The organism is Sporosarcina sp. P16b (assembly GCF_002743065.1).
GTDB lineage: Bacteria > Bacillota > Bacilli > Bacillales_A > Planococcaceae > Sporosarcina.
The window spans coordinates 1-57,671 of sequence record NZ_PDYO01000003.1; the positions used below are offsets into that span (position 1 = coordinate 1).

At 39.4% G+C, this 57,671-nt stretch carries 53 protein-coding genes, 1 pseudogene and 1 riboswitch (1 of these 55 running past the window's edge); of the genes and pseudogenes, 39 read left to right on the forward strand and 15 right to left on the reverse strand.

Going from position 1 to position 57,671, the window contains the following annotated elements; translation table 11 throughout:
- Positions 1-944, forward strand: a 944-nt coding sequence (locus CSV77_RS05715; RefSeq protein ID WP_099672651.1) for an MATE family efflux transporter, incomplete at its 5' end; no start/stop codon positions are given.
- Positions 941-1,351 carry a serine O-acetyltransferase gene (locus CSV77_RS05720; RefSeq protein WP_233212181.1) on the forward strand — a complete coding sequence of 137 codons (411 nt, stop codon included), beginning with the start codon at positions 941-943 and terminating at the stop codon, positions 1,349-1,351. The genes CSV77_RS05715 and CSV77_RS05720, both read left to right, overlap by 4 nt.
- A 435-nt stretch (positions 1,352-1,786) precedes the next feature.
- Here CSV77_RS05720 and CSV77_RS05725 read toward each other — a convergent pair whose 3' ends face one another.
- The gene (locus CSV77_RS05725; RefSeq protein WP_099672652.1) at positions 1,787-2,335 is read right to left on the reverse strand and encodes a DUF7686 domain-containing protein; all 549 of its coding nucleotides are present in this window, start codon (positions 2,333-2,335) and stop codon (positions 1,787-1,789) included.
- 265 nt (positions 2,336-2,600) lie between these two features.
- Between CSV77_RS05725 and CSV77_RS16880 the strand changes: the two genes are divergently transcribed.
- The 13 genes and pseudogenes from CSV77_RS16880 (at position 2,601) to CSV77_RS05790 (ending at position 18,517) form a co-directional block, all read left to right on the forward strand.
- The gene (locus CSV77_RS16880; RefSeq protein ID WP_158232027.1) at positions 2,601-2,771 is read left to right on the forward strand and encodes a hypothetical protein; all 171 of its coding nucleotides are present in this window, start codon (positions 2,601-2,603) and stop codon (positions 2,769-2,771) included.
- Between the two features lie 322 nt (positions 2,772-3,093).
- Positions 3,094-4,203 (forward strand): DNA sulfur modification protein DndB, encoded by a 1,110-nt coding sequence (locus CSV77_RS05730; protein ID WP_099672653.1) that lies wholly within the window; start codon positions 3,094-3,096, stop codon positions 4,201-4,203.
- 22 nt (positions 4,204-4,225) lie between these two features.
- Entirely contained in the window at positions 4,226-5,233 is a 1,008-nt protein-coding gene (locus CSV77_RS05735; protein WP_158232028.1) for a DNA sulfur modification protein DndB, read from the forward strand.
- A 142-nt stretch (positions 5,234-5,375) separates the two neighbouring features.
- Positions 5,376-5,933 carry a competence protein ComK gene (locus tag CSV77_RS05740; RefSeq protein ID WP_099672655.1) on the forward strand — a complete coding sequence of 186 codons (558 nt, stop codon included), beginning with the start codon at positions 5,376-5,378 and terminating at the stop codon, positions 5,931-5,933.
- Positions 5,934-6,494: 561 nt separating this feature from the next.
- Positions 6,495-7,472 carry a hypothetical protein gene (locus tag CSV77_RS05745; protein ID WP_099672656.1) on the forward strand — a complete coding sequence of 326 codons (978 nt, stop codon included), beginning with the start codon at positions 6,495-6,497 and terminating at the stop codon, positions 7,470-7,472.
- A 319-nt stretch (positions 7,473-7,791) separates the two neighbouring features.
- Positions 7,792-8,214, forward strand: a complete 423-nt coding sequence (locus CSV77_RS05750) for a hypothetical protein (RefSeq protein WP_099672657.1) — start codon at positions 7,792-7,794, stop codon at positions 8,212-8,214.
- A gap of 346 nt (positions 8,215-8,560) precedes the next feature.
- A complete protein-coding gene (locus CSV77_RS05755) occupies positions 8,561-10,384 on the forward strand; it encodes a leucine-rich repeat domain-containing protein (protein WP_099672658.1) in 1,824 nt (607 codons plus the stop codon).
- 721 nt (positions 10,385-11,105) lie between these two features.
- Positions 11,106-12,080 carry a hypothetical protein gene (locus CSV77_RS05760; protein WP_099672659.1) on the forward strand — a complete coding sequence of 325 codons (975 nt, stop codon included), beginning with the start codon at positions 11,106-11,108 and terminating at the stop codon, positions 12,078-12,080.
- A 272-nt stretch (positions 12,081-12,352) separates the two neighbouring features.
- Positions 12,353-12,763: pseudogene (locus tag CSV77_RS05765) on the forward strand (LamG-like jellyroll fold domain-containing protein); the annotation flags it as partial.
- Between the two features lie 444 nt (positions 12,764-13,207).
- On the forward strand, positions 13,208-14,182 hold the full coding sequence (locus CSV77_RS05770) for a hypothetical protein (RefSeq protein ID WP_099672661.1): 975 nt from the start codon (positions 13,208-13,210) through the stop codon (positions 14,180-14,182).
- Positions 14,183-14,866: 684 nt separating this feature from the next.
- On the forward strand, positions 14,867-15,118 hold the full coding sequence (locus CSV77_RS05780; RefSeq protein ID WP_099672663.1) for a ParB N-terminal domain-containing protein: 252 nt from the start codon (positions 14,867-14,869) through the stop codon (positions 15,116-15,118).
- A gap of 598 nt (positions 15,119-15,716) precedes the next feature.
- Positions 15,717-17,261, forward strand: a complete 1,545-nt coding sequence (locus CSV77_RS05785) for a hypothetical protein (protein WP_099672664.1) — start codon at positions 15,717-15,719, stop codon at positions 17,259-17,261.
- A complete protein-coding gene (locus tag CSV77_RS05790; RefSeq protein WP_099672665.1) occupies positions 17,258-18,517 on the forward strand; it encodes a hypothetical protein in 1,260 nt (419 codons plus the stop codon). Before CSV77_RS05785 ends, CSV77_RS05790 begins: the two co-directional genes overlap by 4 nt.
- 583 nt (positions 18,518-19,100) lie before the next feature.
- Here CSV77_RS05790 and CSV77_RS05795 read toward each other — a convergent pair.
- The 3 genes from CSV77_RS05795 to CSV77_RS05805 form a co-directional block, all read right to left on the reverse strand.
- Positions 19,101-19,661, reverse strand: coding sequence for a conserved phage C-terminal domain-containing protein (locus CSV77_RS05795; RefSeq protein WP_144034661.1), 561 nt, complete (start codon positions 19,659-19,661; stop codon positions 19,101-19,103).
- A gap of 516 nt (positions 19,662-20,177) precedes the next feature.
- Positions 20,178-20,621, reverse strand: a complete 444-nt coding sequence (locus tag CSV77_RS05800) for a hypothetical protein (RefSeq protein ID WP_099672667.1) — start codon at positions 20,619-20,621, stop codon at positions 20,178-20,180.
- Between the two features lie 240 nt (positions 20,622-20,861).
- A complete protein-coding gene (locus tag CSV77_RS05805) occupies positions 20,862-21,722 on the reverse strand; it encodes an MBL fold metallo-hydrolase (RefSeq protein WP_099672668.1) in 861 nt (286 codons plus the stop codon).
- 256 nt (positions 21,723-21,978) lie between these two features.
- Here CSV77_RS05805 and CSV77_RS05810 point away from each other — a divergent pair, with 256 nt between their 5' ends.
- Positions 21,979-22,605, forward strand: a complete 627-nt coding sequence (locus CSV77_RS05810) for a LysE family transporter (protein WP_099672669.1) — start codon at positions 21,979-21,981, stop codon at positions 22,603-22,605.
- 140 nt (positions 22,606-22,745) lie between these two features.
- A complete protein-coding gene (locus CSV77_RS05815; RefSeq protein ID WP_099672670.1) occupies positions 22,746-23,978 on the forward strand; it encodes an MFS transporter in 1,233 nt (410 codons plus the stop codon).
- Positions 23,979-24,045: 67 nt separating this feature from the next.
- On the opposite strand, the gene CSV77_RS05820 is transcribed toward CSV77_RS05815, so the two are convergent.
- On the reverse strand, positions 24,046-24,321 hold the full coding sequence (locus CSV77_RS05820; protein ID WP_099672797.1) for a YqhV family protein: 276 nt from the start codon (positions 24,319-24,321) through the stop codon (positions 24,046-24,048).
- A 387-nt stretch (positions 24,322-24,708) separates the two neighbouring features.
- Here CSV77_RS05820 and CSV77_RS05825 point away from each other — a divergent pair, with 387 nt between their 5' ends.
- The 4 genes from CSV77_RS05825 to CSV77_RS05840 all read left to right on the forward strand — a co-directional run bounded on the left by CSV77_RS05825 (position 24,709) and on the right by CSV77_RS05840 (position 28,331).
- Positions 24,709-25,476, forward strand: coding sequence for a DUF2935 domain-containing protein (locus CSV77_RS05825; RefSeq protein WP_099672798.1), 768 nt, complete (start codon positions 24,709-24,711; stop codon positions 25,474-25,476).
- A gap of 434 nt (positions 25,477-25,910) precedes the next feature.
- Positions 25,911-26,741: an alpha/beta fold hydrolase gene (locus CSV77_RS05830; RefSeq protein WP_099672671.1), complete on the forward strand. Its 831-nt coding sequence runs from the start codon at positions 25,911-25,913 to the stop codon at positions 26,739-26,741.
- The gene (locus CSV77_RS05835) at positions 26,734-27,708 is read left to right on the forward strand and encodes a sensor domain-containing diguanylate cyclase (RefSeq protein WP_099672672.1); all 975 of its coding nucleotides are present in this window, start codon (positions 26,734-26,736) and stop codon (positions 27,706-27,708) included. Before CSV77_RS05830 ends, CSV77_RS05835 begins: the two co-directional genes overlap by 8 nt.
- A gap of 359 nt (positions 27,709-28,067) precedes the next feature.
- Positions 28,068-28,331 (forward strand): excalibur calcium-binding domain-containing protein, encoded by a 264-nt coding sequence (locus CSV77_RS05840; protein WP_099672673.1) that lies wholly within the window; start codon positions 28,068-28,070, stop codon positions 28,329-28,331.
- A 246-nt stretch (positions 28,332-28,577) separates the two neighbouring features.
- Here the strand turns inward: CSV77_RS05840 and CSV77_RS05845 are convergent, their stop codons facing one another.
- Positions 28,578-29,960, reverse strand: coding sequence for an SGNH/GDSL hydrolase family protein (locus tag CSV77_RS05845; protein ID WP_099672674.1), 1,383 nt, complete (start codon positions 29,958-29,960; stop codon positions 28,578-28,580).
- 806 nt (positions 29,961-30,766) lie between these two features.
- A complete protein-coding gene (fabG, locus tag CSV77_RS05850) occupies positions 30,767-31,531 on the reverse strand; it encodes a 3-oxoacyl-ACP reductase FabG (protein ID WP_099672675.1) in 765 nt (254 codons plus the stop codon).
- A 485-nt stretch (positions 31,532-32,016) separates the two neighbouring features.
- On the opposite strand from fabG, the gene CSV77_RS05855 reads away from it, so the two are divergent.
- From CSV77_RS05855 to mdh, 15 genes are all read left to right on the forward strand, one after another.
- The gene (locus CSV77_RS05855) at positions 32,017-32,793 is read left to right on the forward strand and encodes a DeoR/GlpR family DNA-binding transcription regulator (protein WP_099672676.1); all 777 of its coding nucleotides are present in this window, start codon (positions 32,017-32,019) and stop codon (positions 32,791-32,793) included.
- Positions 32,794-32,939: 146 nt separating this feature from the next.
- Positions 32,940-34,190 carry a class-III pyridoxal-phosphate-dependent aminotransferase gene (locus CSV77_RS05860; protein ID WP_099672677.1) on the forward strand — a complete coding sequence of 417 codons (1,251 nt, stop codon included), beginning with the start codon at positions 32,940-32,942 and terminating at the stop codon, positions 34,188-34,190.
- 27 nt (positions 34,191-34,217) lie between these two features.
- A complete protein-coding gene (locus CSV77_RS05865; protein WP_099672678.1) occupies positions 34,218-35,249 on the forward strand; it encodes a phosphotransferase enzyme family protein in 1,032 nt (343 codons plus the stop codon).
- 54 nt (positions 35,250-35,303) lie between these two features.
- The gene (gene eat, locus CSV77_RS05870) at positions 35,304-36,698 is read left to right on the forward strand and encodes an ethanolamine permease (protein WP_099672679.1); all 1,395 of its coding nucleotides are present in this window, start codon (positions 35,304-35,306) and stop codon (positions 36,696-36,698) included.
- Positions 36,698-37,450, forward strand: a complete 753-nt coding sequence (locus tag CSV77_RS05875) for an HAD family hydrolase (protein ID WP_099672680.1) — start codon at positions 36,698-36,700, stop codon at positions 37,448-37,450. The genes eat and CSV77_RS05875 overlap by 1 nt, the downstream gene beginning before the upstream one ends.
- Positions 37,450-37,731, forward strand: a complete 282-nt coding sequence (locus CSV77_RS05880; protein WP_099672681.1) for a hypothetical protein — start codon at positions 37,450-37,452, stop codon at positions 37,729-37,731. The genes CSV77_RS05875 and CSV77_RS05880 overlap by 1 nt, the downstream gene beginning before the upstream one ends.
- A 50-nt stretch (positions 37,732-37,781) precedes the next feature.
- Positions 37,782-39,332: an aldehyde dehydrogenase family protein gene (locus CSV77_RS05885; protein ID WP_099672799.1), complete on the forward strand. Its 1,551-nt coding sequence runs from the start codon at positions 37,782-37,784 to the stop codon at positions 39,330-39,332.
- A gap of 19 nt (positions 39,333-39,351) precedes the next feature.
- Positions 39,352-39,639, forward strand: coding sequence for a BMC domain-containing protein (locus CSV77_RS05890; RefSeq protein ID WP_099672682.1), 288 nt, complete (start codon positions 39,352-39,354; stop codon positions 39,637-39,639).
- 32 nt (positions 39,640-39,671) lie between these two features.
- Complete coding sequence (locus tag CSV77_RS05895) at positions 39,672-39,944, forward strand: EutN/CcmL family microcompartment protein (RefSeq protein ID WP_099672683.1); 273 nt, start codon at positions 39,672-39,674, stop codon at positions 39,942-39,944.
- A 6-nt stretch (positions 39,945-39,950) separates the two neighbouring features.
- Positions 39,951-40,235 (forward strand): BMC domain-containing protein, encoded by a 285-nt coding sequence (locus tag CSV77_RS05900; protein ID WP_099672684.1) that lies wholly within the window; start codon positions 39,951-39,953, stop codon positions 40,233-40,235.
- 12 nt (positions 40,236-40,247) lie between these two features.
- Entirely contained in the window at positions 40,248-40,535 is a 288-nt protein-coding gene (locus CSV77_RS05905; protein WP_085132816.1) for a BMC domain-containing protein, read from the forward strand.
- A 19-nt stretch (positions 40,536-40,554) separates the two neighbouring features.
- On the forward strand, positions 40,555-41,214 hold the full coding sequence (pduL, locus tag CSV77_RS05910) for a phosphate propanoyltransferase (protein WP_099672685.1): 660 nt from the start codon (positions 40,555-40,557) through the stop codon (positions 41,212-41,214).
- The gene (locus tag CSV77_RS05915) at positions 41,204-41,806 is read left to right on the forward strand and encodes a hypothetical protein (protein ID WP_099672686.1); all 603 of its coding nucleotides are present in this window, start codon (positions 41,204-41,206) and stop codon (positions 41,804-41,806) included. Before pduL ends, CSV77_RS05915 begins: the two co-directional genes overlap by 11 nt.
- 25 nt (positions 41,807-41,831) lie before the next feature.
- Positions 41,832-42,227 carry a BMC domain-containing protein gene (locus CSV77_RS05920; RefSeq protein WP_099672800.1) on the forward strand — a complete coding sequence of 132 codons (396 nt, stop codon included), beginning with the start codon at positions 41,832-41,834 and terminating at the stop codon, positions 42,225-42,227.
- A gap of 23 nt (positions 42,228-42,250) precedes the next feature.
- Complete coding sequence (mdh, locus tag CSV77_RS05925; RefSeq protein WP_099672687.1) at positions 42,251-43,201, forward strand: malate dehydrogenase; 951 nt, start codon at positions 42,251-42,253, stop codon at positions 43,199-43,201.
- 533 nt (positions 43,202-43,734) lie between these two features.
- On the opposite strand, the gene CSV77_RS05930 is transcribed toward mdh, so the two are convergent.
- The 7 genes from CSV77_RS05930 to dapA all read right to left on the reverse strand — a co-directional run bounded on the left by CSV77_RS05930 (position 43,735) and on the right by dapA (position 52,394).
- Positions 43,735-43,965, reverse strand: coding sequence for a hypothetical protein (locus CSV77_RS05930; protein WP_099631342.1), 231 nt, complete (start codon positions 43,963-43,965; stop codon positions 43,735-43,737).
- 215 nt (positions 43,966-44,180) lie between these two features.
- Positions 44,181-45,194 carry an alcohol dehydrogenase AdhP gene (gene adhP, locus CSV77_RS05935; RefSeq protein ID WP_099672801.1) on the reverse strand — a complete coding sequence of 338 codons (1,014 nt, stop codon included), beginning with the start codon at positions 45,192-45,194 and terminating at the stop codon, positions 44,181-44,183.
- A 264-nt stretch (positions 45,195-45,458) separates the two neighbouring features.
- Positions 45,459-46,064 carry a transposase gene (locus CSV77_RS05940; protein ID WP_099672688.1) on the reverse strand — a complete coding sequence of 202 codons (606 nt, stop codon included), beginning with the start codon at positions 46,062-46,064 and terminating at the stop codon, positions 45,459-45,461.
- 443 nt (positions 46,065-46,507) lie between these two features.
- The gene (locus tag CSV77_RS05950) at positions 46,508-47,968 is read right to left on the reverse strand and encodes a CoA-acylating methylmalonate-semialdehyde dehydrogenase (protein WP_099672690.1); all 1,461 of its coding nucleotides are present in this window, start codon (positions 47,966-47,968) and stop codon (positions 46,508-46,510) included.
- 33 nt (positions 47,969-48,001) lie between these two features.
- Positions 48,002-49,177 (reverse strand): iron-containing alcohol dehydrogenase, encoded by a 1,176-nt coding sequence (locus tag CSV77_RS05955; RefSeq protein WP_099672691.1) that lies wholly within the window; start codon positions 49,175-49,177, stop codon positions 48,002-48,004.
- A gap of 122 nt (positions 49,178-49,299) precedes the next feature.
- Positions 49,300-51,021 (reverse strand): sigma 54-interacting transcriptional regulator, encoded by a 1,722-nt coding sequence (locus CSV77_RS05960; RefSeq protein WP_099672692.1) that lies wholly within the window; start codon positions 51,019-51,021, stop codon positions 49,300-49,302.
- 479 nt (positions 51,022-51,500) lie between these two features.
- The gene (dapA, locus tag CSV77_RS05965) at positions 51,501-52,394 is read right to left on the reverse strand and encodes a 4-hydroxy-tetrahydrodipicolinate synthase (protein WP_099672693.1); all 894 of its coding nucleotides are present in this window, start codon (positions 52,392-52,394) and stop codon (positions 51,501-51,503) included.
- Between the two features lie 115 nt (positions 52,395-52,509).
- Positions 52,510-52,687, reverse strand: a riboswitch (Lysine riboswitch).
- 287 nt (positions 52,688-52,974) lie between these two features.
- Between dapA and grpE the strand changes: the two genes are divergently transcribed.
- Positions 52,975-53,565, forward strand: a complete 591-nt coding sequence (grpE, locus tag CSV77_RS05970) for a nucleotide exchange factor GrpE (protein WP_158232029.1) — start codon at positions 52,975-52,977, stop codon at positions 53,563-53,565.
- An 84-nt stretch (positions 53,566-53,649) separates the two neighbouring features.
- Positions 53,650-54,867 (forward strand): tetratricopeptide repeat protein, encoded by a 1,218-nt coding sequence (locus CSV77_RS05975; RefSeq protein ID WP_099672695.1) that lies wholly within the window; start codon positions 53,650-53,652, stop codon positions 54,865-54,867.
- 549 nt (positions 54,868-55,416) lie between these two features.
- On the opposite strand, the gene CSV77_RS05985 is transcribed toward CSV77_RS05975, so the two are convergent.
- The gene (locus CSV77_RS05985; RefSeq protein ID WP_099672697.1) at positions 55,417-56,490 is read right to left on the reverse strand and encodes a YARHG domain-containing protein; all 1,074 of its coding nucleotides are present in this window, start codon (positions 56,488-56,490) and stop codon (positions 55,417-55,419) included.
- 286 nt (positions 56,491-56,776) lie between these two features.
- On the opposite strand from CSV77_RS05985, the gene CSV77_RS05990 reads away from it, so the two are divergent.
- Positions 56,777-57,671, forward strand: partial view of a S8 family peptidase gene (locus CSV77_RS05990; protein WP_158232030.1) — the 5' portion only. It continues 620 nt past the right edge of the window; the window shows 895 of its 1,515 coding nt (coding positions 1-895); the start codon lies at positions 56,777-56,779; its stop codon lies beyond the right edge, outside the window.

Sequence of the window (57,671 nt, forward strand, 5' to 3'; positions counted from 1 at the left end):
TAATATATGTTTATATTTGTATGATGGTACCCGTGGGGGTATTCACTCAACAGCTAGAAAGTACTATGGCTGTACAAAACATTAGATTGAAAATCAAATTGCATATGGTTAATGTAACACTTCGTATGCTTGCAAGTATATTTATGTATATTACACTTCCAAGTAGCCTGTTATTTCCAGTATTACTTACGGTGGGCGTCAATATTATTACTATAATAGTATATGTATATTATTCTAAGGTAGTACCTAAACCTTTAAATAACGATAGATTATTTGTGAAAAAAGTGCTCGTATTTGGTTGGCTTCCAATGCTGACTGCTTTACTCATAACATTTAATTATAGTATTGATATTATATTCTTAAAGTCTCTGGCAAGTCCATACGAACTTGGCATTTATGCTACAGCAGTTGGCTTAATTAATTATTTTTGGTTAGTTCCTGATGCTTTTAAAGAAGTTTTAGTTTCACGAGTAGCACGATCAAATTCAATTAAACCTATAATCCTTTCGATAAAAGCATCTTTGTTTTCTACTATCATTATAATTATTGCTTTTTATGTTCTGGGAAGTACTGCGATAAAACTAATGTATGGTGAACAATTTTCTGAAGCATACGATATAACCTTGATACTATCATATGGTGCAATCAGTATGATTTTTTATAAGATGATTGGCACTGTTTTTTTAGCAGAAGGAAGAAGATGGTTTTACTTCTTAACATTATTTTTAAGTGTGGTAATAAATGTAATAGCTAATATGTTTGCTATTCCAAAATACGGAATGTATGGCGCAGCAGTTTCGACAGTTATTTCATACTCTATATGTGGGTTAACTTTTTTGATTTACTTTATGAAAGTTAAAAAACTGAGTATATGGGAAACTACTATAATTTCTTATACTGAAATACAACAATTTAAATCTTTAATAAAAGGAGAAAAAAAGTGACTAATATAAGAACTTATAATATCGCTAGGTGGCTATATATAAAAAAGATCCCTTTATTTCCAAGAATTTTTAACAGAATGACGAGATTAATATATTCATGTGAAATTCCATATACAGCAGAAATTGCAGATAATGTTACTTTTGCACATAAAGGTTTAGGCGTTGTTATAGGTCATGATACTGTGATTGGAGAAGGAACTAAAGTTTTGCAAAATGTAACTATAGGAGGCAGAAGTGGTATTAGGGCAAACCCAGTTATCGGAGAAAATGTTGTAATTGGTGCGGGAGCCTGTGTATTAGGTGATATTAAAATAGGATCTAATGTGCAAATTGGTGCAGGAGCTGTTGTATTAGACAGTGTACCCAAAAATACTACTGTGGTAGGTATTCCAGCAAGAGCGATATGATAAATCGGAAACTATTATCTAATCCATGATTATTGCGTGTGAATTCGAGCCACATCTGCCGAGTTTTTAAAAACGCGTACCTGTGCAACATATAATTCGGACGCTATTCAGATGATTTGGTAACATATTAGAAAAGAGTTTTTGATGGTAAGCGTTAAATAGTCAACTAACGAACACATAACACATAACACATAACACATTGTTGCTTATAAATAAAAATGCCCCGAGGAATCTTATGGTTGATTCTTTGAGGCATTTTGTATTTCTTAAAAGCGAGTACCTCACACTACTCAGACATAATTCAGATAAGTTATGACGTATTAGAAAAGAATCATTCGATAAATCAATCGAACGATTCTTTTTCATTTAGCTTTTTATCCAGTTTATTTCACATGGTTCAAACTACAATAGCCCACTACCTAAATGTTCATCTACTTACTCGAGTTCATCGGCCAAGTCCTTCATCACCATCTTCACCTGAAATCCTTCGAAAGCTTGCAAGAGATGGCCAACCTCATTCCACGTATACGGCTTACCGTCAATGATGACAAGTGGTGCTTTGGTATTGGCTGAATCGTAGGCAAGTATGCCTTTTAGGTGGTGTTGTTTTACATATGTATAGGATTCACCCGATGGAAATTTTCCCATTTCCAAATAAGTCTCCGAAAGGCCACGTGTTGTTTTTTCTTTCAGTTGTTCGAATAGCTTAAGCTGATCGGCATCCAGTTCCCCGTCCACTGCAAATTCGTAACCTTGCTCCCATCGTTCACGTGCAGTCAGCAAAATCGCTGTTCCGGTGATCTGCCGCTCCACTTCGAAAATACGTTTTACTCCATTCGCGTCATTTGCGACAAACGTTTTGGACAGTTCCGGAAGTTCTATTCCTAACTTTGCCGCCATCAATGTATTATAGCAATCCATACAGAGTGACTGATTGCCGAATCGCACGCGCACTTTGTCAGTACTGCATATTTCACACTTCATCCGATCTCCCTCCATTTATAGCTTTATCGTATCAGAAAAGCGTGTATATGTGCATTGTACAATTCGGACTCTATTCAGATAACTAGTACCTGATAAAAAAGATATCCCATCGTACAAAATGATCTTATAAATAATTTAGCTATTCCTATATTTTTAAATCGATGACACTAAAATCTCTATCATTGCAATGAGCTGTACAAAACCTGGAGATACTATAAGTGGACCTTTTGAATCTGACAGATCCTAAACGGGCCTTCAGGTGTTGATGAGGGAAATTGATCAGACATGTGAAGCGTATCGATTAACGCGTGTCATCTTAGGAATCGAGACGACTGCTCATTACTATGAAGGCATAGTCAGAGTATGTAATCAACAGGGCTATATAGCGAGAGTAATCAACGCAGCGACAACATCGGAAGAACGAAAGAGATGCTGAGCTATTAGAAAAATGACCGAATGACAGGGTGACAGGTTCCCGCATAATTCTATAGTTCATTAATATGTGCTTTAATTAAAAGTAAAATAAAACAATATATCAGACCCCAACACTCCACTCTACAGATTAAATCTGTAAAGTAGAGTGTTTTTTTATGCCCAGTAAACACGAATTATCACGATATCTATTTTCCGTCAAGAGCTAAGAAAAATGTGTAGTTAAAATAAATTTCACACTAAAATAAACGACTAGTTAGAATATTGTGTGGACTAAGCATTATTTTTGCGCTATACTAATCAAAATGGCACGGGGAGGAAGACTCATGTTGGATGCAGGGCTTACCACCCGGATGAGTGGTAGGAGTTATAAACAGTTTGGAAAAGAAGTTCTTTGCACTCAAATACACTTTTCTATGCTGGAGGCGATGTTCGAAGTAGATCATGAGGTACAAAGGCAGTTGGATCCAAAGAAGCGTAGGGATATTCGGGATTTCATACTCGATAGTTTGGAAAAAGGGGAGCCGTTTTACTTTTCACCATTTGTGTTCTCCAGTCGAGGAAATATACAAGAAATAGATGGTGGCTTTGTGTTGAAACCGGGATGTAGTATTTATGTCCTGGATGCACAACACAGAATGTCTGCGATTGCTTCAGCTATTAGTCAGTTGAAATCGAAGAAAGAAGCAGCGGAAGAGACGGGGAATCAGGCGGAAGCTGAGGAGTCACGGAAGTTTATTCAAAAACTAGCGGGATATCCTGTTTCGATGCAAGTGTATTTGGATTTGAATCAACAGGAAGAACGGCAGTTGTTTACGGATTATAATACCGAACGACGCGAAGCGCATCCGGGATTTATGTTGTTGTATGATCAACGGGACGCCTATACCGAGCTGACGCGTACTATAGCAGAGCAGATGAAGACGCGGCTAGATATTGATCAAGTGCGTTCGCGGCTCACGGAAGCGAATACGTCTATTACTTCTTTAATTACAATGAAGAAGTGTCTGCTTGCGTTATTTGAAGGGTGCTTAACGGTGAAAACAGGTAATCCGTATTACAAAGGTTGTAAAGCAAGTGAAGTACCAGCTATTGCAGAAGCGTTCTTTGCATCTTGGTTGCAACTGTTCCCTAAACGGATGACGGACCGGAAGAATTATGCTTGTGGTGTAACGGGTGTTCAAGTAGCACTTGCTTATACGGTCTATATGCTAACGCGAGAGCAGTCAATGACGCATATGGAAGCCATTCAGCAACTGCAACTGTTGAAGAAGAGATGCACATGGAAACATAATGATTCTGCATTTGATCATATGTACAATAAACCATCCAAACAAGTACGGAATCATTCGAATTCCACAGCGATTAAGCGAACGATGCTAGAATTTTTACTCATCATTCGTGAGGAAAGGGAGCGTTTGAATGATCGTCAATGAGATATTTTCCAAGAGGCAAACCATGGTGATCTATACGGTGAAAGAGTTGACGAAAATGCTTGACGATCAGCGTTTGGTACTTAGAGAAGTCAATGCGGGGCAGGCTCGAATGATTCGACGGTATATACTCGACAATGTTATTCAGGAACAAATTTATCTTCCACCTATCGTTGCGGCAATCGAATCTGGAAGTCTTGCAGACGGCCGGCCGGATTCATTGATCATAATAGATGGTTCGCAGCGTATGAAAGCGCTAACACAACTTGAATCGGCAGTTTCTCGCATGACGAGTAGTGATGATACAGCGGAACAGAAGAAAGGTTTTACGTTACATTATATGCTCAATCAAATTGAAGTAGCCGTACAAGTGTTTGAAGGGCTGTCGCCAAAAGAAATGGATCAGCTATACATAGATCTCAATACAAAAGGAAAAAAGGTGTCCTTATCGAAGCGGATTTCTTACGATTCGCGCAATGAAGTGAACTCGCTTACGAATAGGCTACTTGAGAGTCATCAGTTGCTTCGAAAAGCGGGAGTGGAGTTGGAGAAGGCTGCCGTCATGAGACCGCGTAATACCAATTTGGTTTCGTTGTCGCAATTGAGACGATTGGTTGGCTATTTTATGACAGGTAAAGTAGTGAGCGGAAAGATTGCGATGCATAGTGAAAATACAGGAGAAGTGGAAGAAACTTACGAACTACTGATGACATGGTTTGATGAATTGTTCAATTTGCACGATGCGAAAACGATAGGAGACTATAAGGTATCTATGTTGGCAAGCTATTCAGTCTTGTCAGCACTAACTCAGTATGCCTACAGTGGAGTGGAAAACGAAACGTACGCAGTGAAACAGCAAACGATTCAGGAGCGTATGCGAAAGCTTTCCCATGTAAACTGGTCACCCAAACGCGATGTCTGGAAGAAATTCGACGGCGATGTAAGAGGTAAGGACAAATACTATTATCTAAAACACGATAAGAAAACCAATAAGGCATTGATTGACTGGCTGCGCCTTGAAGGAGGTGAGTAGGTAATGGCAGGAAAAAATCCCCGAGTGTTAGCAGTCTGCGGAGACTCACTCGGGGATTACCGATTGGAGTATACCAATCTATATCAAGTATACTCTTTTTTTATTAATTTAAAAAGCAATTGAGAAAAAAGGGGGACACAGAATGAAAGTCGAAACGAACTTTATGATTACGAAGGCAACATGCATGATTTATCCTACGTACAATGAGGTAGGTAAACTACAGTCGGTAGCGATGGAAAACAAAGAGTTGATCTATGTTGATTTCAAGCCGACAGATTTACTGGACCAAAACATTCGTTACCATGGATCTAGTTTGCGAGGTGCGTGGGAAGGATCCCGCGTCATTCTAGGCGGAAGATTCGCCATGATACCGGTTATAGTCAATGAGAAGCTGAATATGTATTGGTTTCCTCTTTACTCACCATCACGACCAGATTGTGCGTGGTTTGCACTGCAACGGATCCACAGCTATCATAGTCTGAATAAAAAACAAACACGTGTCTTGTTCGACAATGGCGAAAGCTATATTGCGGACATTTCGTATACAAATTTTGATGGCAAATATGTACGAGCTTGCAGGCTGAAGCACGCGATGGACAGAAGGACAGAGTCATTGATGGTATGTGAGAGTCCGCAGTCTGCGACGTATTTGATTAGTCGGGATACGAGTGACAGGAGTTATAGTGTGGAATTGGATTGAAACAGGCTCCCAGAAGATTAAGTAAATATCGTCTATGAAGATAGCGAATTACTTTCTATGAAAGAAAGCATGTGCACGAGGCAGGTATAAAAATGATATTAGGTCCCAATACAATAATTACATCACAAACATGTATAGACATGTACTTAATTCATTAGTACTTGCTGTCGTTGTTTGAAAAATTTATGAGAATTATATCGATCAATTTTGATTGGTAGTTTGATCGGTTTTACTTAAGTAAGAGGTACTTGCGTATCATATAACTTGATTTAAACACAATTCGAGTATTTAAATGGTGAAAAGAGAAAGAACACAAACCACTACCGTTTACTTGCGCAAAGTTGCGTACTAATTTCTCAGGAAGTCTTCTTATCATGAAAGTGATTTGAAGACTTCTTTTAAATCGCATTTAGCCTCACTGAAACAGTTTATTTTCTGAAATTCAGATATATACATATATTTCTTTAGGCTTGTATCTTTAGTTGTATGCCTATTGTATGATGTAGGTATGAAAATATGTACGTCTGAAATTTTCAAATAAAATAGTAATGGAGAAAATGTATGGGGAAATTCACTAAATTTTTATGTTTACTTATTATTACGTTTGCCGTGCAACTAATTATTACAAGCGAGACAACCTCTGCTAAAACAAATGAAAAAGTTTACAAAACGTACAGCTTGTATGCTGACAAATCTAAATTCCCGATTAAGCTTGGCAATTCTTTGGTCATCGATCTAAAAGGTGAAATAGAAGGGCCCCGTATTCTAAAAGGCAATCGTGCTGTTTGGGAACATGTCGGAGGTTTTATGAGTGGTGATATAAGTTTTACAGTTACTAAAAACAATGATACATATCTCTATTATAAGTTTGGCTCTGGCGGAGAAGAGATGGTAGAAGTTGTAGGGGTCGATAAAAATGGAAAAGTCTTTATGAAACGAACTTTTGGCGGTGAACATGCTTCGATGCGTGCTCAATTCCTATCATCAAGCACTATTGAAATTGGCGTTGAGAAGTACAGCAGGTATTATGATGGTACGACAGCTAGCAAACATACAGGAGAATTTAAATCTAAGTTTTATCAGCTGTACATTAACGGATCTGTAAAAGAACTTGCTTATTTTGATAAATCGTTTGTTGACTTAGTAAAACAAGGTCGGCTGAAAGCAGTACCTGGCTCACTTGGAATGCCATATTCCAAATTAAAGACGGCACTCAATGATCCATGGGCAACTCAGGAGATTGCGGAAGTATATAATTTCTATCATTCGGAAAAAGGTCACTACGGTTTTTATCACAACTCAAATAGAAGCACCAAAATAAAGCCAAATGCACAAGTTCGTGGGATCTTCCGAAATTCAGAGCTTTATGGAACGCGAAAAGAACTACGTCCCTTTCTTAGAAAGAATTTCGGTAAAGAAATACTGAATAATAGTACATACTTAGATGTATACAAAGTAGGGAAATACTATCTTGCTGTGGAATATTCAGAAAATAGTACTGTACATATAAACTTAAATACGCAGAAGATTTACTATTAAGAGAATGACTATATTCCTGTATGTTTAAGACGTAATTATTTTGTGTTTACCAGACATGAAGACCGAATAATTGCATGCACCACCACAGTGAATTTAATAAAGCCGAATAAGATATATCTCAAATCTGACAGCAGCAGGGACCTAGGCATAACTTACACGACTTTCAGAAAAATTTAGAGAATAAAAACACCCTCACGATATCTAAAACACTCTAGTTGAAGTTCAATGAAGTAAAGCGTTATGAACGTAGGATGTCGGGTATGCGGCTTGGCTTGCTTAGAAAGCCAAGCCAGTTGAAAATTTAATGGGAAAGGGCAAGATGAAAATGCCGAAAACGTATATAGTCAACACTAATAAATCAAACAACACGGTTAATGAACAAGAGATGATAACGCAACAAAAAGTATCGGCTTACTATACTCCGTGGAAATACTTTATCGATGAAATTGAAGCAGGGGATATTGTGTATTTGTATGGTAATGGGCAAGGAATTATTGCACGCGGCATCGCGACGGGAGTAGTGGAAGTCGCAGATATTGGCACTCAGACAGACGAGGAGCATTATATGCATCTTGAACGCTTTGAAATATTGGAACATCCACTTGCTCCTTCAAAAATCACGGAAATCGCTCAAACTGCAACGGATAGTAAGTATATATTAAAATGGAATCAGACCATGATTCACTTACCAAATTTCCTAGGATTAAAGGTTTGGCAGTATATCACGAAACATTGCATGTAATAAAATACTGTTACGTTGATCGAATGAAAATCTGTATTTGTACACCTTACAAATACGCTCCTTGACTGAGTAAATCAGTTGAGGGGTTTTTTAGATTACTAGACATTTTTCCTTTAAAACAAAATAGTATCGTCAAGTTATCTGGGGGTATTACGTATTGTTTTTAAAGGAAACTAGCAGTATGAATCTACCGCTGACGGATTCCTATGCGATGAAAGTTGCCTACATAATACCTTTTAGCGGTTATTCGATGAAAGTTACAGAGGTAGTACAATAAAAATGCTCCTAAAGAATAGAATTACGAAAACAGATAAAGTTGTTGCAAAGAAATGATTAGGAGGAAATTATGTTTAGAAAATTGCTGTTCATTCCATGTTTAATTGTAAGTATGCTAGTTATTACAGTTCCACCGGTTTCTGCCACTACACTTAAAATGAAGAACTACGAAGGGGAATTATCTGAGCATTCAAGTGAAAGTGATTTCGTGCAAGATAATAAAACATATGAAGAAGTGCCATTTTCAACTGTTACAAAAACCATAAAGTCTATTGTGCCTGACCGAACTTCATTGAGTCTGCTTCCTAATCTACAATTAGCTACTCAGTGGAAACCGATTGAAGTCATTACGGACCCATTAAAGCCATGGCGTATTACATTCAGTCAACCGATGAGTCTCTCCGAAGAGAACTGGTACAATGGAAAGATATTGGATGAAGTAGGAACTGAAGTTTCATTGAAAATCGGTATGAATGCAAATAGACTTTTACTTACACCGACTGTTCCTTATGAAGAAGGGAAGACCTATACGCTACTTCTAAACAAGGAGTTGTATAACGAGCGTGGCATTTCGTTAGGAAAAGATGTTTATCAGCAGTTTGTCTATCAGTCACCGAAGCCTGCAATACATATTCCTGATTATGCATTAGAAAAAGCAGTAAGGACGGCATTAAATAAGCCTAATGGTATTATCACAGCAAGTGATATGTTAAGTCTTGAAACTTTATTTGGCGTGGATAAAGGAATAAAAGATTTAACAGGCTTGGAGTATGCCAAAAACCTGAAAGAGTTATTCCTACAACATAATCAGATTTCGAATATTAGTCCGCTTAGAAACTTAGTTAATCTACAGAAACTAAGCTTGGAAAATAATCTATTGAGCGACATTAATTATTTGTATAACATGAATAAGCTAGAGTTACTCTGGTTGAATTTAAATCAAATATCAAACATAGGCGTCCTCAAGAATTTAAGTAGTTTACAAGGACTAGCTCTTCAAAATAATCAAATAGAGGATATTACTCCTCTTACTGATTTAGCAAATTTCAACTGGTTGAATTTACAGAATAACAAAATTGTTACTATCAATTCACTACTTTTGATGAATACGACTAAGCTTGAAGTTTTATGGCTGACTGAAAATCCATTAGAGTATTTATCTAATCAAGTCGTAAATACATTGAGAAAAAAAGGTGTTAATGTTTCACATAATACGGTGATCTCTTCGAGTAATCCACCATATGAAGGAACAGTATATGTAGACTCTAATATCATCACAGCAAATGATCCATCAAGTTTTAAAAAGTTAAGCTATGCGGGAAGAGCAATGAGGACAATGTATGATCGTAGAAGTGCGAGTTGGATACAAACTAATCCCTACTTATTCCGCGCGGAGTATTACGATGGAAACCCTATTGAAATTCAAGTGAATCCTGAGTTTCAAAGCAATGCGGAAGCCGAGTCCCAAGCGATCCGATTTGCTCGTCCAATTGGTCAGCTGCCGAACTTTTTAAGGGAAAGAGTGTCAACTGTTTGGATTCATAAGGGAAAAGAACTGTTTGGCGGTGGAAATAATAATATATTGATTCACACGGAGCAGGCTGATCAATATACTGAGCTAGGCGTATTGGAAGAAGTCCTGTTTCACGAAGCAACACATACATCTATTGATCCGGTGTATTCCCACCATTCGGGGTGGAACGCAGCCCAACAAGCTGACGGGAATTCCATTTCAAGTTATGCAAAAGAGTTTCCAGATCGTGAGGATCTTGCGGAGTCGCTTTTGATGTACTATGCGTTTAGACAAAATCCTGAACGTATTAGTAAAGAAATGAAACATACAATAAGTAAGACGATGCCCAACCGGATTATCTTCTTTGATCAACAACTCTGAAAGAAGGTACCAGGTCCCGACACAACTAAGTTCCCTAGTATCATAGGGGCATTTTATCCTGATGAGAAGAGGTCAAATTAAACATTCAAGAGGCGAAATTTTAGTTATTGGATAGATACGATTTTGAGACAGTGGCAACCTTGTCTCTTGTTCGTTGTAAAGGGGATTTAGAGCTTGTCCTATTAAAAAGTGAAAATTAGAAAACATTATAGTAAAGTTGGTTTTGAAGTGGTATTATTTTCATGAGTCAATAGTATTGTTCTGGTATTCTGTTAACCGCCTGTAAAAAAGGAGAGTAAAGAAATTACGGAGCACTATATGTACTTGCATCTTTTTGAGGAGGTGGATGAACCCTTTTCATCTGCAGATATTGCAGCTCTTGTGCTGTCTGTGATAGTTGAGCAGTAAAAAGAAATGCATGGTGAAAGGTAGGAAAACGGTATAAGTAAATAATTGAATTGCTTGTTTCTGAGAATCGGCATGGAGAAAAGAAGCTTTATAATCGGTATTGCGTGTTTTATTGTGGTTATGATTATAGGAAATATTGTCGAGATAAATGATGACTTAACGTCGGTCAAAGATACCGATCAGCACGGATTTTGTTCCATTTGACCAGTCGTATGATAGCATCCAATTGAAAATTGAGAGCACCACTTTTATCAACGATGTGATTGCTGATTGATTCAGCAGCGAGAAGAAGATTTAATCAGAGGGGGATTCTGTGGAGAAAATTGTTAAGGCATTATTCATATGCTTCATTGCTGCGGCTTCTTTACTGTTTGTTGCAGACATGGCCAGCGCGCAAACGAATGAAAGAGTGTATAAGGCGTATTCGGTAAAGAAAGAGCAGTCAAAATTTCCGATGAAGCTCAGTAATTCATTGGTTGTCGATATTACGTCGAACGAAAAACCAATAATTTTAAAAAATGGCACGGTGGTCTGGCAAGGGACGAACGGCTGGAGCAATGCTGTCATCAGCTTCACTGTCACGAAGAACGGCGATACGTATTTGTATTACAAAACGGACAAAAACGGTACGGAGTCTGTAGAAGTAGTTGGAGTTAGCGGTGAAGGCAAGAAGTTTTTGAATAAGATGTTCACGGGAGATGGGGCAGGCATACATACGCAGTTTGTGTCTCCGAGCATTATTGAAATCGGGATAGAAGAGTTCAGCCGCTTCTATGACGGCTCTGCTGCCAGTAAGCATTCAGACAGTTATCAATCCAAGTTTTATCAGTTGTATATAAACGGGTCTGCCAAAGAAGTGAACTACTTCGATAATGCATTTGCTACATTGGCTAAAAAAGGCCAGATGAAGTGGGTGCCAGGCGCGCTTGGCATGTCGTATTCAAATTTGAAAAAAGCGGTTGGAGATCCGTTTGCCTATCCGTTTATGGCGGAGCATTTTAATTTTTACCGTTCAGTGTTCGGGCTTTATGGATTTTATTATAACAGCAACGGCAGCAGCACGATTAAACCGCAAGCCAAAGTACGGGCTATCTTCCGGGAATCTAAATTGCACGGCAGTCGAAAAGCACTGCGTCCATATTTCAGACAGTATTTCGGCAAAGAAGTACTGAGTAATGGGAGAGATTTGGATGTTTACCGAACTGGGAAATATTATTTGAGCATACAATACTTTGATGCGAATACAGTACATTTGAATTATTCTGCTGATAATATTTTTGACTTTTAGGAGACAGAGGGACAAAAAAAAGCTACCCGTGTATCATACAATTATGAAAGTCGCCTGCACGATGAAAGCTCGTACGAAAGCGGCATATTGTGCGGTATAAGTCGAGAATAGTGGAAATGGTTTGGTTTTTAACGGAGTTTCGAATGTATCAATTGCGGCGTACCCTCAAATTAACTTCACAGAACAAAATGATTATAAATTTGCTACCTGGATTCATCCTACAGGCGGTGGCAATATCTTTTATAAAGGGTTAGGTATATGGCGAGGATACTGGTTGGCAACGATTTGGTGGGGGCAATTCAAATGTTTTGTTGAATCAGTGGACCCATATTGCAATTGTAAAGTCAGGTTATCAACTAACGATGTATAAGAATGGTGTGCTTGACGCGGCTAACTCAGGAACTTTAAATATTGCACATTTTACTTCATTAGCTTCAATGAGGTGGGCAACTATAGGGAATAATTTTAAGTGTGGCATAGACGGATTTACTATTCGGAATAAGACACTTGATTCACATTCTATCGCTAATTTGATGAATGATCAATTTCTTTTTAGTGACCCCAACTTAGTTGGTTACTTCCCATTTAGTGAAGGTTCAGGATTAGCAATCGCTAATAAGTCACTGGTTGGTAATGGTGGTACGTTATCGACAGATGTAATTTGGAGAATTGGAAAGAGATAGTATTATAGAAGACACCTTGGACCTGTACCTCACATTATTCTGAATCCTTAGTGCTATAAAACAGACACTAGATTCCCGTACAATTCATTAGACCTTTCTTGATAAATTAACGATTTAAAGTGACGAGCCTCTTAATCGATATATCGATCAGGAGGCTCTTTTCTAGTGTATCTAGTATGGGTATAGTTTATAGGACTCGAAACAGGTATCGGATTTCCGAACAATTAAATAAAAATGAGGTGGAAATTAGTTAAGGAAAGGGGATATATGGTAAGTGTTGCTTAATATGACGAGACTAGTTAATGAAAAGTTTTAGTTTATGTGAGAAAGTGTAAAACCACTTTTTTGTAAGATTACTGTATCTTTAGTTTTGAGTATATTGTATCATATTGCTATGAAGATGGAATTAAACTCATTTTCAAATACAATAATAATGGAGAGATTATGAAGAATTTTATTAAAGTTTTAAGTTTATTTATACTTATTTTTGCTTTTCAACTCATCATTACAAGTGAGTTAACTGCAGCAAAAACAAATGAGAAGGTTTACAGAACGTATAGCTTGTATGCCGACAAGTCAAAGTTTCCAATTAAGCTAAGTAATTCGTTAGTTATTGATTTAAAAGGTGAGCTGGGTGGCCCGCGAATTTTAAAAGACAAGAAGGTGGTATGGGAGGATACAGGAGGATTCGTGAGTGGTGACATCAGTTTTACAGTAACTAGAAACAATGATACATATCTTTATTATAAGTGGGGCCCACGCGGAACTAATGTCATATCAGTCGTAGGGGTCAATAAAAACGGAAAAGTATTTATGGATCGATATTTTTTTGGTGATGAAGCTTCGATGAACGCACAGTTTTTATCAGCAAGTACTATTGAGATTAGCACTGAAAAGTACAGTCCTTTTTATGATGGAACTTCAGCAAGTAAACATAGTGGTGAATTTAAATCTAAGTTTTATCAGTTATATATCAACGGTTCTTTTAAAGAACTATCTTATTTCGATGCATCCTTTGTATCTTTAGTTAAGCAAGGACAGCTAAAATCAGTACCGGGTTCACTTGGAATGTCGTATTCTAAATTAAAATCTGTATTAAATGATCCATGGGCTTATCAAGAAACTGCAGAGGTTTATAATTTCTATCGATCAGAAAAAGGTCTATACGGATTTTATTATAATGCAAATGGAAGTAATAAGATTAAGTCGAATGCACAAGTGCGTGGTATCTTCCGTATTTCCGACATTCACGGCACACGTAAAGATTTACGCCCTTTTTTCAGAAAGAACTTCGGAAAAGAAGTTCTGAACTACGGAACTAGTATAGATGTCTATAAAGTAGGAAAATACTATCTTGGTGTGCAGTATGTGAATAGTAATACGGTACATATTAACTTAAACACACAAAGAATTTATTAAAGAGAGTTTCAGGACCTGACATAATTAGTGCTTTACTCTGAGATTCAGTAGTTTAAGTAGATAAGTCACTTGATTAATATATCGACCGAGTTGTTTTTAAGTACGTTGAATATGAGCATAGATTATAGGATATGAGGCATGAATTTACAATAAAGAAATAGCATTTAAAAACAATTCAAATATAAAATAGAACAATATATCAGACCCCAACACTCCACTTTACAGATTAAACCTGTTAAGTAGAGTGTTTTTTTATGTCACGAAAACACGAGTTATCGCGTTATCAAGTTTCCGTCAAGTGCTAAGAAAAATGTGTAGTAAAAATAAATATCTCAGTAAAATAAAACAATAGTTAGAATATTATATGGACGGAGTATTACTCTTAGGCTATGCTAGTCAAAATGGCACAGGGAGGAAGACTCTTGTTGGATGCGGGGCTTACAACAAGGATGATTGGCAGCAGTTACAACAGTTCGGAAAAGAAGTTCTTTGCACTCTAATACACTTTTCCATGCTGGAGGCAATGTTCGAGATAGATCATGAGGTACAAAGGCAGTTGGATCCCAGGAAGCGTAAAGATATTCGGGATTTCATACTTGATAGTTTGAAAAAGGGGAGCCGTTTTACTTTTCCCCATTTGTGTTCTCTAGTCGAGGGAATATACAAGAAATAGATGGCGGCTTCGTGTTGAAACTGGGATGTAGTATTTATGTCTTAGACGCACAACACCGCATGTCTACGATTGCTTCTGCTATTAGTCAGTTGAAATCGATGAAGGAAGCAGCGGAAGAGACGGGGAATCAGGTGGAAGCCGAAGAGGCGCGGAAGTTTATTCAAATACTATCGGGATATCCTGTGTCGATGCAAGTGTATTTGGATTTGAATCAGCAAGAAGAACGGCAGTTGTTTACGAATTATAATAGTATCGGCGTATAGGACATAACTATCGAAGTTTACGTTTCACTAAATTTACCAACACCCCCAAAACACTGCGGGTATTTAACCACCATATTCATAGAGTTTCGATTGAAACCATGGTGTTGTTGGTGAAACGGTTGCTTCATTGCCCGTTTAGTTCTTTCTGTCATATTCAATAACTTCTTTATTCGCGACATCATAGATAAATACCCATCCTATTCTTAATTGCTTACCTACACCGTTTGAAAAGCGATGCTTAAGATATTTAGAGTACTATTTATTAAAGAAAGCAGAGTGCGTAAGTATATAATACATATTTCTATAGTGAAGTGTAAATATTGAAAACAAGCATGTTCACTTGTTAAGTAGTGAGAATTAGGCATGCAAGTACACTTAACTAAAAGACTCACAATGCATTGGAAAATATATTAAAAAAAAGTCACAGAAAGTGAAAAAATCAACCATTGGTACTAATTATGGGGTAATATATTCATGTGTCAGACAATTGTATGAAGTGTATTTTTTCTGTGAATTGTGAATGGGAAATCATAACGATTGATAGTGTTTTTCACGTATTATGGTTTAAATTGAATACTAAAAATAGGGGGAGTGTTACATGTCGGGGAAAACATTAGCTCAAGGTTTAATGGCATCAAGTGGAGAACAATTACGGTTAATTTATGTTTTGGTAATGGAAACTGGAATTTATAATATGATAGCAAATAAAACGAAAGACTTTTTGGATAAAGATGTAGATCATTCACAACGGCAATTAGATCAAGAAATTGAAAAGTTAATAGACGTGGACGATAATACACTACGTTTAGAATTATTTTTACATATGACAAAGGAATTTGAGTTAGCAGGATCACACTACAATACATCGTATGAAATAGAAAATAAATGCGGCGAGGTTCTTCAAAAAGCACATACATATCAACTAAAAAAGGATAAAAGTTATACTGACTTTGTATCGCGAAATTTGCATTTATCTATTGATAACCAATTAGCTTTGTATCAGATGCAAAAAATATTTAAGTCAATTGGCGGTGAACTTAAAAATCTAACGGCTGATCAACAAGAAAGTTTTGCCGGTCAAATTGAAAAGTTCATTGAGTCACTACCAATAGAACAGCAAGAAAAAATAAAAGAAAAATTAAATATTGAGGCTGTGACAAATTCTACGATAACAAAGGTACTAGCAACGCAAGGTAGTGCTGTTTTGTTAGCTGTTATTGTGGAGATTGCTGGATTTACAGCTTATACAACATTAACTTCATTAATTGCTGGAACCGCTAGTTTAATCGGATTGACATTGCCGTTCGGATTTTATATGACGGCAACTTCGGTACTATCAATTATTACAGGGCCGATAGGTTTCATTTTAATTGGTGGAGCAAGCAGTATGATGATGCTAACACAAAGTAAAAAAGTGAAAAAGACTTTATTACAAATGGGGATCGTGCAGTTAATGCTACCAGTATTGTTGGACAATGAGAAAGTATTTACATATGATGCTTTTATTCAGCAGTGGACAATTCATTATAATAAACAAAATCAATTGTTGGACTCTATTTCCCAATATCAAAAAGTAGGTACAAGTATTTCTCAAAATATAAATGCTACAAACGAAAGTATAGAGGTTAACATTAATCAGTTAATGGAGAATAACAACGCTTATGATGAAATCATTAATCAATTTGCCAATAAATTAGCACGAGTAAATGAACAGGAGATGACAGAATCCTTCTTTAAGAAAAAAATGGAAATAGCCAACCTGGAATCTCAAGTACAACAAAGAGTGAACTCAGTGGAAACAAATAGTCAGCAGGGTTCTTTTTTTGGCAAGGTGCGCGGTATTATATCAAATATCACGGATACACTTGATATAAAAAACTACAATGAACAAATTCAACGATTAAAAAAAGAGCAAGCGGTTGAGCTAATCGCCATTCGTCCTTCGAGTTTGAGAGAAGAATGTAACGAGGCATATACCATTATAGAGTATAAAAAGGTTACACTTAAAAAACTGGCAAAATTAAATGTACAAAAAAGTATTCTCGCGGAAACTTTATCAGCAAATAATAGTAAACTTCGTCAAGAACAAAATGCTTTACGCATCTTTCAAAAGAAAATACATGGTTTAGGTGATATTGTATGATACAAAATGAACAATTTTGGAATCATTGGCGTAACGGGGAATTTGAACAAGCGATGAAATGCACAGTATCCAATGAAAAGAAAAGAAAAGGTGCTAGGCTTTTTGGAAATACAAATCAATCAGGGGAAACGGATATCATCGCGGGGATTAGTGCAGGTGAATTTTTATATGACTATTTGATGATTAATCCCAAGGTTGTAGATGGTATTAATTTTGCACGGAGTGAAGATTTGAATTCTATATTTTCGCTATCTCAGTTTGCAAAAACAGTTAATATGGATTTATCTACAGGAGACATGGCCCAGTTGCAAGGATATGTAGCTGAACAAATGATTGCCCAAAAGTTAGAAGCCACTGGATACGATGTTCAGTTTCCTGAAACTTCAAATCAGGCGGGATGGGATTTACTAATTGACGGGAAAGAGTTTCAAGTGAAATGTGGTAGTAATAGATCCATTGTTGATGAACACTTAGCACGCTATCCCGAGATCCCAGTATATGTCAATGATGAATTAGCTGTACACTACGCAGATAACCCAGATGTATACAGTGTAGGGATAACGAAAGAAGAAGTAGTAGATGCAACAAAATCTACATTATCTCATGCGGAGGATATCCTAGATTTTGAATTACCGTGGATTTCTACAGGTGTTAGTTCATTCTATAATGTAAGACGTATTGTAAAGGAACAATTACCTATACAGTTAGCAACACGGAATGTAGTTATTGACACAACCAGTCGTGCATCTTTAGCTGCTGTGGGACAAGCCGCTTTTACTGTTGCAGCGAATGCAATATTTGTATCAGGAGGAGCTTTTGTCGTAGTGTTGCCTATGGTCGGAGCTTATGTCGGATTAAAACAAAGTTGGCATGTTACAAATAAACTAAAGAAAATTCTTGCGAAAAAAGAATATCAACAATTAGATCAAAGTTTACTTGATTTAGTTATTGTTATGAAAAGACAATTGGATTTTAAAAAAGATATTAAAGTCGAAAAGTGGGAATATATTCTCCAAAAAAGTATGAACAATAGTCCTTTATCAAATGTAGAGGAAATTCATCAAGAGCGGCTTCAATTCATTAGTAATATGAGTAAAGAATTAACTTCAATTGAGAATGAAATAAAAAAAGATTCATTTCGTGCATTCGAAAGAGTCATTGCAGTCTTAATGAAATCAGGGATTCATGTATATAGTATTCGAAGCGAGCTTTTTAAAGTTGAAAAAGCGATGAAGGAATTACACAAAAAGTTATAGACAATGAGAATATTGTATCACTCCAATATTTTAAAGTCATATCTGCACTAACCCCCGACTAAAAAAAGAGAAACGGTTATTAGGACTCTATGCCATTTTTCTTTGTGAGTGTAACGGTTGAAGTCACACTCACACATCGTTATATAATATTTATATTTATTCGAGTGTTTTGTTATTTTAAGACAACATCTGCTATCTTTACTCTACCATGATTGGCTTCGTGAATGCTGCAAGCTTCTTGATATCATGCTAATCGAGTATTTAGTTTTCGCATGTTAGGTTAAAAAATCGCGATTCATTATGTGTCAGACGAAGAGCTTCTTTGACTGATAGTATTCAGTTTAGAAACTATTTATTGTAGTTTTTTAAAAAGAACGGTATAAAAACCAGTAGATAATTCAATAAGGCTTTTTTGATGCAACTCCTTTAAGTAATAAAATTGAACACTGTTGTGTAGGATGACGAACCATTATCATTTGTTTATTCGGAATGAAGGTGAGTTGTCTAAAATTATACGAGAGTTCTATCGTTCTATTCATTGCAATCTGATTGAAACTAAGAATACTCATTCACTATTCATTACTTACGCATCACCGCTGTTGAAATCGAGCACGGTTGTAACGAGAGGGCGTCTCTTTGGTTTCGTTGACACGACTAGCTCATTGACATAGTTTTCAAAGTTCGTTGCGTTAAACAAAGTCGATGGCCGCAGGAATGAGCTGAATTCATGGCGGTTCAACCATTGCTTGGTCTTTAGGTCGATGACACGAATAAAGTCTTCCTGTGTGTAGCCTTCTTTAATTCGCCCATTGATGAATTTACGGGTGGCTGCGGATTGTGGTTTAAACTGTTTTCCGGTTTTGTCATTCAGGTACTGTATCACAGAATGTGCGACGTCGAGATTCTTCTCGACAATGGGTTTATTCTTTATATTCTTAAGTTCTTTGGTAATAGGCCGTCCCATAGTGGGATACGCCACCGTCTCAGTTTGAGTGGGCACAGCGTCCAATTGTGGGTTGGCAGTCGTCTCATGTTGGGGTGGTGCCGCGTCCCGTTTTGGGTTATTTGGTATGTCGTTTGGCTTATAGGAAAATGGCAGATTTTCATAATCGATTCGATACCATTTCGTGTTGTCGATTTTCATCTTATTATGCTTCGAAGTGGAAATTAGATATCCTTTTTGTTCTAGGTCGTACGTAATTCGTTTGATTGTATTTAGTGACCAAAATGGAAATTCTTCCTTCCAGTCGTCGTATGAATTGAAGACCCACTTATGACCATCCCGTATGTTTTTTGAAATGTTCAAGCGGTAGTGCAGTTGTTACAGGAACAGCGCAGCGTTTAATTCAATTTTCATTGCGAGTGAAGGTAATAATGGAATCGGCTCTTCGTTTATTAATAGTTTCAACTTGTGATCCCCCTAGAGAAAAATTTTGGAGTACTCAATTTGTACTTCTTATACTCCATATAGAGAGTTTTTCCGAAAAGGATACACTGTTTTTAAAAGAAGGTAAAATGTCATGGATTGTTGCAAGTGCCAGGCTGCAAAACCATTCTGAATCCAATAAACAACTAGTATTTTTCATAAAAAAAGGATCAACCATTTTGATAAGGTTGATCCTTTTACTATTAGACTTTTGCGCATGTGATGACTTGCTGTTTATTTATAAGCAGAAGCCCATGGAATCCATTGCATTTTGTAATTCACTCTATTTTTTATTCCAAGATTCACCAACTTGAATCTGTATCCATCCCGTGGTGAGAATTTAGGGGAATCAAAACGAGTGGTTCCGTTTTTATTGGCTATAACCGTTTTAATTGTCTGCCAGTTGGAACTGCCGTATGGTCTCTTCTGTATGTATAGCATGAATGATCCGCTCGCTGTACTATTCGCTGTGATGGTACCTTCCATTACAGTGAAACTTTTTGCACCACTGTCATAACTTCCTTGGTAATTTTGTGTCTCGACGTAATTAGTAAAATAACCACTTCTGGTTTTATAAAGCCAATTTGCTTCTGCCTTAGGTGAAACTAAACCTCCGATACCACTAATGATTACCGCAAACGCAATGATCATCATCCAATTTCTCTTCATTGTTTTCATTAGACATTCCCCATTTCTTCATTACTCGTTCCCGTACTAGTCTAATAGTTTAGATATTTTATGAAAGGTGCAATAGTCCTTTAGCACTTTAGTTGGAGTTCTATAAGGATAAAATAAAGGATGGTGGCCATGCTGACTGTACGATAAGTAGCCATAAAAAAACTTCTGTATAATGAAATTACTATGCCTGTACGCATGTAATTTTCATTATACAGAAGATGTTATAGCGAGCAGGATGACTTATCCATCCGTGTCTTCGTCGACAAACTTCCCGTAATCCGGAATGGCGATCCGATCAAATTCATCGACTAATTTTTTTAGGCTATTGGCAAGTACCTCTCCCTTCATAGGCAATCCATGGCCCGTTGTGGCGACAGTTGGGTGTAAGGCTTCCAGTTTGATAACGGATTGTAAAGCAGCTTCCCAATCTGTAGTTAAATAGCGTGGTGGTCCACTTATTTCTTGTTCTTGCGTAATCACCTTATAAAGGTATTCTTGCTTTACAGTCACAAATGCATCTCCCGCAATTAAAGCACCGTCTTTCTGCCTGAAGAACGAGACATGGCCCGGTGAATGACCCGGTGTGTGAATCCATTTAAATTCCGGCAAAAAAGGTACACTGCCGTCTGGCGGTAAGCTTTGGATATGGCTTCCTAATTGAATAGGATCGGTTGGGAAAATAGAGGACATTTTGGCAATCATACCACCTTCTACACTCGTATCGGGGTCTGGATAACTGGATACACCGGTTAAAAACGGCAGCTCTAATTCATGGGCATATACGGGCACATTCCAATGTTCTACTAGTTCAATGACTGCGCCGACATGATCAAAATGTCCATGCGTCAATAGAATAGCTTTCGGACGACTCTTCACACCAAAACGCTCTTCTACAACCGCTATAATTTTCTCAGCCGAGTACGGCATGCCCGTATCAATTAACACGAAGTCTTTTGAGTTCGGATGGCCGACTAAAACAATATTCACAATTTGTATGGTGTGGCAATAGAGATCCGGTAACACTTCTAGTCCTTTTCCACTTCCAATGGATGTAGCTGGTATATATTTATAATCTTCTCCGTTAGATAGTTGTTTATCCAAGAAAACACCTCTTTCATTGTCTTTAAAAAGTCATTTGCCTTATGCATACCATACCCTTTTTCGATTGTAGTATTCACGAAAGGGGAGTGATTATGCAGTCCGGTGCCAGGTCTTCAGTCAATTCTCATCACGGAAAAATACTACTATGACGTGTTATGCCTTCTAAAATATTTCTCCCAAATTACCTCTTATAAAGTCCTATTAGTCATGATCTTCGAATAAAATGCAAGGACATCATTTTATAGGAGGTTGATTTGTGAATTCACTAGTTGTCTATATGTTCTTGGGCGCATCCTTAGCTGCGCCAATCGGTCCTGTTAAAACCGTTCTGTTAAATACAGGAATTAAAAGAGGCTTTTTCCACGCCTGGGCTTTTAGTTTGGGTTCGGTGACAGCGGATATTCTGTATATGTTCATTGTCTACTTTGGAGTAGGACAATTTATTGAGTCACCTTTAATTAAAATCATCCTCTGGTCGTTTGGGTGTTTTGTGTTAATGTACACGGGTATAGAAAATTTACTTACGTTGAATAAAGTGGAAATGAGTTTAAAGTTTGGCAAAAGAGTCAGACTGCGAACTTCTATGTTGACCGGCTTTTTGATGTCATTGATGAATCCGCTTACGATTATTTTTTGGTTAGGTATATATGGTTCAATACTTGCCAAAACAGCTGGTGGATCAACGGGATATCAAATCATCCTCAACAGTGGTGCGATTATGTTGGGAATTATCATTGTGGATGTGATGATGGCCTGTTTATCCAGTGGAGCACGTAAGTTCTTATCTGTCAGGCTGTTAATCATCGTTACCCTTATTTCTTCTCTATCTATGATCGGTTTTGGACTATACTTCGGCATTCAAGCGTATCAAGCGTTATTTTAATCAATTTCCACTGGGTGTTTGCGTAATTTTTTACATACTATACGGTTAGTGACGATGAAAAATAAGTCATGAAGTATAAAAAGATCAAGTTAGGAGACCATACCTGTAATTATTTGAACACAATAAGTCGAGGTGTGGTAATGGAAAAAGGTGCGGACAAAGTAAGTGTCTGGTGCATTGTTAGTCTGGCTTCAATTCCTCTTATTATGACGCTCGGGAATTCTATGCTCATACCAGTGCTTCCTTTATTGGAAGATAAAGTGGGTATTACGTCGTTCCAGTCGAGTATGATCATTACTAGTTATTCAGTGGCGGCTATTTTTCTCATACCAGTAGCTGGGTATTTGTCAGACCGTTTCGGACGGAAGATGGTCATATTGCCAAGTTTGGTCTTGGCGTTGATCGGGGGTCTGATTGCAGGGTTTGCGTCGTGGAAGATGGATGACCCGTATACGATGATTATTATTGGCCGGGTATTACAAGGGATAGGAGCGGCCGGTGCTATGCCAATCGTTTTACCGCTCGTGGGTGACTTGTATAAAGATGATGGCGAAAAAAGCAGTAATTGTTTAGGGATTATCGAAACGTCGAACACGTTTGGAAAAGTATTAGCGCCTATTTTAGGCTCAGCATTAGCTGCTGCGTTATGGTTCCTGCCATTCTTCTCTATTTCTGCACTCAGTGTCATTTCGTTTGTTCTGATCTTGTTCTTTGTTAAAGTCCCGAAAGAAAAAGATGAACCAGTAAAGTTTAAGGTATTTCTACAGAACACGAAAGACATTTTTGCGTCAGAAGGTAAATGGTTGTATACCGTGTTCTTGAATGGTGTTCTGGTCATGCTAGTATTATTCAGTATGTTATTTTTTTTATCGGAAAACCTGGAGAAAACACATGATATTGAAGGGATTAAAAAAGGTTTTGTGTTGGCCATTCCGTTATTATTCCTTTGCATAGCTTCCTTTTTATCGGGCCGAAAAATTAAAGGGGAGCTAAAAACGATAAAAAGAGTCATGGTCATTTGCTTAATCGGCATGTCTGCCAGTGTCATTTTTGTTGGATTTACAAGTAAAAAATTGATCCTCTTGTTGATCGTGACGAGTATAGTGGGAATAGCGATTGGCGCATTGTTGCCCGCGTTGGATGCCATTATTACAGAAAATATTGAAAAAGAACTGCGAGGCACGGTTTCCTCATTTTACAGTTCAGCAAGATTTATCGGTGTGGCAGCAGGTCCTCCTTTAATGTCGATTGCTATGAAAGATTTTCTAAACGGCAGTTATATCTTGGCTGCTGTACTGGGGGTTATTTTGACTGTTCTGGTTTTTAAGTTCATACAAGTTGAAGAAATTGAAGAATCAAATGAAAAAAAATGAAAAAGGACCTGACAGATCATTGCTGTCAGGTTTTTTTTTGTTTACAGATATGTACTAGAGGAAGAAGTTACTTGGACTTTAAACTAAAAAGAATGAGGAAAATCCCTGCGAAAAGACAAATCATACGTAACATAGATACTTTTTCCGTTAGACCATGCAAGGCGATTCCTGTCGTCACGATTAGTATAAATGGACCGACTAATGCAAGTAGAGAGTTAATATAAAAAGCCTTTTCCAAGTCGTTGAATTTAAACATGAGTGCAGCAGCGGATATTTCGATGCTTCCCGAAATTACTCGTAATATGATGATGAAAAGTAGCGCTCTTTCTATGATGGAAATCACGTCCTTTGATTGTATTTGGTTAGGTACCAGGTCCCCACACAATTCCCACACAATTCCCTCATAATATGATAAAGAAAAGTAGCGTTCTTTCTATGATGGAAACCACGTCCTTTAATTGTATTAATTCTATCTATATGCAAGGTGTCCATGAGTTATTTGTGCCCTGAATATAGATCGGTTATATGCGCATTGCATGCTCAACTGATGACATGAGTACTCTGGTCAAACATACATAAAATCAGCAACGCAACATAGTATGAATAGGGAAGAAGGTTGTAGGTGACTGAAAATGGAAAGCTCCTCACATTTGTTGGTGTGAAGAGAAGATTTTTCGCCAGTAACCTCGACGAATAGGGAGGGAATATATTGAAGAGTTTACAGGAAGAGATGTCATTTGAACTGCGTTTTTGGTTACAGATATTAGGTGATCATGCACGCTTCATTCATGATTCTTTAGCGCCGGATGAAGTGGAAAATATTCAGACAGCAAGTTATTTTATACAAGTATTTGATGGCCTTCTAGCTAAAGCAAAAGAAGGTGCTGATACACAAACCCTGCAAACAGTAGCGCAAGAAACTCAACAAGCGGCTGAAGAAATCCGCAAGTTTAAATTGCTATTGATCGAGCGGCATTTGGTCGGCAACATCAAAATTTCTTTGCCGCCTTCCTTTATTAATCACATGGTGAATGAAGTGGAAGAAGCTATACGTCTATTTGCTTGTTTTGCGAAAGGAGAGAAGCCGCCGGTCGTGCATCCTCTTCATCATGACTTGCTTTGGTTGCTAGATGCGGTGGGGCATGCAAACGCTCTGGATACAAATTTAGACCGTGTGGAAACGCAGCTGAAAAAGGAAAGTGAAAGATTTACTAAAGAGTGGGAAGCCTTTTATTTAAAAGCGATTGAGATGGCGGGTTATGTACGCACCAATATTATGGAGTTCCCCGCGTTAAATAGGTTTCACCAGGACATTAACTTAGAAATGACTATTTTTAAAGCGTTTTTAAAAGAGCTAGAAGAGATGGATTTGAAGAAAGAAACGCTGGGAACCCTTACTCCTTTAATGGCAGATCATATGGCGCGTGAAGAAATTTATTATTTAATGAAATTGGCTGAGTTAACGGATATTCCAGCGCCACAGGGGGATCCTTTGTGAGGTACCAGGTCCCCACACAATTTCCACACAACTCAGGTATTTGAATATGAGAGAGATAACCTCTTATAAAGGAAAAGCGTCCACTCCAAAATTTCGGAGTGGACGCTTTTTGATAATTGACGTACTTACAATCAGTTCTTATGTAAACAGATATGCATGTTTATATATACACATCTTAAAAGAAAAAATATTCGTCTTTTGAAAGGAAAATTTGCCAAAGGTGATGCTCCCCACGTACTACCGAAAGAAGTTGCGCTATGTATGAACCGTCAGCAATAAAACAGCATGATGATTCATTTATCAGTGATGAGCTCAATAAATATACTGAATTGTAAGAGATCGAAATTTACTATATACTGAAGTCGGGATGAATGAACTAGATATATAGCGACTATATGACTAAATATAGTAAATTGAAAAATGGAGGTTGTACGATGAATCAAGATATTCTCTTACGCAATAATGTCAAAGTTACGGGGAAAGGTGAAAAGACCATACTGTTTGCGCCTGGCTTCGGATGTGATCTGAATGTGTGGAGCTTGACAGCACCTTACTTTGAAGACCATTTCCAAGTGGTCTTATTCGATTATGTCGGTTCGGGGCAGTCTGATTATCAAGCATACCGTGCGGAAAAATATCAAGATCTCAATGGGTATGCGCAAGACGTGCTCGATGTGTGTAATGCTTTAGAATTAAAGGAAGCGATATTCGTTGGACATTCTGTCGGCGGTATGATCGGTATGCTATCGGCTATTCAGCAGCCTGATTTATTTGAACATCTCATATTAATAGGTCCTTCTCCTTGTTATCTAAATGAAGTGCCCGATTACTACGGCGGGTTTGAGAAGGAAGATTTAGAAGGTTTGATTCAGATGATGGACATGAATTATATCGGTTGGGCGAATTATCTAGCACAAGTTATTATGAAAAACCCTGAAAGACCTGAACTTTCACAGCAATTGGAGGATAACTTCTGCTCGACGGACCCAGAAGTCGCCCACCGTTTTGCGATTGCGACTTTCTTCTCTGACCATCGGGAGGATGTGAAGAAGGTTAGGGTGCCATCGCTCATTCTCCAATGTTCGGATGATAGTATTGCGCCTATTGAAGTAGGGCGTTATATGCATCGACACTTACAGAATAGCACGCTCGAAATCATGGAGGCGACTGGCCACTGCCCTCATATGAGTCATCCAGAAGAAACCGTTCAGCTGATTAGCCATTATTTGACTTCCGCATACAAACGTCCCGTCACAAATGGATAGACAGCTAGATTCTGCGCCGTTTGGTTATTTCACACTTGATGATGCAGGGATGATGATGGAAGTCAATCAAACGCTGCTTCGTTTACTCGGTTATCAGCTTCATGAGGTACAGGGGAAACACATCAATTTACTATTGCCAAACGCTAGCCGGTCTTTTTACCAGCTGTACTTTTTTCCAATGATTCGATTACAAAATAAAGTAGAAGAGATGTATTTTTCATTTAAGTCTAAAGATGGGCAGGAAATTTCCGTGCTATTGAACGCATTGCGCAATGAACGCGATGGAAAGGTGTTCAATGACTGTGCATGTTTGCGCATGAAAAACAGGATCGAGTATGAGGAAGTGATTCTTGCGGCCAAAAAAGACACCGAAACACGCAATCTACTCAAGGCGAAGCAAATAGCAGAGTTGGAGAGTTTGCGAATCGAATTAGAGTCCAAGCAGAAAAAGTTATTGGCAGTAAATGAATCGCTTCTGGAGATGGCCAATACGGATGGACTGACAGGTCTTAGGAACCGTCACTATCTACAAGAGTGTCTTTCTTCATATTTCATGCCAGACACTGAACAGTTCCTGACTCTTTCTTTTCTGTTGATCGATATAGACTATTTTAAAAAGGTCAATGATACATATGGTCATTTGACAGGCGACAGCATATTGCGGAAGTTGGGGAATTTGTTGAGGGATGGAACGAGAAAAGATGATGTGGCTGCTCGTTACGGGGGAGAAGAATTTGCATTAGTTCTCCCCGCAACAGGGAAAGTAGAGGCGTTAGAAATAGCTGAGAGAATTCGTTGCCAAGTCGAAAATGCGGACTGGAATACTTATGGTGTTACGATCAGTATTGGGGTAGCGACCAAGGTGCCGGGAGATACAGAGAATTCCTTGCAGTCTAGGGCAGATTGGGCATTGTATAATTCAAAAGACAATGGACGGAATCGGATTACATTCGGGATGGAAGAGTGAGGGAGGGACCGTGGCTTTACTCAACTATGTTGTCTCTGATAACTAGTATATTCGTACTGTATCAAGAGAGTAGAATAGAATATTAATATTTTTTTAATTATTATTCATAAAAATGATAATAAACTGTTTAATAGTTAAAATAGACTAGCAAAAAAGATTTCTTGCTGTAAAATATAAGAAAAAAGAATACAAATGGAAAATCCGAATGAAGATTTGGTAAATGATGTCTGTTTAGTTGTTGGTCTTAAAGATAGTGATGATACATTGGCTAGCGTCTTGAGTGGAAGCGTATAACTGACACTGGTGATGTATCAGGACGAGATGTAAAAATGAGAGTGGTATAAAGAGGAGAAGAGATTATGATTAAATTTACGAAGAGAGTTTTACCCGCACTACTAGCATGCAGTATCGTGTTACTACCGGTTCAAACAACCGAAGCGGCTGCAGCGAAGTTTAAGAATTGCACGGAGTTGAATAAAGTATATCCTGGCGGTGTTGCAAAGAATGCTAGTGTGAAAAATAAAGGCGGTAAAACTAAACTGAAGCCTACTGTCGCGGCTAGTATATATAACACACACACAAATCTTGATCGAGATAAAGATGGTATTGCTTGCGAGAGATAAGGCAGAATAGCTACTACCATACTAGTATTTAGATAGTACATCAGTAGGGATATTTCAAAGAAGGTAACAAGTCACCGCGTAGTTATCTGGTTTTTGATTTCCAACGTGAATCGTCTATAATGTCATCTAGAAGAGATACCGGTCTCTATATAATTAAAAGGTTTTCTGATCATGGATATAATCAGAAAACCTTTTTTAGTTTTATAATAGCTACTTGTTCTCAACACGATTATTACGATAGATTAATTAGTCGTTGGCAGCCGGAAGAGTGAACGTTTGGTTCGGGTAAATCAAATCGGGATGTGCAATTTGATGTTTGTTTGCATCGTACACTTCTTGAACTTGCCTTGAAATTTCCGTGTTTGTCTGTATATTAGGATAGTGGGTTTTGATGATTGTCCACAAATTGTCGCCTCGTTTTACAGTATAAGCTAACGGGTTTTGTTGTTGTGATTCTTCACTTGAAGTTGAAGTTTGTTTATCGCGATTGTTTACAAGTTCCGTCGTTATACTGAGGCCACGACCGGAATCGATACTGCTGTCACCGAATGTATAGACTGTTGAATACTTAGACGGTATGGTGCCATCCGCAAGTGCTTCGGCAAATGGGTTGGGTTCTCCGTTGTAGATGTTCTTGAACTGGCCGTCTTCAGTTTCTATATCTGTATTTAGTAGATAGGCTGCCATGTGGCGATGCGTTTTGTTGCTTACATGATATTCGTCATACAAATAAAAATCATTTGGCTCAAATCCTGCAGTTTCGGGCGTGTAGTATTTGCTATCGGTAGAGTAGAGACCATAGCCGCCGTATGTTTCCTCATTTTCTGTAGTCGGGAAAACATCGCTGTTATCTTCAGAAGCCACTGCATAGCCGTATGCTGGGACCCAGTCGGAAATTAAATAGAATCCCATACTTTTGTAGCCGAATTTTTCGAAACCTTGTTCGTCAATGTTTTCTTTGAGCTGCTGATTATGTCCATATAGAACATGGACATCGTCTGGCGTAGAATCCAGCGCCAAGTAGTCATTGATCTTTTGGACAGTTTGCTGATTTCTTATGTCTTCAAATTCGGTCAACCCTTTACGGTCATCTTCATAACGGTTGGGTAGCAGTATGTATCTCGCACCGCCCTCTAGTAGATTTTGTACCATCTTCAAGGAAAAGTCACTGGCAAGTTCGGCGGTGCGATCTACGCCAAGATCTTCAACTGCATAGCCATCATTTCCACCTACGCTTATGATATACAGAGCGTCTGGATCGATTTTCCCGTTATGTTCTGCAAGGAACGTCTTCACTTGCTGATCCGCGCTCCAGCCTTTTAGGAAAGTGGAATAGTTGGAACGTTCATCTTCGCTGCCTTCTGTTCCAAATAGGACGCCTGAAAAAGCACCGCCAACTGCATAGTTTGTCAAGTTGTCATAATCTCCGGTCAATTCCTTTGCCAGATATTCGGGAAAGACACGCCCGTTAGAGTAGCGTCCATTATAATAGTACTCGCTTTCCGCTTTTACATAGATGCCGTCTTCCGGGTCATACCCTTCGGCCGGTTGTGCCGCGAATCCTGTTGTAGCAACCGCTACACTTAAAAAGAATGCAAAAAGTAATGCTGCCCATGATTTGATTTTCATTGAATCCCCCTGTCTGATAGTAAGAATCGTGATACGTTGTGTGTACGAAAGAGTTTTCTGACTTTTTCGTACTAGAATACTATAGCATGAATACTGAAAAATCTGCAAAATTGAAAGTTAATTAGGGGATTTGAATTTTATTCGTACTAAGTGCCAATGTTGATCCGCGTCCCACTTTTTGGTTTACACCACCGTGTGTTGACTCGCTTTGTAAGTTACGTGTCACTCTTCATAGAAGTCATTTTGCCAAAAGGATACTAGTATTCCATAATCTTTTTATGAATTAACAGCGTGTGACGGATTTTACTTGGGTTAGACGTACTTATATCTCATATAACACTATCGAGCTGTTGACGAATTAAAGAGCGGTAGCAAAAATGAGTTTGAATTATTTTCTTCTATTGTCACAGCTTTAATTAATTACGATATATGCAATGGCGAGAATTATCTCGCGAACGTCCTTATTCGTAAAGTTCATTGGTACTAGATCGACTCATAGTCAGTTGCGCTATCGTGTAAGTGTATGTCGGTACTGGCGATACTGATAGTTGAGTCAGCTAGTGTCATGTTTTGGGTATGGAAAAAGAACATCTGTAACTTTTGGTGGGAGTAGAATGCATACTTTTTCTTTAATCATATGAAAAGCGCCAATCCCTTTCGCGGATTGGCGCTTTTCGCAATACTTTAGCAAGTGTTTATAGTTGAATTCAAAGTGATAATAATGAAGTGCTTCTAGTCATGTGGGTTATCTTTAGATCACCGCCTTCTAAAAATCTTACTAAAGAAGATTTGCAAATACATCATATTCATTCAATACTTTCAGGCAAAATTTGACCACCGTCTACCACAAGTGTTTGCCCAGTTATAAAGTTTGCTTCTTTAGAAGCAAAGAAGGCAGCAGCATGTCCTATATCGTCTACAGTTCCTAAGCGTTTAAATGGTATTGCTGCAGCCATAGAATTTAAATACTCTTCTCCCAGTCCATCTAAACCTTCGGTGAGGATATTCCCCGGCGAGATGGCGTTAATTGTAATATTATTATTGGCTAATTCAAGTGCGGCAGTTCTCATGAAACCGAGTTGTGCGGCTTTACTGGCTCCATAATGTGCCCACCCAGAATAGCCTGTAATGGGTCCGGTAATAGAAGAAGTTAATATGAAACGTCCGTATTCAGCTTTTTTCACATATGGCATAAACGCTTTAACTGTAAAAAAGGTACCTTTAGAGTTAATGTTGTGTACGTGATCCCATTGTTCTTCGGTCATTTCCTCAATGGTAGCGGAAGGAAAAATCCCCGCATTGGCACAAATGATATCTATATTACCAAAATCATCAAAAATAGTTTTTGCTGCATTCTCCAATGAATGTATTGATGTCACGTCTGCTGTATAAGCATGGATCTTATTATCTTTATTTTGCAATTCCTTTGCGGTTTTTTGACCTTGCGTCAAATCACGAGAGATGATGGCAACATTTGCCCCTTGCTCAGAAAAGACTTTTGCAATACCTTTGCCAATCCCTTTACTACCACCTGTTACTACCACTGTTTTTCCATCAAATTGATTCTTCATTCTATCATCCTCCTATAATTGTTTAAATATCGTCTACCAATAAGAAGTGTAAATTAGAAATTTGAATGTATGGTTAAAACCACAACGGTTTGTTGTATCTTGTGGATTTGAATCATAGTATCATTAGAAAGATTTTTAGTCAATCGGTTATCTTTCTTCTTTCACGAATACTTTTAATAATCATCGTGTTTTTATAACTACTGTAGGCCGGTGTATTTGTTGGAACATTACAGCATATGTTAATTATTACTATGATTATGTACCTTTAGATGCTTTTCGAATGATAAAACATTAAATGAATATTAGCTTAATGAATTCTGAATCTTCTATTGACTATTTGGAATGCTGATGATATTCTTTTATAAATCCACAAGAATCAAAAACAATACACATCATTTAAAGGCTGTCAGTCGATTCTTGTGATAGAGTCTATTATACTGTGAATGTGAGGTGTTCTACACATAGACAGAATAGGGGATTGAATTATGTCATTATCATTTGAGGATAGAAAAAAAGTGATTTTAGAAGCATTAGAGCGAGATGAAAAAGTATATGTGCCTAGGCTAGCAAGTGAATTTCAAGTATCTGGAGAAACGATTCGAAGAGATTTAGATCGTCTTGAGAAAGAAGGGATTTTAAAAAAGGTTTATGGTGGTGCTGTTAAAGAAAAATCTTCATTAGAGCTTCCGTTTGATTTGAAAGCAGATATTCTAAGTATTGAAAAAAATGCTATATGCAAAGCGGCTGCCGAATTAGTTGAAGACGGTGATAGTGTAATTATTGGACATGGCACTACAACAGTAGGGATTATCCCTTATTTAGCTACTAAAAAAAATATTACCATCATCACACCGTCAGTACCCGTATTGTTAGCTACTATGGAACATTTTCATGGGAAAGTAATCTTTATTGGAGGTGAGTATGAAGCAAACCAAAAATTTACAAGTGGTCCTTTATCTACTTCTATTCTAAATCAATTAAAAGCTAATAAAGCTTTTGTAGCAGCAGGAGGTTTATCTATTAATGAAGGCATGTCTGACTATGACTTGCAGGGAGCTAGTAGTTCGAGACAAATGATGAATCGGGCAGATGAAACGATCATACTTGCCGATCACTCGAAGTTTGGAAGGACTACATTTGCTCATATCTGTTCATTGAAAGATATATCTATGATTATTACGGATAAGAAGTGTTCTAATGAGTGGAATAACGTATTGGAGGAAAACAGCATTGAGTTAATTGTAGCTAATTTGGAAAGTTGAAACTGCAAATTATAATATGTTTTGTTACCTCACTAAAAAGTTTCATATGAATAAAGAAAGTTATGCTATACCATTTAATGGATTAGTCTGTAATGGATATATTTAATTGATAAAATACTTTCTAAGTAAAGGTGGAGATAGAAGTCATGGAATATAACATGAGCAAATCAGCAGTACTAGATAAATCTATACAATATTGGAATCCCGGTAAGACGAAACAGTGGCAAACGGATGGTGTTGATTTAGTAATTGGCAAACGTGAAGATTATTACCTTTATGATATGGAAGGCAAAAAATTAATGGACCTTCATTTAAATGGAGGAACATACAATTTGGGACATCGAAATCAGGAGATTATATCATCATTAAAAGAAGCAATGGATTATTTTGATATTGGAAATCATCATTTTCCCTCGACTGCACGTGCGCAGTTAGCTGAACAGTTTGATAAGTGTACTCCAGATAATCTTCGCTACTCCATATTTTCAAGTGGCGGTGGAGAAGCTATAGATGTAGCTATTAAAAGTGCACGTTATGCAACTAAAAGAAGAAAAGTAGTTTCTCTTAAATATGCATATCATGGTCACACTGGAATAGCAGTTTCTTTAGGAAATGAACGTTACTCGAAATTGTTTTTGAGTGAAGGAAGCGCGGATGAAGTTGTCAATGTTATATTCAATGATTTAGATGAAATGGAAAGAGTGTTATCTAGAGAAGATGTAGCATGTGTGATCATTGAGACAATACCAGCTACATATGGTTTCCCTTTACCTAATCCTGGTTATCTGGAGGGGACAAAACGATTGTGCGAGAAATATGGCACTTTATATGTTGCAGATGAAGTACAAACAGGACTTTTGCGAACTGGAAAACTATGGGGGTTTGAGCATCATAATATCAAACCGGATATTATGGTAACTGCCAAAGGTCTAAGTGGCGGAATATATCCTATTGCAGCTACTATCGTCAGCGATAGAGTAGGTCAATGGATGAATGAAGATGGCTTTGCACATATATCTACATTCGGTGGATCAGAATTAGGGTGTGTAGTGGCGATGAAAGTTCTAGAGATCTCTCAACGCCCTGAGACGATAGAAAATGTAGATTATACTGCAAGATATTTACGTTCTGGTCTGGAGAGAATTAAGAATCAGTATTCAGATCAATTCACGGGGATACGTCAAAAAGGTGTCATTCTTGGCTTGGAGTTTGACAGAACGGATGGAGCTAAAGATATTATGAGGTCGTTGTATGAAAATGGAGTATGGGCCATTTATTCAATGCTTGATACAAAGGTTTTACAATTTAAACCTGGACTATTATTAGATCAACGCTATTGTGATGACTTGTTGAATCGTGTGGAGACGAGTATTGGTCAGGCTGTTCGGAAAATGTAGAGACATTTAGAAAGGGGGATTTTGAGGATGGGTAATACAAGTGCGAATACATGGGATCGGTCAATTGAATTTTTTAATCAAGTGTCGAAAAAAGCGAAGGTTATGTATGAGGGGCTAGATGATTTTTCAGTCAGGCTCCTAGATTACTCTGAAAATGCTACTTATCTTGTGGAAAATGCGGCAACTGATGAAAAATACATCTTACGGGTTTGTCGACCAGATTATCATAAGAAAGTTGAAATTGAAAGTGAAGTTAAATGGTTACAATCCATTGATGAATATACAACAATCATGGTTTCAAAACCTATTCTAGGTTCAAACAATGAATTTTTGCAAACGGTTACATTAGAAGGAGATAATAGAGAATACCATTGTGTGCTATTTACTTTTCTTGAAGGCGAAACACCGGATGTCGATAATGAAGAAAAATTAATACGGATATTTCGAGAAATCGGAAAAACTACAGCGCAATTTCATCAACATTCTATTTCCAATTATGCTAAGTTTGGAGAAATTAAACGTCCTATTTGGGATTACGATAATTTGTTGGGCGAACAACCTAAATGGGGAAGGTGGCAAGACGGCAGAGGGATCACTCCAGAACGTGAGCAACTTTTATCGCGTGTTTCATCAACAATTAAATCTCGTTTGGAGAATTTCGGTAAAGCACCTGATTCTTTTGGTTTAATTCATGCGGATTTGAGACATGCCAATCTCCTTATAGATAACGAGAAAAAGATCGTACAAGTGATTGACTTTGATGACAGTGGATTTGGTTGGTACTTATATGACCTAGCTACATCTTTATCGTTTATTGAACATCGTTCCTACGTCCCTAGACTGATAGAAGCTTGGCTCGAAGGGTATAGGGAAGTACGCCCATTATCCCCGAGAGAAGAAAGAGAAATTCCAACATTTATCATGATGAGAAGATTGCAACTCATTGCATGGATTGGTAGTCGCGATAATGAGACTGCTGAAGAACTTGGAGCTGAATATTCAGTGGAGACCGATAACTTGGCTATTTTATATCTAGAGAAGTTTGAATATTTGGAATAAATTAGTTGTCGAACCTTAAATAAGATAAAAATACGTTTTTAAAAGGAGAATACTATGAGTGATAAAAAGAATTTAGAATTAAAGAGAACACTCACCCCTTTTAACTTATGGGTTATCGGTGTCGGTATCGTTATATCGGGCAACTTCTTTGGTTGGAATTTCGGATTGAGTTCTTCTGGATATGTAGGCATGTTAATAGCTGTGGCTGTAATGGGTATCATGTACGCCTTCATGTCATTCGGTATTTCCGAGTTATCCACGGCTTTACCATTTGCCGGTGGACCGTATTCATTTGCTAGACGTGCCATGGGTCCTTTTGTAGGTTTTGTTACAGGTATAGGTGTCATGTTGCAGTATGTTATAGCTGCACCAGTTGTAGCGATTGGTATTGGTGCGTATATTAACTTCCTTTTTCCAGCTGTCAATCCAATTGTTTCGGCTGCGGTTATGTATGTGTTCTTCATGGCTGTCCATATTCTAGGCGTTAAAGAATATGCAAGACTTGAAGCTGTATTGGTGTTCATCGCATTAGCGCTCTTAGTGCTTATGTATTTCGTTGGATTACCTCAAATTAAAGTCGAAAATTTATTTGGAAGTGAAGGTCAATCCATGATTCCAGGTGGCATAAAGGGAATTTGGGCAGCCTTGCCATTTGCTATGTGGCTCTTCTTAGCTATCGAGATGCTACCGATGTTATCAGAGGAAACCCGTGATCCGAAAAAAGATATGCCAAAAGGTATTTTGTCGGGAATGTTTACACTCATTATTTTATCTGTATTAACTACAACGGTAGCGATTGGTCTTAGTGGTTACGATCAATTAAGCACAGCGGATGATCCATTACCTGCTGCAATTGCCGCTGCATTTGGAAATACCTATTGGCTGGCACAATTACTTGCTTCCGTTGGATTGGTTGGTTTGATAGCTAGTTTCTCAGGAGTAATACTCGCCTATTCTAGACAAATATTTTCCTTATCAAGAGCAGGATATTTGCCTGCAATATTTTCAAAACTACATCCAAAACGACGAACTCCATATATGGCAATAATTCTACCTGGCTTTATTGGATTAGTCTTAGTCGCATTCTTTAATCCGGATGATTTGATCTTAATTGCTACGTTTGGTGCACTGATCTCGTACATCTCGGTCAATCTTTCACTTATTATCTTACGTAAAAAAGAGCCTAATTTACATCGACCATATAAATCTCCCATGTATCCATTTATGCCAATTGTTTCAATGGTATTAGCCTGTATAGCCCTTTTCGCTAGTTTCTTTGCAAATCTTACTTTCTTCTGGGTGAGTATTGCAGTTTTCGGAGTAGCGATTCTGTATTACTTCATATGGGCACGGCACAATATCAATGCAGATGCGCCTGAAGAACAATTTTTACAAACTGAAGAAGATGAAGTGCATCTAATTCCTGAAGTTGCTAAGGAGAGTATTTGATGAACCTTTTGCAAGAAGACGTGCAGACCATTCTGTTTGATAAAGATGGTACATTAATTGATTTACCTTCAGTTTGGTTGCCGTGGATAGAAGATGTTGATAAATATCTATCAAATTCTATATCTAACTATCCGTATCAAGCTGAAGGAATCAAGTATTTAATCGGCGTCAATAAGCAAGACGGTACAATTGATCCTAAAGGTCCTCTTGCAATTGGAAGTGTAGAAGAAAGTGTATCCATTATTGCATTTTTGCTTTACACAAAAGGAATGTCTTGGGGCAGTGCGCTTTTATATGCAAGGAATAGTGTGGATTATGCAAATGAGCGGCAAAATCACTCGCCGTTTCTGCAACTAGTTGATGGTATTGAAGAGTTGCTAATTCAATTAACTGATAAAGGGTATAATTTAGGGGTTTTGACTGCCGATGATACAGACAAAGCGAATGACCAGTTGGATAGGTTGAACATACTAAAGTACTTTAACTTCGTAATTGGTAGCGATTTGGTAGAACGTAGTAAGCCGTTCCCAGACTTAGCATATGCCGCTCGTGATCGCTACGGAGTGAAGCTAGAAAACTCCGTTATGATTGGCGATACGAATGCGGATATTCAATTAGGAAAGAGCGCTGGAGTGAAGTTTACTATAGGAATAATCAGTTACACCGGAAGTGATGTAACGCATTTACGTGAAGCGGATTTACTAATTCATAATTACTCTGAATTACTTTCTTCGAGTAAGGAGGCAAAATGATGAACGCAGATATTATTGCAGAAATTACTAAAATGGTTATGAAAAGATTGGAGCAAGAAAAAACGCCGTCATCTTCTTTAACGGAATCGGAAATAAAACGTTGGAATAATATTTCAACATCTATACAAAGGGCAAGTGGAGATATGGTGGATACACAGAGTGATCTCTCTCCCTTAACACCGGAGGATCTGCGTAAGTGGAATAGTATTTCTGAGAAGAATTCGAAGAGACAACCAAGTGGTAGGAATTCAGACAACATTAGATTTCATACACAATACTAATGGTTACTAATCATACCCAATTTGAAACATTGATGTCGAATGCAGAGAGGATGTTTCATATTACTCAATACAGTACTTCATATAGTGCAATTTCAGAGATGATGGAAGCTGTACAGAGAGCAAGATCGGCTCAAGAGAAGTTTATTAAATTCGGGCCTGAAAAAATTGATCGAATAGTTAAAAGTATTGCCGAAGCTGCATTTGCAAAGGCGGACTATCTTGCAACAATTGCTGTAGAAGAAACGAGCATGGGTGTTATAGAGCATAAGAAAATAAAAAATGAACTTGGATCTATGGGTGTTTACGAGTCTATCAAAGATGAAAAAACGATAGGTGTAATCAAGCGTGATCAGAAGCTGAAATTAACAGAAGTGGCCTATCCATTTGGGGTTATTGCGGCTATTTGTCCGACAACGAATCCCACCTCTACAGCAATCTTCAAAACATTGATTTCACTAAAGGCTGGAAATGCAATCGTAGTTAGTCCACACCCTACAGCAGCTTATTGCACGGTAGAAGCTTTAAAGATTTGTTCAGAAGCCGCTATATTGGCGGGGGCGCCTGAAGGACTCATTGGATGGATTTCGAAACCATCTATGGAGGCTACTACTAGTCTCATTCAACATCCAACCATTGATCTGATTCTCGCCACGGGCGGTAGTGGACTAGTCAAAGCCGCATATAGTTCGGGTAAGCCAGCGTATGGTGTCGGCCCGGGGAATGGACCCGTGTATTTTGAGAAATCGGCAAATGTGAGGAAAGCTGTTCAACTGGTTTTAGATAGCAAAACATTTGATAATGGGACTCTGTGTTCTACAGAACAATCGATAGTTGTGCATAAAAACATTAAAGAATTAGCAATGCGTGAATTACGTAATCACGGCGCCTATTTTTTGGATCAAGAAGAGAAGCAACGATTAGGTAACGTAATTGCACCTAAAGAGGGGCAGTTAAATACCAAAATAGTAGGTAGATCTGCAGAGTGGATAGCACAGATGGCTAATATTAATGTGCCCAAGGGTACGAGAGTATTAATTGCTGAAGAGAACAAGATCGGGAAAAGTGTTCCATTTTCACTTGAAAAACTCGCCCCGATCTTTCCACTATACACAGCGGAAAGTGAAGAAGAAGCCCACCGGATTTGTGGAGAACTTTTAAACTTTATCGGAAGGGGACATAGTTGTTCTATTCATACTTCGGATGATGAGGCTGCAGAACGGTTTGGTCTTGCGATGCCTGTTTCTCGTGTCTTAGTCAATACAATGGCGTCAATTGGCGCAGCAGGTGCAACTACAGCACTTATGCCGTCTTTAACGCTAGGTTGCGGATCGTATGGAGGTAATATTTCGTCAGACAATATTACAGCGCGACATTTGTTTAATACGAAAAGAATTGCTTTTGGAATCAATGAAGTTACACTTCCAAAACAATCTCATTACAGACTAAAACCTGCGGAAGGTATTTCTGACAAGGATACAAATATCAATATTGAAGAAGTTGTGGATCAAGTCATGCAAGAAATAAATAAAAATCATCTTGATTCAAGCCTATTAACAATTTCTACTGTAATAGAACAAATAGTCAAACAGTCCACTAGTTAATTAAAAGGAGGAAATTGTAATGAATGAAATTAATGGAGCGTTAGGAATGATTGAAACAAAAGGTTTGGTAGCTGCGTTAGAGGCGGCAGATGCAATGGTCAAAGCAGCAAATGTACAAATAATAGGTAAGACACATGTTGGTGGAGGCATTGTAACAGTTCTTGTAACAGGGGATGTGGGAGCAGTGAAAGCAGCCACTGAGTCAGGAAGTGCGGCCGCAAGCAGAGTGGGGGAATTACTTTCGGTTCATGTAATACCACGACCACATAATGAAATTTCAAGTATACTGCCAAAGGTAAATTCATGAGACATATTTGATATGAGGGCAGGGGATCAGGAATGTTAATCGGTACAGTCATAGAAAATATTTGGGCAACCCGTAAAGAGGAAGGTCTGACAGGTTTAACGTTCCTTGTAATAAAACCGGGCTTAGATCAAAAACTCGGTTCTTCTGAGATGCCTATTATTGCGGTGGATCGTATAGGTGCAGGAATAGGGGATAAAGTGATAGTTACACAAGGTTCTCCTGCCAGTATTATTCAAGCGGATCAAAAAATCCCTATCGATGCCATCGTTATTGGTATTGTGGATTCCCCTATGAATGGAATGTGATGAAAAATGAAAGAAGCATTAGGCATGATAGAAGTATTTGGAGTTGCCCACTCTATCATTATTGCAGATTCCATGCTTAAGACATCAAATATTCGTATTCTTTCAACAGAAGAAGTGAGTCAAGCATATTATACAGTGGTTATTGTAGGTGACGTAGACTCCGTTCACCTGGCAATTGAACAGGGTAGAGAAATTGCCGATAAAGCAGATGTATTAATTGCATCGAAAGTTATAGCGAGACCGATGCGAGAGACCATTACTAATATGTTGGAAAAAACGTATGAAAAATAGGAGGAATATAACATGAGTAGCGAAGCTTTAGGAATGATAGAGACAAAGGGATTAGTAGCGTCTATAGAAGCGGCAGATGCAATGGTGAAATCTGCAAATGTTCAAGTGGTAGGTAAGGTCCATGTTGGTGGCGGCATTGTAACCGTTCTAGTGAGAGGTGATGTTGGGGCTGTAAAGGCAGCGACAGAATCAGGAGCTACTGCAGCACAAAGAGTGGGTGAGCTAATCTCAGTTCATGTAATACCAAGACCGCATAATGAGTTAGAGAGTTTATTGCCAAAAGCGGATTCTTTAAATTGATACTAAAGGGGGGGACTTTATGGACGGGGAGGTAATTCAAGCAATTGTGGAAGATGTCATTAATGAGATGACTAAAAACTCATCAAATAGTAGTGCAATCCCGATCTCTATTTCAGCAAGACACTGTCATTTATGTCAAGAGGATATCGAAACGTTATTTGGACCGGGTTACGAATTAACGAAAAAGTCAAATCTATCACAACCTGGACAATTTGCTGCTAACGAAACTGTCGTTTTAATTGGGCCACGTGACAGTATACATTCAGTTCGTATCCTCGGACCCGCTCGTAGTGTGTCTCAAGTAGAAGTGAGCAAAACGGATGGAATTAAACTAGGAGTAAATCCACCGTTGCGAGAATCAGGAGATATTAAAGATTCAGCTTCTATTACGTTAGTTGGAACAAAGGGAAGTGTCTATTTAAAAGAAGGCCTGATCGTGGCGAAAGCGCATATTCATATGCACCCAGATGATGCAGAAACACTCAAAGTAACTAATGGCGAGTACGTAAAAGTGACAGTACAAAATGAGAGACCTGTAACATTTGAAAAAGTGCTTATCCGCGTGTCACCCAACTACATAATGGATATGCATATTGATACGGATGAAGCTAACTCGTGTGCTATTGAAAACGGCTCGTTCGGTACAATTCGTCATATTGAGCGGAATAATGAATCATAAAAACGCGATTGAGGACATAGTTCAAGAAGTGCTAAATCAGTTGGGGAAATCAAAGCTATATGTAAATGATACATCATTGCCTCTCTTATATGTTCATCATGCTGACAACGAAACTGTTCAAATATTGAACGAGGATTGGAAAGTAACTAAGAATCCAGAGGAAAGTGCAGATCATGTACTGTTTTGTGATGTTTCACAAAACGTTCTTGTAAAAGGAGCGATGGGTTTAGCGGATGATCCGTGTAGTAAGTGGCTTGCCACGTTTTTACTGAATGGCAAGAAAGTAACGATGATTCCATCAAAGGACTTAGAGTGGTTATTGTGCCTGGATGAAAAGTACACACCGTATAAAAGTTATCTGTTTGCACATAAGGAAAAGCTTGAGGGCTTTGGTGTACATTTCACTACATTGAATAATTTTACAAGGTCTCTTAAAAACGTAAATAACCTTTTAGCTGAAAAACTTTTAACTGAAAAAATAGTGAAAAACACTTTGAGCAAAGTTATTTTTATTGGACCTGCCACTATTGTTACTCCGTTGGCTCGTGATACTGCAAAGGAGCTTGGAAAAGTAATTACGGTAATTGAATAAGTATTCAAGGAAAGCGGTGAATATTTTGGGGAAAGCAATTGGTATGATTGAGACAAAAGGTTTCATAGGTTCTATCGAAGCAGCAGATACTATGTTGAAATCTTCAGACGTCCGATTAGTAAAACATGAACAAATCGACGCGGGACTTGTGACTGTAGTAATTGAAGGAGATGTCGGTGCAGTAAAGGCAGCTGTTGAAGCAGGGGAAATAGCTGCTACCAGAGTAGGCGAACTTATTGCGAGCCATGTAATACCAAACCTTGATGATTCGATGTCGAAATTAATTCTATCCAAAGTAGAAATAGGGGAGAAGAAAATACAAAAGAAGAATGCAAGAGTAGAAAGTGTGCAAAAACAAGTGAATAAACCTATACCAGCTGATGAGGATCATAAAATTGAAAAAACAAAAAAGCCATACTGATATAAATAAAAGGGGGTTACATTTTGGCGTTTATCCGAAAGAAAATTGCGGTCATAGGTGCTGGACATACCGGATCTACAGTTGCCCTTTTATTAGCACAAAAGGAGTTAGGGGATATAGTGCTTGTTGATGTTCCTTCTTTTAAGAATACTGCTAAAGGAAAAGCTTTAGATATCCAGCAAACAGGACCTATACACAGAACGAATACAAGAGTTCAAAGCACGTCTAATTACGAAGATATTAAGGATTCGGATTTCGTAATCATTACTGCAGGTATTGCGCGTAAACCAGGTATGAGTAGAGATGAACTGGTGACTACAAATGCGGGGATTATGCAGGAAGTTTCAAAAAAAGTTGCCTATTATGCTCCAGAGAGCTACGTCTTAGTTTTAAGTAACCCAGTGGATGCAATGACTTACGTTTGCTATAAAACAACCGGGTTTTCTAAAAACCGCGTGATTGGTCAATCGGGAGTATTGGATACAGCACGTTTCAATACATTCGTTGCGATGGAACTGAATATTTCAGTAGAAGATGTGTCGGGGTTTGTATTAGGTGGACATGGAAATGATATGGTACCGCTAATTCAATATTCTCACGTCGGGGGTATCCCATTAGATAAAATACTCTCATCTGATAGGATTGAAAAAATTGTGGAACGCACCCGAAAAGGCGGGGGGGAAATTGTTAGCTTACTTGCTAATGGAAGTGCATACTATGCTCCTGCCGCAGCACTTGTACAAATGGCGGAAGCTATTTTATTAGATAAAAAACGGATTTTGCCAGCTATAGCATATTTAGATGGCGAGTATGGTTTTAAAGACATTTATTTTGGAGTTCCCACAATACTGGGCGGTAATGGTATTGAAAGTATCATTGAATTACCATTGGATGAGGAGGAGATGAATGCATTGAAGCGCTCTGCGAATTCAGTTCAAAAGATCTTAAAATCAATTTATGAGTTGGGCAAATAATATGGTTTGGAAGCGTGAATCCGATTGGAGCGCTTCTATTAGAGTATATTAACAGTCTTCTAAACAAATTAATCACTAAGCAGATAATCGAATATGTACAAAAGGTAATAGTTCCTTGTGAAATTAGCCGAGGAACTTTTTCGTGATTTTCCAGTAATACCGTTTATCATCTCATTTGCTAACTCGTTTATTTATAAAGATTTGGTGGCGTTTGATCAGAAATACGATGAGGAAATACAGTCGTGTAAGCTAGCAAACGGAATGTAATTCAAGAGGGAAATGCTTCACTGGAGTACGAAGTGAGAATGGAAAGGTATATTAATGTAAGTTCTTACACAGTTCATACAAGGTTGATCAAATCAACGTAGGGCAGTCGGCGTTGGTTCTATAATAATAGTTTTAAGAGGCTTAACAAGTCGTGTAGACTCAACTATATCGGCCAAGTAAGTATGAAGATGAGAACTTATCTTGAAGGGTAATTCATTTCATTATATGTATAAACAACCGCCACTACTAAAGTGACGGTTATTTTCTTATTTGTGTTTACGAATATGAAACAGCCGGGAAAGGCCTTTCAAAATGATCGCCAAGGCGAACAAGACGATACTGATCACCAAAATTACAGCAAGAGCAAATAGCAATAAGCTTCCAGCGAGAGTTGCCAATAGGCCCGGAACGATCAAAAACAAGCCGAGCAAAGCATATCCGGCTAAAATCCCGAAGAAGAAAAGCCATTCATTGCTTAGTTTTGCACATTTCGACATATATTTCACCTCCTTGCTGTACTATATGTAGCGTTCAGCAAGGCGATGTAATGCAATACACTCGGTTTGCGATAATAAAAGAGTATTTATCTACAGAATATGCGATTCTACCAACTACATCATTAAAAAAACGAGGCTTCCCATCGATAAACCGATAGGAAGCCTCGTTGTGATGCTCTCGATATGCGATTATGTGGTGCCGACTCTACTTACATTCAATCAAACGTCAACACAATACGGCCATTGATTTGCCCTTTTTCCATCTTTTCAAGAATTGCATTCACATCGGAAAGGGGAGCCGTTTCAATCTGTGCTTTCACTTTTCCTCGTGCCGCAAAATCAAGCGCTTCTTTCATGTCGATTCGTGTGCCCACGATGGAACCTTTTACTGTGATTCCGTTTAACACGGTGTTGAAAATGGGGATCGGTAAATCTTCGTGTGGCAATCCGACCGCAACCAATGTGCCGCCACGTTTGACGGAACGATACGCTTGCTCGAAAGGTACTTGGGCTACAGCTACGCTAATAGCCGCCTGTACGCCGCCGATTTGTTGTTGGATGGCTTCGGCAGGATCTTCTTTTTTGCCGTTCACTGTTATGTCAGCGCCGAGTTTCTTCGCGAGCTCTAACTTTTCATCCGCAATATCTACCGCCACTACATTGAATCCCATAGCTTTCGCATACTGTAGCGCTACGTGGCCCAATCCGCCGATGCCGTAAATCGCGACCCAGTCGCCTGGTTTTGCACCGGATACTTTCAACGCTTTATATGTTGTCACACCTGCGCAGAGGATGGGTGCGGCTTCAACAGAGCTGAGGTTTTCTGGAATTTTCGCGACATAATCCGCTGCTGCGAGGCAATACTCCGCGTATCCACCGTCCACTGAATAACCACCGTTTTCTTGATTGTGGCACAGAGTTTCTTTCCCTTGTAGACAATAATCACATTCACCGCATGCAGAGTAGAGCCAAGGTATACCGACACGATCTCCGACTTTAACAGCCGTGACGTTCGGTCCAATAGCTTCAACAATTCCTACACCTTCATGACCTGGAATGAGAGGAAGTTTCGGTTTGACAGGCCAGTCACCGTTGATCGCGTGTAAGTCTGTATGACAGACGCCGCATGCCTCTAGTTTGACTAGTGCCTGACCGGCTCCAGGTGTTGGTTTTGGTGTGTCTTCAATCTGCAACTTTGTCTGGAATTCTTTAACGATCGCTGCTTTCATTGTGGTCTGTTTTGTAGTCCCTCTTGCATTACTGTTTTGAATTGCTGGCTTCATGAATGATTCCTCCCTTTTTCTCTTACGGACTATCTATACGTCGGGGGAATACAGATTAGTACACGTTACGTGAAAAATACTACAGTATGTAAAACACCTTCTTTCTGTCTTTCAGGAAGAAGGTGTTTAAACGGTACCAGGTCCCCACACAATTCAAGAACTATTCAGATAAATCTGAATGTGGTAGTATCAGAATTTCTTTTAATAGAGTTACGTAGGCACTTCTAGAATGTCACGACTATTGTAGATATTCAATATTTCTTCTGTTTCCATCAAACAATAAGTAACGTAAGCTGCTGTGGTTTTCTCGAATGGTGGAGGTAGGCAGTCCGGGAGTTTTGATGTATCCAGATAAGGATAAGGTGACGGAGTAGAAGAATGGTAGTTGGGGAATGTACTAAATGGGTATTCAGCCAAATGTTTGACCATAGGTGTTTTTGTTGCAATCGGATTTCGGTGAATATAGCGGCTTACGGCCAGCATAGCATAAGTAGATTTTACTTCCTTAGAATAATATCTACCTTGATAAAGCTGTCCAACATAGTCGTAACGTTTAGCGTAATAATCGCTGTATTTCCGATTGATATGCCGCATGATGTTGGATAGGTTGTCTTCAGATTGAAGTAGAATGTGATAATGATTTGTCATGATACAGAACGCAACAATAGTAAAATGGTAATCGATCGATGCATGACCTATACATCGCATCACATGTAGCATATCCTCTTCGGTAGCGTAGATATTCTGTCTGTTATTGCCGCGCATAACGACATGGTAGTATGCATTCGGTCGCCAATTCCGTTTACGTCTTGCCATTGATCTCTCCTCCTAGTTGGTTGTGAATCTATTGAGTATAGAGGAGAAGTTTCATTTTGGTCAAAAGGGCGAAATTGAATTTTGGAAAACAGAAAGTGCATACGAATCCTGTTGCGAGTTTGAAGAATTGAATCTTTGCCGTTATTACAGTAGATGATTTCAATTTCTATGTATTTTGGGATTTGAATTGTGCGAGAATTGTGTGAGGACCTGGTACCATCCCCAAGTGAATTGTGCGAGAATTGTGTGGGGACCTGGTACCATCCCCAAATTGTGTGAGAATTGTGTGGGGACCTGGTACCATTCCCACGAATTGTGTGAGAATTGTGTGGGGACCTGGTACCGTCCCCACGAATTGCGTGGGAATTGTGTGGGGACCTGGTACCGTCCACCACCAGTCCCCACCGGTACCATCCCACATCCCCACCATCCCCACAAAATCTTTATTCCCAACGACCTGTAAGTACTTTCTGGCGTGTATAGAAATTCAGTCCGTCTTTACCGTTCGCATGAAGATCACCATAGAAGGAATCTTTCCAACCGGAGAACGGGAAGAAGGCCATCGGTGCAGGGACGCCGATATTTAATCCGAGCATTCCGGCATCGATGTTTTCGCGGAAGTTACGCACATTTCCGCCGTCTTTTGTAAAGATACAAGCACCGTTAGCGAACTTGGATTTGTTTGATAATTGGATCGCTTCATCCAAGTTTTTAACGCGGCTGATCGATAAAACAGGTGCGAAAATTTCGTCTTGCCAAATCTTCATTTCGCTCGTTACATGATCAAAGATCGTCGGGCCGACAAAGTATCCTTTTCCTTTAGCTGCGCTGTCTTCTCTACCGTCGCGAATCAGAGTAGCACCTTCATTTTCTCCTGTTGCGATGTATTGCTCTGTTTTTTCTTTATGTGCGTCGCGAATAACAGGCCCTAGGAAAATACCTTCATCTAAACCGTTTCCGATTGTCAGTTCATTCGCTCTGTTGCGTAATGTTTCAACGAATTCATCCGCAATCGCATCTTCAACCGCAACGACTGAACAAGCCATACAACGTTCACCTGCTGAACCGAACGCTGCGTTGATAATTTGTGTGGCGGCATTGTCTAAGTTCGCATCTTTTAATACGATGGAGTGGTTTTTTGCTCCTGCGAGTGCTTGCACGCGTTTTAAGTTGTCTGTTCCACGCTTGTACACGTACTCGGCAACAGGCTGAGATCCCACGAATGAAATGGCAGCGACTTGTTCGTGATCTAGCATGCCATTCACTACGTCATGTGCACCGTGTACAATATTAAAGACACCTTTAGGTAAGCCAGCTTCTTCAAGTAGTTCAGCTAAGCGGTTTGCTAGCATAGGTGTGCGCTCGGATGGCTTGAGTACAAATGTATTACCTGTTGCGATGGCCATCGGGAACATCCAGCAAGGTACCATCATCGGGAAGTTAAAGGGTGTGATCCCACCGATGACGCCAATCGGATAGCGATACGTTCCGGATTCCAAACCTACCGCGATGGACGGTAAGTTATCGCCCATCATCAAAGTAGGGGCACCTGTAGCAAATTCTACACATTCAATTCCGCGCAGTACTTCACCGTGCGCTTCGGTAAAGTTCTTTCCGTTTTCGACAGTGATGATTCTAGCGAGTTCATCCCAGTTTTCCACTAATAGTTGTTGGTATTTGAAGAGAATACGTGCGCGACGTGGAACGGCTACTTCTTTCCACGTAACGAATGCCTCATTTGCAGCTTGTACTGCAGTATCTAAATCTTCTTTTGTCGAGATTGGAACATTTGCCACTATCTCTCCAGTTGCAGGATTAAATACAGGCTCTGTCTGATCAGTCGAAGCAGATACCCATTCACCGTTAATATAGTTTTGTACTGTTAGTGTCGAATTCGTAGTCATATAAATGACCTCCTAGTGTAATGATGTGTCAAATTAAAATTGGTATTCATAACATACTTGATACAAGTCCTCAATGGTCTCTTGTGAAGGTGTTTTAGGATTATTGCTGGGACTCCCGCTATCGATTGCGTCTTTTGACATCTTAGTGAGAACGCTTACAAATTCTTTGCGAGGGATTCCCCATTTTTCGAGATTCGGCATATCTAATGATTTGCATAAGTTTTTCACGGATTGTACTGCAATGTCTGCAGCATCTTCATCTGATAATTTCGATGCTTCGGGAGAAAAGATTCTACCGATATCTGCCAGTCTGTCAATACATGAATCTTTGCTATATTCCAGTATGGCAGGCAATAGCATCGCATTCGAGAAACCGTGCGGTACATCAAATAGAGCACCAATAGGTCGGGACATGCCATGGACTAAACAGACAGATGCATTGGAAAAAGCACTGCCAGCTTGGAGGGCAGCGAGTGACATGCCTTCTCGCGCTTCAATATTTTGACCGTCCGTGAATGCTGCTTGCAAGTTCTTTGAAATTAACTGGATTGCCGACAAAGCCATCATATCTGTCATCGGATGAGACTTTTTGGATATGTAGGCTTCAATCGCATGACTCAGTGCGTCTACACCCGTCGCAGCTGTGACCTTTTGCGGAGATGAGAGAGTCAGCAACGGATCGACGATGGCTATATTCGGCATGAAAGCAGGTTGTTTAATCATCATCTTGACAGTCGTTGCCGAATTTGTGATCACTGTTACGTCAGTTGCTTCTGAACCGGTTCCTGCAGTAGTCGGAATGGCGATATGAGGTACAGGTGTGATGTGCGCAATTTTCTTCATGCCTACGTACTCTTCAATATTTCCCCCGTTAGTCGCGACGACTGCAACCGCTTTCGCTGTATCGATACAGCTTCCGCCACCCAATGAAATGATTAAGTCACACTTTTCGTCTTGATACAATTGCAATGCCTCTTCTACATATTGGTCATTTGGTTCAGAGGCTACACCAAGAAAAACGACACTATTAACGGAATGTTCCGATAATTTATCTTGGCAATTGGCAACGTAACCGAGCGTCTGCATGATTTGATCACTGATGATCAATGCTTTTTTACCGAGAACTACTGCTCTTTCACCAACCTGTGCAAAAGCATGTTGTTGATACAATATCGTCGACGGCATATGAAACGTTTTGCAAGATCCCATTCAGTCAGCTCCTCATCTACTATTATTTGTACTAGAGTAGTGCTTTTGAAAAGAGTAAAATAAAAGTGTAGCGTTGAGGCTACACTTTTATTAATAAACTGAGTGTAGCATTCGCGCTACACTCAGGTCAAGATATTAAATTTTTTTAATTTTTTGTATAAAGTTGTTCTATGAATTCCAAGTAGCTCGGCAGTCTTTGACTTATTGCCTTCTGTTTTCTCCAATAAATCAAGAATCATCTTTTTTTCTTCCACGCCTTGTTTTTCTCTGACGGTTTCCAAAGTATAGATACTTTGTTGATCTAGAATCGTTTTTGGCAAGTCTGTCACGTCGATACTAGCGGAGTCCACTACACTAACTAAGTCTTCTACCACATCAATCAATTCTTCGATATTGTCTTTCCATTGGTAATTCATTAAGCAGGAAATAGCTGACGTTGTGAAAGACTTCTCGGCTATTTTATGGGAAAAACAAACTTCCTGCATATAATGCGACAGTAAGTACGGGATATCTTCTTTCCTGTTGCGTAGTGGCGGAATAGATAGTTGCAGTGGATTTAATTGAGCGTATAACTCTGAACTGAACGAGTCTCTTTCCGCTAATTCATGCAAATTCTGTGTAGAAGAAATAATGAGTTGAATAGCAAAGTCGTCTGGGGCTTGTTTTAAAAAGGCCAGTAACTTCATTTGAATCGTCATGGATAACCGATCTATATCTTGCAAGTACAGTGTGCTCGGCTCTCTGGAAGTGAGAATTCCCCCCTTACCGAAAAGCCGTTCCTCCACTTTTTTCGGTCCCTGTACCGCACAGTGAATGATCGTGAATGGTTTGGAGGCGAGGGGGCTTAACTGATGAATACTTTCTGCGAAAGCGTTTTTCCCCGTGCCTTTTTCTCCTGATAATAAAACTACGGCTTGCGTTCGTGCGGCAGTCCGAGCTTTTCTTTTTAAGTCGGATATTGCTTCACTCGTTCCGATAATTTGATTAAGACTCGAAAAGCCTTCGGATGACAGGGGAGGGAGTTCTGTATCGTTCATGACTTTCTGCAATTGCAGTCGTTCATAGATTCGATAAATATCCGAAACCCCTTCAAAGATCAGCATTCCAATGGCTGCGACTACTTTGCCGTTCTTCCAGACAGGGATTCGATGCACGACCATGTCCTGTCCTTGTATATTTTGTAGAACGCCTCTTTCGGGCATCCCTTTTTGGACGGTTTCATGTAAATTGGTGTTCTCGATGATGTCTGTTACATGCCTTCCGATTGCCTTTGATCGGGGAACGCCTGTAAATTTACTATATGCATTATTGAATTCAATAATCATCCCCTTTTCGTCTACGACAGCAATTCCTTCAAACGCTTTTTCAAGTATGACAGTTAAAATATCCGAAACTTTTTCATTCTGTATATAACTTTCCATTAATGCTGACAGTCCTTTGAAAATTTCCTTTTGGGTTAATAGACCAGTGAGTTCGCCTTGTTGATTTTTCACAACAAAGATACGAGCATCGTTGGAGTCAAAAGGAAGTTCACTCAGCAATGTCTGTTCATCCACTTCCGCTACTGGCATTGGCAACATCGTCTCAAGCAATATATGCTTGTCGTGCCCATTGACGAATGCTTCGAGTACATGATGGAGAGTCATCATGCCAATCGGTCTATGGTGCGAATCGACAACCGGAAGAAACTCGACTTTCAATTCCTTCAGAACTTTAGCCGCTTCGAGCAATGTTTTATCAGCTTGAATGACTGTCGGGTTTTCATTCATCCAATTGGCTACAGACATCCACTTTTTATCGCTTTCAAATTGTATGAGTGTATCAATAAATGTGTCTTTAAACATGAGAGCCTCCAGAAAGATATCTATTTTACTTTGTGTTGCTTCATTATAGCTCAAAAGAGGTACCAGGTCCCCACACAATTCGGGAAGGGGAGGGAAGAGATGAGGGGGAAGAGGTACCAGGTCCCCACACAACTTGAAAACAATTCGGAAAACTCTGTACGAAATTGTGTATCCAGATAAGGATCAGGTGACGTAGTAGAAGAATGGTAGTTAGAAAACAGAAAGTGCAAATGATTCCTATTTTCCGTTTGAAGAATTGAATCTTTGCCGCTATTACAGTTGATGATTGCGATTTCTATGTATTTTGGGATTTGAATTGTGCGAGAATTGTGTGAGGACCTGGTACCATCCCCAAGTGAATTGTGTGAGAATTGTGTGGGGACCTGGTACCAAAAAAGCCTGGTACCCAAAAAGCCGCCGCAAGACGACCAAATGACATGGGCGTCTCGCAGCAGCTAAAAGTATTTTCTCTATGTCAATCAAAGACCGATTGCAGTCTGGTTTCGAAGCGCTAGAAGATCTTTCAACGATTCTACTTGTTCGTTAGGTAACGCCATCATCGGTAAACGAACGCCACCAACCGGTACGCCCATCAAATTCAACGCGGCTTTCGTTGGAGAAGGGTTCGGTGCAGCAAACATCGCTTGCATGATTGGCAATAGACCACGGTAGATGGTCGCGGCTTGCTTTGTATTGCCAGTTTTGAAGTGGCGCACCATTTCCGCCATTTCATTTCCTATAATATGAGCAGAAACCGACACGATGCCCGTGCCGCCAATAGCTAGTACAGGAAGTGTAGACGCGTCATCACCTGTGTAGACAAAGAAGTCATCTCCAGTATGTTCGATAATCGCAGCTACGGCTTCTAGGTCACCACTCGCTTCTTTGACAGAAGTAATATTCGATACGTTGTTAGCCAGTCGGATAATCGTTTCCGGCAACATGTTCACAGCGCTACGTCCCGGGATATTGTACAGCATGATCGGTAATGTAGTCGTTTGGGCAACCGTCTTGAAGTGCTGGTACAACCCTTCTTGACAAGGCTTATTATAGTACGGGACAACGAGCATGATTCCGTCGACGCCAGCTTCTTCCGCTTGGATCGTCAAGTCAATGGATTCTCTTGTACTGTTCGTTCCTGTACCTGCAATAACCGGCGCACGGCCTGCAACTGTTTGCACGGTAAATTTGAATAGATCCACTTTTTCTTGTGCGGTTAGAGTAGGGGATTCTCCTGTCGTACCTGCGACAACTAGTGCGTCTGTTCCATTGGCTAGTAAGTGATTGATTAAGGTTTTTGTTGCTGGGTAATCGATGTCTCCTCTTTCATCAAACGGAGTTACCATCGCTGTCATAATTGATCCGAAATTCATTATTCTCCACATCCTATCATTTTATTAAAAAACATAGAGGTGGGGGCGATATAATTGAACGCAAAAAGCAACAACGAAGGCTCGCTGTTGCGTTGAAATAATGAATTATTTCTTTGCACGAGATAGCCCACCATACAGTTTCCCATATGACAATCCTGCACTTGTTCAGTCCAGAATCAGCTTGGAGGTCATGAGAGTCTCGCCGCTTCGGCAAATTCCCCTTTCCACAATCTTCACAGGACCTCATGATCCTCTGATTGCGTACTAATGGTTTTTGCGCCTCTATCCTTATTTCCGAATTATCGAAATAAGTGAAAGTTTAATTATTCCTACTGTACTTGGTATCTGAAGAAATAGCAACCATAAGTTTTCTAGATGAATGTTTTGTCTATCAATGACACATCGTGCAACAATGCGTCTACAAGTGTACTGAAGTCGCCTCATTCCTTCGACAATTCATCGCCCAGTATTGTGTTAGCCTCCAAAAAGTGCTATCTTATCAGTATAATAGCCTAAGAGTAAACTGGGCTTTTCTTGCTTGATTTATGCATTACATATGTTTTCTGAAAAGGGGAATTCGATGAGTACTATACATGAGTCCGCGAATAACAGGCCGGAAGAGTTACAGCGTATACTAGATAAAGAATTATTACAGTTGGAGAAAATTACGATTGATGATTTCGAAGTAGATCCTATCGAGAAGCCTGTCACGCAAGAAGATTTAAAGCAATTTCAGCAATTTACATCGACGAGTTTTCGTTCTCTAGAAGAATTGTTCGAAAGCAATCAAGCTGTTTTGCCCGTAGACGAGGCCATAACGCGTTTGCAAGATGAAGCACGGGAAGACCGCGTTCAAATGGCTAAACGTGCAGTGCAAATCTATAGTTTATTTGAAGACGTACGTCAAACGGTTGATCCTGAATCGGTCGATTTGATCGCACAGTTGGATGCAGTGATGGATCAAGCGCATCTGTTACTTGAAGAAATCGGCATAACAGAGTTGCCGGTGTACGATGAGTATTTCGATGAAAGCTATATGGAAGCGGTTGGCACAATACCCGAAGAAGAAGCGCAAGGGATTGAGCGTTTTAAAGTGGCGGCTGTATTCCGCAGAGCCTTTTCAATAGAAGGTCAAGTCATTCAAGATGCACTAGTGAAAACGGTTTCGTAAAAGGGGGAACGTGTATGACGAGCATAACAATTGATCAATGGGTGAGTCACTACGTACGCCCGTTTAGTAGGTGGAGGTGATTCAATGAGTTCATTCACTAACGTTCCCATGCTGATTCAACAAATGCAACAAGAAATACGACAGAAACGTTACACATTAGCGCTTGATACGATACGTGAACTGGAAAAGCTAAATGTGAGCCGCAAGCAGATTCTGTGGCATAAAGCATTGCTTGAGAGCAAGGTCGGAAATTTGCATGTGGCATTGGCCTACTTGAAGGAACTAGATAGCGAGGAGCTACATGCCGTCAAGTTACAACAAACGATTACCGACAATTGGGATACGTATACGCAGATCATCGCTAAATATAACGATGCAGTATCGGAAATTCAGCTAGGATTTGGCGAAAAAGCGTTACATATCATAGATCACGCGATGCAACTAGCAGGAAAATTACCCATCCCAATTGAATTATATCGTATGAAAACGGTCTTGTTGGCACGTTATGAAAGTGGCACATTATCTCGCTATACGGCGGGGTTACCTTTGTATGCGCTTGATGATCCGACAATTAAACGTGTCGTGGCGGCAGAACCTCCGCGTCCAGATATCCCACGACCGGTTCCAAAGCCTAAGCGAAAGCGCAAGCTGAAAAAAGAGGCGGTAGTATTCCTTGCTAGTGTTGCGACTGTCCTGTTGGTATTCGTCGTCTGGTTATTAGCCAATCTCTTTGCACAGCCTGAAACCGCAACGGAGTCGCCAACTACAGCAGCGGTGAAAAAGCCGGTTATTATGGAGGATGTGCCGAAGAAAGAAAAGCCGGTTGAAAAGGTAGTCACAAAACCTACAGAAGAAGCAGAGCTTGAATTTGTTTCAAATGAAGCGGCAAAAACGTATTATAATGAAGGCTACAGGCAATTTTTAAAAGAAGACTTCCCAGCAGCAGTTGCGTATTTGGAATATGCTGTACGTACGGAAGAAAGTGATTACTTTACGGATGATGCCTCGTACTTCCTAGCTTCGAGTTATTTGCGTGAGCAGAAATATGAAGATGTAGTGGAAATCGCGAAAGCTTTCCGACAAGAACAAGATGTGAATTATCAGGAATCACCTTATCGAGAAGGTATCCGTCTTCAAGAAAGCCGCGCTTTGTGGCAGCTTGGCAAGGAGACTCAAGCTGTGTCGATTCTGGATGAATTGATTCATAAGTCGAATGAAGATTGGGTGACTTATGAAGCGAGGGCAATGAAGAAGTTGGTAGTGGAGGGTGAGAGTGGGGAGGAAGAAGAGGCGGCTAGCTGAGTTGGCTTGGGGTCGGGCGGTTGTGTGTGAATACCGCGCTAAAGTTGGGGTGGACCGCGCTATTGTGTGTCCATACCGCGCTAAAGTCAGGGCAGACCGCGCCATTGTGCGTCCATACCGCGCTAATGTCAGGGTAGACCGCGCAATTGAGCGCCCGCACCGCGCTAAAGTTAGGGTGGACCGCGCCATTGTGCGTCCATACCGCGCTAAAGTCAGGGCGGACCGCGCCATTGTGCGTCCATACCGCGCTAATGTCAGGGTAGACCGCGCAATTGGGTGTCCGCATCGCGCTAAAGTCGGGGCATACCGCGCAATTCCGTGTCAGCATCGCGCCAAAGTCAGGGCGGACCGCGCAATTGGGTGTCCGCATCGCGCTAAAGTTAGGGCGGACCGCGCCATTGTGCGTCCACACCGCGCTAAAGTCAGTGCAGACCGCGCCATTGTGCATCCATACCGCGCTATTCCCACGCCAAACCGCGCCAATCCACCCAAACCACAAAAACAGGAGCAATCCGCGAAGTCAACTAACTTCGCGGATTGCTCCTTCTGTTATTCCAGTGATTGAATCAACTCAATATTATGTTTCTCCCACTCGGTCATCTTTCCGTCAAAGGATGGGTTCGGTTCGTACCAAGACTGTGAGCCAAAGTAGTTTTGCAGTTCTTTTGATTTGAATATATAGCCGTGCCGTGCATAAATTTCATTGCGGGCTAAACGCAATTCTTCTTTTGACAGTCCTTTGAGATCAGATGTGTCGAGGAACACGTCACCGCTATACGAGATGATGAACTGGTCGTTTGAATCGCCAGCTGGAACTTCTTTAATTACTTCTTTGACAATAACGGTTTCGACAGGTTCGTCCTTCACGACGTCGTTTTGTACGACTGGTAAATCATTGTCGGTTTCCACGTTAGTTTCGATGGCTAATTCTTTGATGGAATCAAAAGTGAGGTGAACCGATTGCTTCGCGCCGAATACATTCGCTTGAATTTCTTCACGTACGCTTTCGTCCTGTAAAGTTGTAGTCATTTTGATAGGGTAAATCCCTGCCATATACGGGCCGAATTCTGCTTGTTCATTACTTTTTTTGATATAGCCTATCTCAGTATCGTGGATCGATAGTACGGTTTCTTCCCCGATAGATTTCACCTTAAGAATATAGCCCGCCGGATTGATCGTATAGTGGGGGAAGAGGCCGAATCGCTTTCCTGTTACATGCATAGAGAACATGCCTTCGTCGGTCTTTTCTTTTAAATTGGTTTCTATTACTTGAACGATAGAAGGATTTTTCTCAACCAATGTAAGCAATGCTTGAATACTTTCTGCATTAATCGAAATACGACTATCTTTCGGCACAATCAATTCATGCAATGCGTCTTGATCTTGCTCGATCAGCGCTGAAATGAAGTGCTCTGTTGTTGCCTTTCGACCGTATTTTGTTTCCATAGCGTAATAGCTTGTAATCGCGGCTAGCACAATAACTAGTAATACAATCGGATACAATGGGGTTTTCAGTAACGACCGTTTTTTATTCAAATTGCGTGATACGAGAAACGCTTTGCAGTTTGTGCAGTACTCTTGCTGTTTTCTATTCAGTTCATTACATATCGGACATTTTTTCATGTGAATTCTCCTACTTCATGCTATGGTTCTATCTTTTGAATGCGAGTATAGATACCAATGTAGTGAAGATTATACTATGATTGACGGGATTATTCTAGATGTAAGGAAGTCTGTTGCATAAAGGAAGTAAGGCGCGGAATATGCAGGGAAGAGGATGTTTCAAAATTCGTCATGTAAAGTAGTCCTATCTAACGTATAGGATGTATGAAGATGGTAAATGGTGAGTTATAATGGTTTAAAAGATTCCCATATTGCTAAAGTGTGGCAGGGAAGAAAAGAGGCGCGAATGAAAGGACAGCATCGTATACTTTTGATGGTATGTATTGGGTTGTTGGCAGTACTTGGATTTCAAGGGATCGTCAGTGCAGAAGCCGTTTCACATGAATTATTGGTAGAGTATGAAGAAACTCGCCAGGCATTTTCAGTAGACGGAAACTTACCAGGTGTAGAAAGTCGTGAAATAATCACAGACGAAGTGGAGTTATGGAGTTTTACAGATTCAGCAGAAATGTTATTCATGAAGGAACAACTTCTTGCAGATCCAAACGTCTTGCATGTTGAAACGAATCATGCGCGTTATTCGCATGTCGTATTTAATGATCCTATTCTTGTAAAGCAGTGGTGGATTCCACAAATGAAGCCGCAGTTGATGTGGTCTAGAGTGCAAGAGCAAAAGAAAAAGACTGTCGTAGCCGTCATTGATTCTGGCATTGATCTATATCATGAAGACTTACAGGGGCGAATTCAGCCAGGCGGTTATAATTTCTACGCAGATAATTCGAATGTTCAGGACGTCAACGGTCATGGAACGGCTGTCGCGGGAGTCATTGCCTCTAAGGCTGGGAATAATCTAGGAGGAGTGGGAATTGCGGGAGGATATGACACCAAAGTATTGCCGTTGAAAATCTCGCACCTGGACGGTCTTAGTAAAGTGTCGGATAGTATCAAGGCGATTGATTACGCCATCCTAAAGCAAGTCGATGTGATCAACATGAGTTACGGGGGTAGCCAATTTTCCCAATTCGAGGAAAAGGCGATTCAGCGTGCAGTGGAATCGGGTATCACGGTCGTTGCGTCTGCAGGAAACGATGCAACAAAGGGGAATTCCATCATGTTTCCCGCGTCTTATCCATCTGTCATTTCAGTTGGGGCAACGGAAAGAGATAATCAGCGCGCTTCTT

Coding starts and splice junctions, on each gene's coding strand:
- CSV77_RS05865 (WP_099672678.1), top strand. CDS start 34,218: ATGGGTAATACAAGTGCGAATACATGGGATCGGTCAATTGAATTTTTT.
- adhP (WP_099672801.1), bottom strand. CDS start 45,194: ATGAAAGCAGCGATCGTTAAAGAATTCCAGACAAAGTTGCAGATTGAA.
- CSV77_RS05975 (WP_099672695.1), top strand. CDS start 53,650: ATGAGTTCATTCACTAACGTTCCCATGCTGATTCAACAAATGCAACAA.
- CSV77_RS05950 (WP_099672690.1), bottom strand. CDS start 47,968: ATGACTACGAATTCGACACTAACAGTACAAAACTATATTAACGGTGAA.
- CSV77_RS05795 (WP_144034661.1), bottom strand. CDS start 19,661: ATGAAAATCGACAACACGAAATGGTATCGAATCGATTATGAAAATCTG.
- CSV77_RS05900 (WP_099672684.1), top strand. CDS start 39,951: ATGAAAGAAGCATTAGGCATGATAGAAGTATTTGGAGTTGCCCACTCT.
- CSV77_RS05830 (WP_099672671.1), top strand. CDS start 25,911: ATGAATCAAGATATTCTCTTACGCAATAATGTCAAAGTTACGGGGAAA.
- CSV77_RS05860 (WP_099672677.1), top strand. CDS start 32,940: ATGGAATATAACATGAGCAAATCAGCAGTACTAGATAAATCTATACAA.
- CSV77_RS05905 (WP_085132816.1), top strand. CDS start 40,248: ATGAGTAGCGAAGCTTTAGGAATGATAGAGACAAAGGGATTAGTAGCG.
- eat (WP_099672679.1), top strand. CDS start 35,304: ATGAGTGATAAAAAGAATTTAGAATTAAAGAGAACACTCACCCCTTTT.
- CSV77_RS05730 (WP_099672653.1), top strand. CDS start 3,094: ATGTTGGATGCAGGGCTTACCACCCGGATGAGTGGTAGGAGTTATAAA.
- CSV77_RS05745 (WP_099672656.1), top strand. CDS start 6,495: ATGGGGAAATTCACTAAATTTTTATGTTTACTTATTATTACGTTTGCC.
- pduL (WP_099672685.1), top strand. CDS start 40,555: ATGGACGGGGAGGTAATTCAAGCAATTGTGGAAGATGTCATTAATGAG.
- CSV77_RS05895 (WP_099672683.1), top strand. CDS start 39,672: ATGTTAATCGGTACAGTCATAGAAAATATTTGGGCAACCCGTAAAGAG.
- CSV77_RS05825 (WP_099672798.1), top strand. CDS start 24,709: ATGTCATTTGAACTGCGTTTTTGGTTACAGATATTAGGTGATCATGCA.
- CSV77_RS05790 (WP_099672665.1), top strand. CDS start 17,258: ATGATACAAAATGAACAATTTTGGAATCATTGGCGTAACGGGGAATTT.
- CSV77_RS05930 (WP_099631342.1), bottom strand. CDS start 43,965: ATGTCGAAATGTGCAAAACTAAGCAATGAATGGCTTTTCTTCTTCGGG.
- CSV77_RS05855 (WP_099672676.1), top strand. CDS start 32,017: ATGTCATTATCATTTGAGGATAGAAAAAAAGTGATTTTAGAAGCATTA.
- fabG (WP_099672675.1), bottom strand. CDS start 31,531: ATGAAGAATCAATTTGATGGAAAAACAGTGGTAGTAACAGGTGGTAGT.
- CSV77_RS05785 (WP_099672664.1), top strand. CDS start 15,717: ATGTCGGGGAAAACATTAGCTCAAGGTTTAATGGCATCAAGTGGAGAA.
- CSV77_RS05940 (WP_099672688.1), bottom strand. CDS start 46,064: ATGGCAAGACGTAAACGGAATTGGCGACCGAATGCATACTACCATGTC.
- CSV77_RS16880 (WP_158232027.1), top strand. CDS start 2,601: ATGAGGGAAATTGATCAGACATGTGAAGCGTATCGATTAACGCGTGTC.
- CSV77_RS05735 (WP_158232028.1), top strand. CDS start 4,226: ATGGTGATCTATACGGTGAAAGAGTTGACGAAAATGCTTGACGATCAG.
- CSV77_RS05845 (WP_099672674.1), bottom strand. CDS start 29,960: ATGAAAATCAAATCATGGGCAGCATTACTTTTTGCATTCTTTTTAAGT.
- CSV77_RS05770 (WP_099672661.1), top strand. CDS start 13,208: ATGAAGAATTTTATTAAAGTTTTAAGTTTATTTATACTTATTTTTGCT.
- CSV77_RS05725 (WP_099672652.1), bottom strand. CDS start 2,335: ATGAAGTGTGAAATATGCAGTACTGACAAAGTGCGCGTGCGATTCGGC.
- CSV77_RS05875 (WP_099672680.1), top strand. CDS start 36,698: ATGAACCTTTTGCAAGAAGACGTGCAGACCATTCTGTTTGATAAAGAT.
- CSV77_RS05800 (WP_099672667.1), bottom strand. CDS start 20,621: ATGAAAACAATGAAGAGAAATTGGATGATGATCATTGCGTTTGCGGTA.
- CSV77_RS05985 (WP_099672697.1), bottom strand. CDS start 56,490: ATGAAAAAATGTCCGATATGTAATGAACTGAATAGAAAACAGCAAGAG.
- CSV77_RS05840 (WP_099672673.1), top strand. CDS start 28,068: ATGATTAAATTTACGAAGAGAGTTTTACCCGCACTACTAGCATGCAGT.
- CSV77_RS05885 (WP_099672799.1), top strand. CDS start 37,782: ATGTTTCATATTACTCAATACAGTACTTCATATAGTGCAATTTCAGAG.
- CSV77_RS05755 (WP_099672658.1), top strand. CDS start 8,561: ATGTTTAGAAAATTGCTGTTCATTCCATGTTTAATTGTAAGTATGCTA.
- CSV77_RS05955 (WP_099672691.1), bottom strand. CDS start 49,177: ATGGGATCTTGCAAAACGTTTCATATGCCGTCGACGATATTGTATCAA.
- CSV77_RS05750 (WP_099672657.1), top strand. CDS start 7,792: ATGAAAATGCCGAAAACGTATATAGTCAACACTAATAAATCAAACAAC.
- dapA (WP_099672693.1), bottom strand. CDS start 52,394: ATGAATTTCGGATCAATTATGACAGCGATGGTAACTCCGTTTGATGAA.
- CSV77_RS05880 (WP_099672681.1), top strand. CDS start 37,450: ATGAACGCAGATATTATTGCAGAAATTACTAAAATGGTTATGAAAAGA.
- CSV77_RS05960 (WP_099672692.1), bottom strand. CDS start 51,021: ATGTTTAAAGACACATTTATTGATACACTCATACAATTTGAAAGCGAT.
- CSV77_RS05835 (WP_099672672.1), top strand. CDS start 26,734: ATGGATAGACAGCTAGATTCTGCGCCGTTTGGTTATTTCACACTTGAT.
- CSV77_RS05740 (WP_099672655.1), top strand. CDS start 5,376: ATGAAAGTCGAAACGAACTTTATGATTACGAAGGCAACATGCATGATT.
- CSV77_RS05890 (WP_099672682.1), top strand. CDS start 39,352: ATGAATGAAATTAATGGAGCGTTAGGAATGATTGAAACAAAAGGTTTG.
- CSV77_RS05915 (WP_099672686.1), top strand. CDS start 41,204: ATGAATCATAAAAACGCGATTGAGGACATAGTTCAAGAAGTGCTAAAT.
- CSV77_RS05815 (WP_099672670.1), top strand. CDS start 22,746: ATGGAAAAAGGTGCGGACAAAGTAAGTGTCTGGTGCATTGTTAGTCTG.
- grpE (WP_158232029.1), top strand. CDS start 52,975: ATGAGTACTATACATGAGTCCGCGAATAACAGGCCGGAAGAGTTACAG.